Consider the following 56,927-nt stretch of genomic DNA (forward strand, 5'->3'; position numbering starts at 1 on the left):
ACGTTTCTTCATGTGTGCAGTCCTTGTGATCGCAGTAGCCCTGACCATTCCCGCCTTTGCCAAAACAGTGCTCAAGCTCGGCCATATCGCCGAAGTCAGCCATCCCTATGCCAAGGGCGCCGACCAATTCGCCAAGCTGGTCGCGGAAAAATCCGGCGGGGAAATGGAAGTCCAGGTCTTCCCGTCCTCCCAGCTGGGCAGCCAGAAGGACATGACCGAAGGCCTCATCTACGGCACCATCGACATGGTCCTGACCGGCACCGCGGACCTGGGGCAGTTCCAGCCCAAGATGTCCCTTTTCGACCTGCCCTTCCTGTTCAAGGACCGCACCCACGCCTACAAGGCCCTTGACACAGTGGGCATGGAACTGGGCAAGGAGCTTGAGCCCCGTGGCCTGAAGCTGCTGGGCTACATGGAGAACGGCATCCGCCACCTGACCAACAACGTCCGCCCCGTGGCCACTCCGGCCGACATGGACGGCCTCAAGATCCGCGTCATGTCCAACAAGATCTACATCGAGACCATCAAGTCCCTGGGCGGCTCCCCCACGCCCATGGCCTTTGGTGAACTCTACTCCGCCATGCAGCAGGGCACTGTCGACGGACAGGAAAACCCCAGCGCGCACATCTACACCAAGCGCTTCTTCGAAGTTCAGAAGTACGCATCCATGACCGCCCACGCCTATGCCCCGGAACCGGTGCTCATCTCCATGATCACCTGGAGCAAGCTCAGCGACGCCCAAAAGGCCATCATTCAGGAAGCCGCCACCGAGGCCGTCGCCTGGCAGCGTAAACTCTCCACCCAGCAGGACAACGAGTACTGGGACAAGATCAAGGGCACAGGCAAGATCGAGGTCATCGAAGTCGACCGCGCCCCGTTCATGGAAGCCACCCAGCCCGTGTGGAAGGAATTCGCCCCCACTGTCGGGCAGGACAACATCGACAAGGTACTGGCTCTGGGCAAATAGCTCATTCTCATGAACCCGCCCGCATAGCCGGGCGGGTTTTTTATCTTCACATTTCCAGGAGGATTCCATGGACAAGCTCCTCAAGGGCGTGCGCTCGGTACTGTACGGGTTTTCCGTCGTCGCCATGTCGATCATGCTCCTGATCATCTTTGCCCAGGTCGTGACCCGCTACATGTTCGGATACACCCCTGAATGGTCCGAGGAGCTGGCACGTTTCCTCTTCGTCTGGGTCGTTTTCCTGGGCTCGGCGCTGATCATGGGAGAAACCGGACATCTGGCCGTGCAGTTTCTGCCCGACAAGTTCAAGGGCACCCGCTTCGGCACCATTCTGGACATCATCATCAACGCCTGCGGATATGTGTTCATCATCCTGCTCCTGACCCAGGGCTGGAAAATGACCTCCATCATGACCTTCCAGCGCGCCCCGGGCCTCGATATTCCCATGAGCTGGGTCTATGTCATCATCCCTGTCAGCTGCGTGCTCATGCTCCTGTACCTCTTCAAGGAGACCTTGCGCATCATCAGGGACATTTCCAAATCTCGCGCCAGGCAGGAGGGATAGCCATGGAATACGTACTTCTCTTCGTCTTTCTGGGCCTGACCGCCCTTGGCGTGCCCGTGGCCTTTGCCCTGTGTCTGGCCGCAGCCACCGTCCTGCACTTTTTCATGAACATGCCCCTCGTCATGGTTTCCCAGATGATGTACTCGGGCATCGACTCGTTTTCCTTCATGGCCGTACCCTTCTTCATGCTCGCCGGATCGTTCATGTCCGCAGGCGGCGTGACCGGCAGGCTGGTCAACTTCTCCCAGGCTCTGGTCGGCTCCTTCACCGGCGGACTGGCCCAGGCCGTGGCCGTTTCGGGCATGTTCTTCGCCGCCATCTCCGGGTCCTCAGCCGCCACCACCGCCGCGCTGGGTTCGACCATGGTCAACGAGATGGAAAAGAAAGGCTACACGCGCGAGTGGGCCACCGGCATCGTCGCCGCCGGCGGCACCGTGGGCATCGTCATTCCGCCGTCCATCACCCTGGTCGTGTATGGCGTCATCGCCGACACCTCCATCGGCGATCTGTTCGTGGGCGGATTCCTGCCCGGCCTGCTCATGGGCCTGTCCATGATGCTGGTCAGCTGGTATCTGGCCAAAAAACGCGGCCTCAAACCCGAGGGCACGTTCTCCAGCTCGGCGCTGTGGACATCCTTCAAGGATTCCTTTTTCGCCCTCATGACCCCGGTCATCATCATCGGCGGCATCTACGGAGGCATCTTCACCCCGACAGAAGCTGCGGCCGTGGCCGCCGTGTACGGCATTCTGGTCGGCCTGTTCATCTACAAGGAACTCAAATTCAAGGATTTCCCCAAGATCATCTTCCAGGCCGTCATCGGCACGACCATCATCATGTTTCTGGTCGGCGCGGCCAACGTCTTCGGATGGCTTCTGACCAACCTGCAGATTCCCCACCATGTGGGCGCCTTCGTGGCCAGCCTGACCTCATCCCCGGTTCTTTTCCTGCTGGCCATGAACGTGCTGCTGCTGTTCATCGGGACCATGGTCAACGCCTCGGCCGCCGTGGTCATCCTGACTCCCATCTTCCTCCCGGTGGCCAAGAGCCTCGGCATCGACCCGCTCTTCTTCGGCGTGCTCATGGTCTGCAACCTGGCCATCGGCTGCATCACCCCGCCGGTGGGTCTCGACCTCTTCGTGGCCAGCGCCATCACCAAGGTGCCGCTTGAAAAGGTCATGAAGGCCGCCGTGCCCTACCTGCTCGCGCTGCTGGCCACCCTGCTGATTCTGACCCTCTTCCCGATCATCACCACCATCCTGCCCAGCCTGCTGCGCTAGAAAAGATACGACGCACAAAAAAACAAGGGGCGATCCTTACCGGACCGCCCCTTGTTTTTTTTAACGTTCAGCGCAGAATCACTGCATCACTACAGCCTTTTCGATGATGACAGGCTCGACCGGGACATCCCCGTGCATGCCCTTGGAGCCCGTGTTCACGGCGTCGATGAGGTCCACCACACGTTTGCCCGCAACAACCCGGCCAAACACGGCGTATCCAAAATCACGGGCGCCGTGGTTCAAAAAAGTGTTGTCGGCCGTATTGATGAAAAACTGGGACGTAGCGGAATCAACCTCGCCCGTACGAGCCATGGCGACCGTGTACTTGTCGTTTTTGAGACCATTGTCGGCCTCGTTCTTGATGGGTTCATGGCCGCGCTTCTGGTGCATGGCCGTATCCATGCCGCCGCCCTGGATCATGAAACCCTTGATGACGCGGTGAAATACCGTGCCATCGTAGAAGCCCTCGCTGACATAGGTCAGAAAATTCCTGGCCGAGATCGGGGCCTTGGCTTCGTCGAGTTCGATGACGATGATGCCCTTGTTCGTGGTCAGGGAAACCTTGGGGCCGTCCGCGAGAACGGTGGACGAAAACAGGCAAATCAGAATCAAGGCAAAAACAAAAATACGCATTGAGCACCTTCCTTTAAAAAATGACGGCTTCAAACCACCAGATCTCCGTCTTGGGTTTGCGCCAGGTTCCCTTGGGCAGACCGGCCTTGACGCAGGTCTGATCCAGAAATGTTTCGCGGTCCCAGCCCCACTCCGTGGCCACCTGCGGCAACAGCAGGCCGGAATGCACGGATTTGCGGATATAGAGCCCGTGCCGTCCGACTTCGATCAGTTCCGGGTCGGGACACGGCGAAAGCGGCCCCATGACCGAGACTTCGATATCCAGATCATCGAGCTCCCCTGCCGTCAGCGGAGAAAAGCGCGGGTCCTCAAAGGCCGCCGCGCCCGCCATGCGCTCGACGGTAGCGGCCAGCGGGCCCTTGCCCACGATGTTGCCGATGCATCCGCGCAGTCGGCCCTCACGCTTCAAGGTCACAAAAGCGCCCAGCTCCTCGCTCAGGGTCCTGGACTCAAGAGCGGGCTTCGGCCCGGAAGCCAGGCCGAGATGATCCCGGATGACCCAGACCACGAGGTCCTTGCAGAATTGCTTCTCCTCATCGGTCAAAATCAGTTCGAATGTGTTCATGCTTTCCTCCCTCAAGAATCAAAAGGCGGTTCCAAAGGCGGATTGGCCCACAGCGCGCCCATGGTCCTGGATGCGTCCCGGACCACGACCTGCCGCCCCTCGACCCGCACTCGCCCCTGGGCGATCCAGTGCAGGGCCTGGGGATAGATGCGATGCTCCATCTCCAATATGCGCACGCCGAGCGTGGCCTCGTCGTCGTCCGGATAGGCGGGCACGGCGGCCTGGATGATGATCGGGCCGTGGTCCATCTGCTCGTCCACGAAATGCACGGTGCATCCCGCCAGCCGCACACCGTGGTCGGCCTGCTGTCCCTGGGCGCGCAGCCCGGGACAGGCCGGAAGCAGGGCGGGATGGATGTTGACCACGCGACCGGCAAAGGGCGTCAAAAACGCCGGGGTAAGGATACGCATGAACCCGGCCAGGGCCACGAGCTCGACACCGGCCTCCCGCAGCAGCCGGACCAGCTCGCCGTCGAAGGCCGCACGCTCGGGAAACTCGTCGTGGCGCACGCAGGCAGTGGCGATACCCGCCTTCCGCGCGCGCTCAAGACCTTGCGCGTCAGGCTTGTTGGCGATGACGATGCGTATGTCGGCGTCGAGGCCGCCGTCGGCCACCCTGTCGAGTATGGCCTGCAGGTTGGACCCGGATCCGGAAACAAGGACGCCCAGCGCGATGGTCATTGAATCAGCCCTTCACCAGTGCTTCGACCAGGGCCGGAATGGTGTAGTCCTCGGGCATGATGTCGGGAGTGAACCCGTAATCCTTCAGGGTACCTGCCGTCACGGGGCCGATGCAGCAAATCTTCAGCCCCTGGCCGACATAGGGGCGCAGGGTGTCGGCCGGAACCAGGGCGAAGAAGTTCTCCACCGTGGATGAGCTGGAAAAGGTCAGGTAATGGAGCCTGCCCTTTTCGAGAAGCTCGATGATCTCGACGCCGTCCTCCTGGGTCAGCTGCGTCTCGTAGACCGGAAGCACGTCCACCTGGGCCGCGACCTTGGCCAGCTCCTCGGGCAGCACTTCACGGGCGACCTTGGCGCGGGGAATGAGTACGCGCTTGCCTGCGATGCCGCGCTCAAGCAGTCCCTCGACCACGGACTCGGCCACGTACTTGGGCGGAATGAAGTCGGGACGGATGCCGCGCTCAAGGAGCGCCTCGGCCGTGGCTGGTCCGATGGCCGCGATCTGCATGCCGCCGAAAGCCCGGGCATCCTTGCCCACGAGTTCGAGCTGGTTCCAGAAATGACGCACGCCGTTGACGGAGGTGAAAATGGCCCAGTCGTAATCCTGCAGGCGGTCTATGGCCTCGCGGACCGGAGCGTAGTCTTCCAGGGGCACGATGGTGATGGTCGGAAACTCGTAGCAGGCCGCGCCCAGGCCTTCCAGCGTGTCCTTCAGACCGCTGGCCTGCTCCCGGGCCCTGGTCACGACCACGCCCTTGCCGTGCAGAGGCAACTTTTCGAACCAGTTCAGGGTGTCGTGCAGCTGCACCACCTCGCCCACGACCAGCATGGACGGAGCCTTCACTCCTTCACGCTCGGCCATGGCCGGGATCTCGCCGATGGTCGAGACCCAGGACTGATGCTCGCTTGTCGTACCCCAACGCACCAGGGCGGCGGGCATGTCGGGACGCATCCCGTTCTCGATCAGCTTGGCCGAGATGTACGGCAGATTCTTCACGCCCATGTAGAAGCACAGCGTGCTGGCTGCCGTGGCCAGGGCAGGCCAGTTATGTGCGGAATCAGGCTTGGTCGGATCCTCGTGGCCGGTGATGAGCGACACGGAGGAAGCGTACTTGCGATGCGTGAGCGGAATGCCCGCATAGGCCGCGCCAGCCACGGCCGAGGTCACGCCGGGGACGACCTCGAAATCGAGCCCGGCTTCGAGCAGCTCTTCGGCCTCTTCGGCTCCGCGCCCGAAAATGTAGGGATCACCGCCCTTGAGGCGGGCCACGTTCTTGCCTTCCTTGACCTTGGCCACGATCAGGTCGTTGATCTGGTCCTGGGGCAGGGTATGGTCACCGCCCTTCTTGCCGACATAGATGATCTCGGCGTCGGGACGGCACAGGGCCAGAAAGGTCTTGCTGGCAAGGTAATCGTAAATGACGACCTCGCATTCCTGCATGAGACGCTGCCCCTTGACCGTGATGAGACCCGGGTCGCCGGGACCCGCGCCGATGAGATATGCTTTGGCCATGATTGTTCCTTTCCTGAGCGTTTCCGCTGTTATTTTTTCGATCCGTGAACTTCCCGCCCAAGCTGTCGAAGGTGGGAATCCCGAAGTTGCGGGGACTTCTCCGGGCAGACGCGTCACCATGACGTCATCCCCGTGAAAACGGGGCTCCATCCCCTGGTACAGCAAAAGGCATGGATTCCCGCCTTCGCGGGAATGACCCGGCAACAACGCGGCACGCCTTCCCATGAAAAACGGGGTGACGTCTGGCCCGGAAATGCTAGGGCCTCACCCCACAAACTCCTGCATCCTGGCCCGCAGCTGCTCCAGGGTGGCCTTCTTCTCGGCGAATCCCTCCGCCTTGGCCTTTTCCTTGGCCACCACATCCTCGGGAGCCTTGCTGACAAAACTCTCGTTGCCAAGCTTCTTTGTCACAAAATCAAGCTCTTTACTGATCTTGCCCAACTCCTTGTCCAGACGGGCCAGCTCAGCCACGAAATCGACCACGCCCTCAAGAGGCACGAAGAGTTCGCACCCGCGCACCACGGCCGAGGCGCAGCCCCGGGGCGGCTCGATGTCCGCGCCCACGGTCAGAGTCCCGACCCGGGCCAGGGCCGCGATCTCCGTTTCGTGAGCCGTAAGGAAACGCTGATCTTCCCCGCCCGCACGAACCATGACCGTCAGGGCAACGCCAGGCGCAACGCCCAGCTCGGAGCGAATGTTGCGCACGGCCACGATGACACCCTGCAAAAACTCCATGTCGCGCACGGACGCCTCGTCCTCGCACTCGGGGCGGGCCTTGGGGTAGGGCCGCACGGCCAGACTCTCGGCATCCAGCGAGGGGATGGAGGACCAGATCTCCTGGGTCACGAAGGGGATGACCGGATGGGCGATGACCATGATCTCCGAGAGCACGTGCTTGAGGCACGAACGCGCCGCCGCCTTGGCTGCCGGATCATCGCCGTAGAGTTCGGGCTTGATCAGCTCCAGGTACCAGTCGCAGAACTCGCGCCAGACGAATCCGTAGAGGCCCTGGGCCGCCTCGTTGAAACGATAGCCTTCGATCTGGGCGGCGTGTTCGTTCTTGAGCATCTCCAGGCGATGTAGAATCCACTTGTGGTGCAGGGCCGTCATGACTTTGGGATCAAACTCGGGCTCGTTTCCATCGACATGCATGAGGGCGAACCGGGCCGCATTCCAGATCTTGTTGATGAAGTGACGATACCCCTCGATGCGCGCCTCGGAGAGCTTGATGTCCCGGCCCATGGCCGCGAACGAGGTCAGGGTGAAGCGCAGCGAGTCGCAGCCGTACTTGTCGATCATCTCCAGGGGATCGATGACGTTGCCCGTGGACTTGGACATCTTCTTGCCGTGCTCGTCGCGGACCAGAGCGTGGATGTAGACGTCCTTGAAGGGTACGTTATCCATGAACTGCAGGCCCATCATCATCATGCGGGCCACCCAGAAGAAGAGGATGTCAAAACCCGTGACCAGGAGCGAGGTCGGATAGAAGGCCTTGAGCTCGTTGGTTTGCTCCGGCCAGCCCATGGTCGAAAACGGCCACAAGGCGGAGGAAAACCAGGTGTCGAGGACGTCCTCGTCCTGAGAAAGGGCTGTGCTTCCGCATTTGCAGGAGGTCGGGTCCTCGCGGGCGACAATGATTTCGCCGCAATCCCGACAGGTCCAGACCGGGATGCGATGCCCCCACCACAGCTGACGGGAGATGCACCAGTCGCGGATGTTGTCGAGCCAGTTGAAATAGGTCTTGTTCCACTGCGCGGGCCAGATGGTCGTACGTCCGTCCTCCACGGCAAGGCGGGCCTTTTCGGCCAGGGGCTTGACGGAAACGAACCACTGCTCGGACACGAAAGGCTCGATGGTGGTCTTGCAGCGATAGCACTGGTTGACCTTGTTCTCGTAGGGTTCCTCAGCCGTGAGAGCCCCGCAGGCACGCAGATCCTGGGCGATGAGCGTGCGGCAGTCGGCGGCGCTCATACCCCGATACGCCTCGGGCGCGTTGTCGTTCATGCACCCCTTGTCGTCGATGACGCCAATCGCCTCCAGATTGTATTTGCGGCCCAGTTCCCAGTCGTTCATGTCATGTGCCGGAGTGATCTTGAGGCAACCGGTTCCAAATTCGCGGTCCACATAGGCGTCGGCGATGATCGGGATGCGCCGCCCCACCAGCGGCAGAATGACATGCTTGCCGATCATGGACTGATAGCGTTCGTCCTCGGGGTGCACGGCCACGGCGGTGTCGCCGAGCATGGTCTCGGGGCGCACCGTGGCCACGGTCACGGAACCCGAGCCGTCTTCCAGGGGATAACGCAGATGATAGAGGGTCGACTTGGCCGGGGCGTATTCGACCTCGTCATCGGCCAGGGCGGTGTGACAGCGGGTGCACCAGTTGATGATGTACTTGCCACGATAGACAAGCCCCTGTTCGTAGAGAGAAACGAAAACCTCGCGCACGGCCTTGGTCAGTCCCTCGTCCATGGTGAAGCGTTCCCGGCTCCAGTCCACGCTGGCGCCCATGCGCCGGATCTGGTTCAAAATGCGTCCGCCGTAGTCTTCCTTCCATTCCCAGACGCGGTTTATGAATTCCTCGCGGCCCAGGTCTTCACGCTTCTTGCCCTCGGCCAGGAGTTTGCGTTCGACCACGTTCTGGGTGGCGATGCCCGCGTGGTCCGTGCCCGGCACCCAGAGCACGGTCTTGCCGCGCTGACGCATGTAGCGGCACATGATGTCCTGCAGGGTGAGATTGAGGGCATGACCCATGTGCAGGGCCCCCGTGACGTTGGGCGGCGGGATGACGATGGAATAATTGTCTTTGACGTGGGTCGCGGCCTTGGCCGCGTCGGGGGTGAAACTCTGGTGCGTCTTCCAGTACTCAAGCCACCGCTCTTCCACGTCGGCTGGTTCGTATCCCTTGGAAAGCGTCTCGTTGGCCATATGATGAACTCCGGATAATGAGCTGTTTGCGGCAAAAAAGCGCCGGAATGCCCGGCGCCACGGAAACAAAAATGAGTACTGGGGCGCACCCCAAAAATCAAGCCCGACTTGCCCGCCATCGTGCTTCCTGCTAGGCCCTCGGACATGCACCGACATCTCCCGCCCCTGGTCCTGCTATGGGACGAATCGCATCTGTGGGTCCTGCTTCTCCACCGTGCCCTCAAAGCCCTGCACGCCCCCGTGACCCTGCTCAAGGCCGAGCAGGTCCGCGCCGGAGCATTGCGTGGTCATGAGGGCTCCACGCTGCTCGTTCCGGGGGGCTGGGCCAAGCTCAAATCGCTGGCCCTGGGCGAGGACGGCCGCAGGGAAATCCGCGAGCACATACGCGGCGGCGGCAAGTATCTGGGTTTCTGCGGAGGCGCAGGTCTGGCGCTCGGTTCGGAGCGCGGCGCCCCCTTTCTGGATCTGTGCCCCTGGTCGCGCAAGGCGGCCAGTCAGCGACTGCCCAATTTCAGCGGACATCTAAACTGCATCGTCACCGAGAACGGTGAAGAGTACGAGGCCGCCCTGCCGGTCTGGTGGCCCTCGCAATTTCTGCCCAGGGATACTGAACTCGAAGTGCTGGCGCGCTACGAAGGACCTGGCCCCGATTTCTGGTCCGCCGATCTGGACTGGTCCGGCATCGCGGCTTCGGAGGTTGGGCAGTGGGAAGAATTGTACGGCATAAACCTGAATCCGGAGCGGCTGCGCCGGGAACCCTGCATCGTCCGGGGGGCCTACGGTCAGGGCTCCTTCGTGCTCAGCTACGCGCATCTTGAGACGCCGACCTCGCCCCAGGCCAACGCCCTGCTCTGCCGCCTGCTCGGGCTCGACCCGGCCTCCGGTGTACCTGCCTGGGACCTGAGCCGGGAAGAGGCGCTGTGGGACGACGAAGCGCTGCGAAGTGTGCATGCCGACCTGGCCGATCTTGTGACATTCGGCCAGAGTCACTTTCTGCTCTTCTGGCGCTCCCCCTGGCTGCTGGGCTGGCGGCGCGGAGTGCCCGGTTCGCCCATCAACTTCCTGCTGGCCATGGCCTGGCAGGCCAGACACAACGAGGCGACCGCGCCGGCCAAGGAATACTGGGCCGAACACGGAGGCAAATGCAGCCAACTGTGCCGGGATTTTTGCGCGCAGACCCGCGACTACCTGTTGCAGGAACGCCGCATCCTGGCCACGTCTCCATCCTCGCCGGAAGCCAGCGCCTCGCCTGGCCTGCAACGCCGCAAACAAGAGCTTTTCGGCAAGTTTCCCGGATACGGAGGGCTGTACGGAGAGATCCTGCGCACCCTTGACGAATTGCTATGGTTGCAGTTCAGCGCTCAAGATGACCGGCAAGGCAGCTCTTGAGTCCCGAGAAGCGCTCGGTTTTCGGGAGCAGGTCGAAGAGGCTGTCCAGGTAGCCGCGCCCGGAGAAAATGCGTCGGCTTGCGCCATGGACAAGTTTTGGGCCCCATGAGGCAAGCAGCAGCTTGAAATCGTTTATGTAGCGAAGCTCCCCGTAAGCAGGGCTTTCGCCATCGGCCACGGCTTCGGCGACAAGCTCGGTCCAGGCCTCCGGTTCGTCCATGAGCCCAAGGGTGACCACGGGATCCTGCGGGGCGGGCGCACTGAGCTTGGCCAAAACCACGGGCACGATATCGAGCTTGTCCGCATCCCGGACGACGTTGCACAGCGCCCTGCTCAGCGGATCCATGTCCAGGGGAACTTCGCGCTTGTTGTGCAGCCGCACCGCCAAGATGATGCAATCCCGGACCTGCGGCTCGAAAGCCGACAGAAAATCCCCCTCGCGCAGAAAATCGGCCCCCTCCTCGCCATGGTCCACGGACTGGTCGTCGCGGTAGGTGCCAAACCTCTCGAACTGCGAAAACCTGCCAATATCATGCACAAGCGCCGCAGCCAGATAGGGCGCGGGCGGGGCGATGCTCTCCCTGGCCACGATCTTCGCGGCCAGGGCATGCACGCGCAGGGAATGGTCGCGCTTCAGGATGATGTGCTCGCGCCGCTCGCCCAGGCGCTCGGCGTATTCGCCGGCCATCCTGACAAAACGGGCGCGCATCTCTCGCAACACGACCGGATCCATCAAAGTCCCTGATAAAACTTGTACAGATCCTCGTCGACAAGCAGTCTGAAGCCCTTGTCGGTCTCCTCGAAACGGATCACCGCAGCCGGGTCCAGGGCCACATCCAGAGCGTATTCCGCCAGACGGTTCGCTTCTTTCTGTGCAACATCATCAAGCTCGGCAAACTTTCCCATCTCTATCCATTCGGTCATGATTTTCTCCCAGGACTGTCTATTTTCGCCAGAATTCAGGCATAAACAACACCAATACCGTATAAATCTCAAGGCGCCCAAGCAGCATGCAAAAACTCAACACCCATTTGCCCAGGGTCGGGATCGCCGCGTAGTTATCCACCGGACCGACTTCGCCAAGCCCCGGACCGATATTGCCGATGCACGCCACAACCGCCGCGAAAGAGGTCAGCACGTCCACTCCCATGGCGGCCAGGGCCAGCGCCGAGAGGACGAAAAGAACGATGAAAAGAACGAAAAATCCCCAGATGCTCGTCAGCACCTCTTCCTTGACCAGCTTGGGGCCAAACTTCAGGGGAAGCACGGCCCGGGGATGCACGAGGCGGAACAACTCGCGATAGGAGTGCTTGAACAGCAACATGACCCGCATGCACTTGATTCCGCCCGCCGTGGACCCGGCGCAGCCGCCGATGAACATGCACAGCAGCAATACCCCCTGCGGCAGGGGTAGCCAGAGTTCGTAGTCCGCAGTGGCATAGCCGGTGGTGGTCAGGATGGAGGCCACCTGAAACGATCCGAAGCGCAGGGCTTCGGGCCAGGACGAATAGCTTGAACTCTGAATGGAAAAGGTCACCACAGCGGTCAGGACCAAGACAAGAATCGCAAAAAAACGAAATTCCGGATCTCGCCAAACGGTCAGGGGCCTGCCGCGAAAGAGCTGGAAATGAAGTGCGAAATTGACTCCGGCCACAAGCATGAAAAACGTGATCACGCCATCGATATAGGCGGAATCGTATGCCGCGATGGAAGTGTTGCGCGTCGAAAAGCCGCCCGTGGCCATAGTGCCAAAGGCGTGGCAGATGCTCTCGAAGAGGTTCATGCCGCCAAACATCAAAAGCACAACCTGGGCCACGGTGAAGAATACGTAAACCTTCCACAGGCTCATGGCCGTATCCTTGATCCGGGGCTGGAGCTTGTCGGCCACGGGGCCCGGCACCTCGGCCTTGTAGAGCTGCATGCCGCCCACGCCCAGAAAGGGCAGAATGGCGATGGTCAAAACGATGATGCCCATGCCGCCCAGCCAATGCGTCAGACTGCGCCAGAAAAGGAGTCCCTTGGGCAGGGCCTCGATGTTGGTCAGGATGGACGCGCCCGTGGTGGTGAAGCCTGAGACGGATTCGAAAAAGGCGTCCGTGAAGGAGGGGAATCCGCCCAGGACAAAGGGCAGGGCCCCGAAAAAGGCACACGCGGCCCAACCCAGGGAGACAATGACCATTCCCTCGCGATGGTTGATGACCAACGGTTTGGGGCGCTTAAAGGAAAACATGAGAAAGGCGCCGGCCAGCACCGTCACGCACAGGGACAGAAAAAGAGGCGCCACGGAGTTGTCGTCATAGTACCAGCCGCAGGCCAGGGGCAGGAACATGCACAGGCCCACGCACAGCAGAATGAGCCCGGTGACGTGCAGGGCGATGGTCCAGCGCATCAGCCCTGCTCCTGTCCCCGGGACAGCATCCGCTCGACTCCGGGAATGGACTCGGTCAGGCTCAGGATGAAGAGTCGGTCGCCACGCTGTATCACGTCGAAGCCGGACGGAATGAGCACCGTGTCGGCGCGCATGATGCAAAGGACGAGCACGCCCTTGGGAAAAGCGAGGTCCTTGAGCGCCCGGCCCACGAGATCGGATTCAGGCCCGACCAGGGCCTCAAGGGCTTCCGCGCCGTCCTTGATGGCCACGGCCGAGAGCACCCCGCCTTTTCGCACATGCTTGAATATGCTGTTCACCGCCGAAAGCCGCGGGCTTACGATATGTTCAAGGCCGATGGCCCGCACCAGCGGCATGTACTCGATCTTGTTCAGGCGGGTGATGGCCATGGGCGTGCCCAGCTTCTTGGCCAGAAGCGAGGCGAGGATGTTGCTCTCCTCGTTGCCGGTCATGGTCACGGCCACATCCATGGCGCCGATGTTTTCTTCGAGAAGCGCCTCCTGATCCGTGCCGTCTCCGACCAGAACCACGGTCCGGTCCAGTTCTCCGGCCAGCACAGCACAACGCTCGGGGTCCTTGTCCATCAGCTTTACATGAACGGGCTTTTTTTCCAGGGCGCGGGCCAGACGCAGGCCGATGTTCCCGCCGCCGATGATCAGCACGCTGCTCTTCTTGCCGGAGCGGTTACCCAGAAAGGAAAATACTGACTGTAACTGGCTGTCCTCGCAGACAAAATAGACCAGATCCCCGTCAAGAATTTCATCGGAGCCCGTGGGCACGATGACCTTGTCGTCACGCACGATGGCCGCGACGATGAGCTGCATGTCACCGGCCTTACGGCGCAAGTCCACAAGGCTGGTCCCGGCCATCGGGTTGCCCGAGGTGATCCAGGTTCCGACGATCTTGATCCGCCCGTCTGCAAGATCGCAGATGTCAACGGCTCCGGGGGCGCGCAGCATGTGCTCGATGGTCCGCACCACCTCGACCTCCGGATTGATGATGATCCCGATGCCGATGCCCTTGGCCAGCTGCTGCCCGTACGCCGTGTACTCGTCGTTGCGGATCCGGGCCAGCTTGGTCAGCCCCGGGGCAAGCATGTTGGCGAAGGTGCAGGCCATGAGATTGATCTCGTCGCTGTCGGTCACGGCCAGCAGCATGTCGGCCTTGGTGATGCCGGCCTCGCCCAGCACAAGCGGGCTGCAGCCGGAGCCTTCAAGCACCTGCACGTCCATGTGTTCGAGAATGCGCTGCAGCACGGCAGGGTTGCGGTCGATGACCACCACATCCTTGTTTTCGGAGGCCAGTCGTTTGGCAATGTGAAATCCGACTTCTCCAGCTCCGACAATAATGGCTTTCAAGCAAATAGCTCCGGTTTTGGTAGACTAGCGGCCCGTTTGCACGGGCCAGGGAGAGCACTCCCGCGCCGGTGCATAACCGGCCGCGAAGGCATCCCGCAAGGAGGAAAAATATACCCGGTTGGAGGCACCGACCTTGCGTCCCTGCCTGCAGGACAATGTATGAAAACGCTTGCTGCTCTTCGTGCCGACATAGCCGACCTTGGCGGCGGGGCCACTGAGAATCGCGGGCCAAAAACCCTTGCCCTGCTCCATGGCCGTTTTCTGGGCGGCAAGCAGGCGGCCGGCCAGCGCCCTGTCCTTGTCCGACGCGTGAGGATAGACGAAAGCCGCGCCTTCTTCAATCATGATCAGGTTGACCATCCGTCCGTCCGCAAGCCGCGCGATTCCGACCAATCGTCCATGACGATCCGTGCCGAGCTCCTTTTCTTCCAAATCGAGGAACTGGCCGGAAACCAGGGAAAAAAGCATCTCCCGGGACTGCCTGCCGTATTGCTGCCCGGACTTGCCCCCACGTGAAATCTCCGGCGCGTCGATGCCGCGCAGCCGCAGGCGCTCCCCTCCGTCCAGAATCACGGTGTCCCCGTCCAGAACCGCCTGAACCCCGACCCGCCACGTCTGGGCCGAAACGCCCTGCGCCGTAAACACCAGCGCCAGGGCGACGGCCAACACCTGAAACAGCGGCCCAAAAAAGAAGGCAACCCAGGAGGTTGCCTTGCGATTTGCGGTCACGTTCAGGCTAGGACTCATAGTATGAGCGCAGCTGCTGACTGCGCACGGGGTGGCGCAGCTTGCGCAGGGCCTTGGCCTCGATCTGGCGGATGCGTTCACGGGTGACGTTGAAGAGCTTGCCGACCTCTTCCAAGGTATGGTCGCTCTTCTCGCCGATGCCGAAACGCTTGCGCAGGACCTGCTCCTCGCGCGGGGTCAGGTCGGACAGCACCTGGGCGATCTGCTCGGCCAGCTTGGTGTTGACCACCTCGTCGGCCGGGGCCACGGCCTTCTTGTCCTCGATGAAATCGCCCAGGCTCGAATCTTCTTCGTCACCGATGGGCGTCTCCAGGGAAATGGGCTCCTTGGCGATCTTGAGCACCTTCTTGACCTTCTCCAGCGGGTAGTCCATGCGCTCGGCGATCTCCTCCGGGGAGGGGTCGCGGCCCAGCTCCTGGACCAGGTAGCGCGAGGTGCGCACCAGCTTGTTGATGGTCTCGATCATGTGCACCGGGATGCGGATGGTGCGGGCCTGGTCCGCGATGGCGCGGGTGATGGCCTGACGGATCCACCACGTGGCGTAGGTCGAGAACTTGTAACCTCGCTGGTACTCGAACTTGTCCACGGCTTTCATGAGGCCGATGTTGCCTTCCTGGATGAGGTCCAGGAACTGCAGGCCGCGGTTGGTGTACTTCTTGGCGATGGACACGACCAGTCGCAGATTGGCGCGGATGAGCTCCTGCTTGGCGTCCAGGGCGTCGGTGTTGCCCTTACGGATGCGCCACAGGATCTCTTCCAGCTGCTCCACGTCGTGCATGGCGTTTTCCTGCAGCTTGCCCAGGATCTCGATCTTGCCGTTGACCATTTCCTTGAAGGAGAAGAGCTCCTCCATGGTCATGCCGAGCTGGTCGGCGGCGGCCACGGGATTGATCGTGCGGGCGTCGAGCTGCTTGAAGATGCCGAAAATCTCGTCCTGGGATTTGCCCAGCGACAGGATGTAGGCCGAAAGATCGCGACGACAGTTGTGCATCTGGCGCACGTAATCGCCCACGGTCTCGATGATGCGGTCGATGAGCGTCTTCTCAAGTTTGATGTCGCGCAGGCACTGCACAACGCCTTCCTTGTAGTCCATGATCTTCTTCTGGACGCCGAAAACGCGCTTGTCGAGGGTCGCGCACTCGTCGAGACGGGTGTAGAGGGGCTTCTTTTTGCGGTAGATGTTCTTCACATCCTCCAGAAGCTTGATAACGCGCTCGCGCTGGTTCATCTCCTCTTCGGAGGGGTCGTCTTCCTCGATGGTCTTGACCACGTCTTTGAGCTTCATGCGGCCTTTTTTCAGGTCCTCGCCCACGCGCACCAGCTCTTCCACGGCCACGGGCACCTCGACCAGGGCGTACATGACTTCAAGCTCGCCGGCCTCGATCTTCTTGGCGATGTAGACCTCGCCGTCACGGTCCAGAAGGCCCACGGCACCCATCTCGCGCAGATACATGCGCACGGGGTCGTTGCTGCGGGAGGAATAGTCAGCGCCGTCCTCGTCTTCGGCCAGCTCCAGCTTTTCCTCTTCCTTGGGCTCCTCGCCGTCATCCTCGGCGATCTCGATCCCGCGACTAAGCTTCTCATCGACGATATCAATGTCCAGCTGATCAAAAATGACAATGATTTCTTCTATCTGTTCCGGAGTGTTTACTTCGGAAGGCAAGGCCTTGTTGAGTTCATCGAAGGTCAGAAATCCCTTTTTCTTTCCCTCGGCAATAAGCGCCTGAATTTGCTGAACATCCTTGATATTGCTCATCCGTTCCCCCCAAAGTTGATAAAAACTTTTCGTCCGCCGACGTGAAAATCCTTTCTCAGCACTGTGTCTTGGCCTGAATCAAGGCCAAGAGACGAAGCTCTTCCTGAAAATCACCGCTCTGACGGGCTTTGCGCAACCCAAAGTTGAGACTCTCCAACTCTCGGCGCTGGCCCGTCTGACGCAAAAAATTCTGAACCTCGTCCCATTCGCTCCGGCCGTCATCAACCGTGACGTCGGTTCGCATCTGGCACTGAACATAAAACTGCTTCTCGCCCTGATCCATGCGGCTCAGGACTTCATGCGGGCTGACCCCGAAAATCTTGCTCCAGAAAATTTTGCCCCGCTCCGTGGCCAGAGCCTCGCCAAGCCCGAGCTCGTGCAGCTGTCCGTGATATTCGGGAAAACGCACGGCAAAGGCCAACAGATTCCTGTCCAGCTGGGAAGGCTTGCACTGCTCCAGACCTGCAGGGGCCGACGCGGCAACGCCCGTGCCTTTTTCATCCAGCGTGCGACGCAATTCGGTTTCCGAAAGTCCGAGTCCCGCTGCCAATTTGGGAAGGTAAAAGGACTTCCAGTCCAGCTTTCCAAGCCGCGACATGAAGCCAATGGCCCAGTTCAGCACTTCCTTGGGCGACTGGTTGGCGGACAGCTGTCGCAGACAGTAATCAAGACCGTCCGCCGCCTGGGCGGAAAGCTCCAGCAGGCTCTCCCGGCCGTTCTTCTGCAGCACGGAGTCCACGTCCTCGCCGTCCGGCAGGCACAGCACCCTGCATTTGAGGCCCTGCGAAAGGATCATCTCCGCGCTGCGCAAGGCTGCCTTGCGGCCCGCGTTGTCTCCGTCAAAAACAAGATCGACCTGACCGACCAAACCGGAAAGACGATGCACCTGCTCGGGAGTGAGTGCCGTGCCCAGCACCCCGCAGCTGTTTTCGAACCCGAACTGATGCAGACTGAGCACATCCACATACCCCTCGGTCAGCAGCACGCTCTTGGAGTGAGACATGGCGCGCCTGGCCTGATACAGGCCGTAGAGATGCTCACCCTTGGTGTAGATGGGCGTCTCGCTCGAATTAAGGTATTTCGGGCCGTCTCCGTCCACCAGGCTGCGGCCGCCAAAGGCCACGGTCTGGGCCGACAGGTTCATGATCGGAAAAATAAGCCTCTCGCGGAACCGGTCGTAATAGGAGCCCTTGGCTGACTTGCTGACCAGCCCCGCCTTTTCGGCGAGGACCTCGGAAAAACCGCGCCCGCGCAAATGGTCGCGTAGCTCGTTCCATGCGGCCGGAGCCCAGCCAAGGCTGAATCGGTCCACGATTTCCGGGGCCAGTCCGCGCCCGCCGATATAGTCGCGCGCGGTTTTTCCCGGTCCGCGACCCAGCATCTCTTTGTAGAAGACCGCCGCAAGGGCATGCATATCCAAGCATTCGGAGCGGGAAATTTCTCCCGGCGCCCTGTATTCGGGACGCTTCCGAACTTCCAGACCCGCCTCTCGCGCCAGCGCCTCGACGGCTTCGCCGAATTCCAGGCCATTTATGGCCCTGTAGAATTCAATGATATCGCCGGAAGCCTGGCATCCGAAACAATAATAAAAGCCCCCTTCCGGATTGACCGAAAAGGACGGCTTGGTTTCCTGATGGAACGGACATGGAGCGACCAGTCTGGTGCCGGAGGGCCTGAGCTCAACGTGTCTTCCGATCACGTCCTCGATGCGCAGGCGGGCCTTGATCTGGGCGATCAGTCCTTGGTCGAACGTGCTCATCCGGCTCCGATGAAAAAAATTAATCCGCCAAGGCCACCTTGGTCACGCCGTCACCACCCTCATCCGCATTGCCCAGACGAAAATCGCCAACGGCCCGGGATCGTTTCAGGTGCTCATGCACCACCCGACGCATGGCGCCCGTGCCCATCCCGTGTATGATCTCGACTTCGGTCCGTCCGGCGAGCAGGGCCTTGTCCAGAAAACGGGACAGCTCCGATTCGGCCTCGTCGGCTCTCATTCCCCGCAGGTCGAGGCGCAGGGGAGTCACCGGGGCGGGCGCGCTTCTGAGCACGACCTTTCCGCCATCGGATTTGTCCTTGGCCGAAATCCGCACATCAGACAGCCCTACCCAGAGCGAAACACCGCCAACATCAAGGCGCACACGCTCTTTCTTGCCGTCGATTTCCCGCACCAGACCCGTTTTGTTCCAGGGCAGATAAAGCAGGACCTGCCCTTGGGCAATGGCCTGGATGGAAAGTTTCTCGACAGTCTCGTCAGTTTGTGGCGTTTGAGCCACGCTGTCGCGCAGCCGGGCGACCTCTTTCATGGCTTCCTTGCGGCCGAGACGGCCTTCACGCCACTGGCGCATGATCTCCTGGGAAGCCTCGCGCAATTCCTTTTGCATGCGGCCTCTTTCCTGATCGAGTTTCTCCAGCTTGCGGGCAAACTTGAGTTCAAGCTCCCGGGTACGGACCCGGGCCTTGTCAAGTTCCTCTTCCTTGTCCGCCGCCAAACGATTGAGACGTTCGAAAATCTCTTCGGCGTCGCCCGCATCCAGGTACAAATAATCCTGGGCCCGCGCCAAAATGGACTCGGGCAGTCCCTGCTCCCGGGCCACATCGAGGGCACGGCTGGCGCCAACCTGATCGTAGCCGAGCTTGAAGAGCGGCTTTCTGGTGTCCGGAGAAAAAATGACCGAAGCGGCGCGGACCCCGTCCTTGGAAAGTCCGTAGGCCTTCAGCGCAGGAAAATGCGTAGCCGCCCCGACCCAGGCTCCGCGCTCAAGCAGTCCGTCAACCACGGCCTGAGCCAGGGCCGCGCCCTGACTGGGATCGGTGCCGACACCGAATTCATCCAGAATGACCAGGGTGCGCTCGTCGATCCTCGGCCAGACCTCGCTGAAATGACGGATCTGAGCCGTGAACGTGGACAGGCTCTGCTCGATGGACTGCTCATCGCCCATGGACACGACAAAATTGTTCCACAGCGGCAGCGTGCTGCCCTCGGCCGCGGTGACGGGCAGCCCGGCATGGGCCATGAGACCAAGCAACCCGAGGGTTTTGAGGCACACCGTCTTGCCGCCGGCGTTGCCGCCGGTGATGATGAGCACGCGCTGCCCCTCGTGCAACTCAAGATCCACGGGCACGACATTGTCCTGTCCGAAGACCAGGAGCGGGTGCCGTGCCTGGGCCAGAGCCAGCGGCGCGTCGGGCGCGATATCGACGACATGGCCATCGGTGTGGCGGGCAAAATGACAAATGGCCAGCAGCTGGTCAAAGCGTATCAGCTCGTCGAAGGTGCGCTCGATGGCAACCTGTTCCATACGGACAAGCTCACTTAAAAACCGCAGGACCTTCTGCTCTTCGGCGCGCTCCTCCTGCTTGTATTCCTGCAGGTCGTTGTTGAGTTCGACCAAAAAAAGCGGCTCGAAATAACAGGTCTCCCCTGTCTGGGAATAGTCATGCACGATGCCCTTCAGCCGGCCCTTGAAATTGTTCTTGAGAGCCAGGACATAACGATCAGAGGAGATGGTCAGAAATTCATCCTGCAGAATGAACTGCAGGTCCTTGTTCTGAAAGAAATCCTGCACCTTGCGGGTGCACATCTGGTGCACGCGGCGGATTTCCTGGCGCACGGAATAGAGCTCGGGCGAAGCTTCGTCCCGAATCGTTCCGTCAGGGGAGAGGCAGCGTGACAGGCCGGACCAGGTCTTTGGAGGCAAAGTCAGCCCAGCGGCCAGGGCGGCCAGGCCGGGATAGCGATCCGCATTGGCGGCGCCGAGACGCTCCACAAGGGACGCGGCCACTTTAAGCATCTCCCAAAGTCCGATCAATCCGTCCACGTCGAGAAAGGCCAAGGGGTTCTTCAGATACGTGAAGACACCGGCCACGTCGGGAAAAGCCGCCAGACGCACATCCTTGGAGGCGCAGAAATGGATGGCCTCCCGCACCAGGGCCGAACGTTCGGCGATGCGCAAGGGATCGGTTTCGGGCAAAAGCGAAAGGCAGGCATCCCTGCCCGCCTCACTGACCGCGAAGTGCGAAAGATGCTGCAGGACCTTTGGGTATTCCAGCAGCTGCAATGTTCTTGAATCCATAGGATTACGACGAAAGCTTGGCGCGCACCAGCGCGCTGAGTTCCTTTCCGTCGACACGGCCGGCATGTTCGCCCATGATGGCGTTCATGACCTTGCCCATGTCTTTCATACCGGAAGCACCGAGGGTTTGGATGGTCATGGCCACAGCTTCTTCCAACTCTTGGGAAGAAAGGGCCGTGGGGAGGTAGGCGCGCAGTATGAGGTGCTCGCGCTCCTCGATTTCAGCAAGATCGATCCGGCCCGCAGCCCGGAACTGGTCAATGGATTCCTGGCGCTGCTTGACCTGCTTGGCCACGACATCCAGGATCTCGCTATCGGTCAATTCACGACGGAGATCGACCTGCTTGTTTTTGACGGCTGCCTTGAGCATTCTCAAGACAGCCACCTCGTCAGTCTTTTTGGCCTTGAAAGCGGTCAAATAGTCCTTTTCAAGGCGTTCAGAAAGACTCATTACATCACCTGCATTTTACGGATCTTCTTCAGCAGTCTTTTCTTGGCCGCAGCTTCCTTCTTCTTCTTCTGGATGCTGGGTTTTTCGAAATGCTGACGCTTTTTCAACTCGGAAAGGATACCGGCCTTCTCTACCTGCTTCTTGAACTTACGCAGGGAGTAGTCAAAAGTATCGCTGTCACCCATGTATACACCTGGCAAACGGATCACCTCCCGTTCTCGATCTGGTCCTGCCACCTGTCGGCGATCAGGAAACTTCGTCTTTTATGCAAACCTTCAAGGCATGGCAAGAAAAAAAGGGACAAAAAAAAGGGGCGCTCATGCAACCCCTTTTCAAAGCATCATGAAAATCAGGCTAGGAAATCTTTTCCTTAACGGTCTCGGCCAGAGACTTCAGGATAACCACGCCGACTCCGCTGCCTATGATGAAAAGCACAGCGTAGAGCACTCCGAAAAAAATGGCATGATCAGGCTGCCACCAGGGCAAATCCTGAGGCAGTGGGCTTTGAACAGTTTCCCCATGCAGCATAGGTCCCCCTCGCGGTAATTACTTGATTGCGTCTTTGAGTTCCTTGCCGGGCCGGAACTTGACAACCTTGCAAGCAGGAATCTTCAGTTCTTCGCCAGTGCGGGGGTTACGTCCGGTGCGAGCCTGACGCTCTTCAACCACGAACGTTCCAAAGCCGGTGAGGGTCATCTTCTTTTCGGTCACCAAGGTTTCCTGGACGGCCTTCAGAAATTCGGTCAGCGCGCGCTCGGCATTCGCCTTGGTCAATCCAGCCTTTTCCGCCATCTTTGCAACCAATTCAGCTTTCGTCATCAGTCTTCCTCCTTTGCAGTAAATTACCAACGGGTGCGTGAAACTCTCCAGAAGTCTCATGGGCTCACAACCGTCAACACTTGGCACATTCAGCCTGATCTTGAAATTTTCCGGACACGGCTGCGACACTTCCTACTGGAAGGAAAGAAACATGTCCATAGGGCTTCAGCACTTAGCCCACCGCCCTTTCCGGCGCAAACGCTCAGTCGGCAGGCAAACAGAATTTCACTTGCAAAGTCAAGCTTATTTTCAAAAAACTCCGGCAAACCCTGCCCTGACGGGCGTTTTCGGCATCTAGCCCACCCTATTTTGAGGGGACAAGAACCCTGGCCAGGGAGCGCAGTGCATCCGGGCTCAATTCCTCGGGTCGAATTCGTCTGTCAACGCCCAGATCCGCGCACCACGCCTCGACCGCCCCGGACCAGTGGGCCTTGAGAATGGTGCCCAACTGCTTGCGACGCTGCTGAAACAGGATCTTCACCGTCCAGGACAGTGCAGCGGCGTCATCCCAGGCCGGATCGGGCCGTGGCAAAAAGCGCACAATGGCCGAATCGACCTTGGGCTGCGGACGGAAAACATGGGGCGGGACCGTGAACACATATTCGCCACGCACGAAATTTCCGACCCATGCCGAGAGCGCCCCGTAGGTCCGGCTCCCTTCACTGGCCGTAAGCCGCAGGGCCACCTCCTTTTGAACCATGAAGAGCATGCTTCTAAAGGATCGGCACCGGCTGACCATTTCCCAGATCATGGGCGAGGCCACGTTGTAGGGCAGGTTGCCGATCAGGGAGAGGCCGGGCAGACGCCGCGTTCCTTCCCAGCAGAAATCCAGCCCGTCGGCATGCACCACGCCCACGCTGGGGAATTCCGATTTGATCCAGCTCACCAGTTCCGAGTCCTTTTCAAGAGCCATGACCGGGCCGTCATGCCCGGCCAGGATGCGGGTCAAGGCGCCTCTGCCCGGGCCGATCTCGAGCACCGGGTCTCCGGGCGCAAGCTCAAGGCTGGCGACAATGCGCCTGCAGATGTTGGGATCGGACAGAAAATTCTGCCCAAGGGAACGCTTGGGGGCGAAAAAGGACGATCTATCCACGGCGAGGCATCCGGCGCTGCCGTTCGAGCCGGCGTTTGGCACGGCGGTCATGATAGATGAGCACGGCGCGAAGCGTGATGAAGTACGTGACAACGGCCAGCGGAATGCCGGCGATGAATCCGCCGAGGGTGGTGATGAGCAGCCACTTCCAGCTGCGCTGCAAAAGATCCAGGAGCGGGAGGTTCAGGAATTCGTGGATGCTCAGATGCGCAACTTCCACAGGAACGAAAACCTTGCCCAGCATGTACAGCAGGGGAAAAATCAGGGCCCAGTTGAAGGGATTGCTCCACCAGGTGCCAAGAGCCGCGGCGATTACATTGCCGCGCAGGACAAAGGCCAGGGCCACGGCTATGGCCATCTGCAGGGACAAGAACGGCAACGCGCCGGCGAACACGCCCAATGCCAGCCCCAGCGCGATGGACTCGGCAGGGGCCTTGATGCGCACGACGCGCAGGTAAGTGTAGCGGCTCAGGCGAGCGATCTTGACCCAGATTTTTTCCATGAATCCACATAAAAAAAGGCAGTTGGAACATCCAACCTGCCTTGGTTTTCGGCGTATGCAAATATCCTTCGTCGCCGATGTATTGCCCTGCCGTGCGGATTGTCAATTCATTTCAATCCGCACCGCGCCAGACTCCGGCGAGTCTGCAAAAGAAGAGGGGCAGGACGAACCGCCTGCCCCGAACATCAAGCCACCGGAGGAGTGAACACTCGCGTGGCCATATCCCTGTCCATCATGAACAGCCCACCGCCGTCGGTTCCGAGAAGGCGCAGCTTCTGCACGACCTCGTTCACGCTGTCCTCTTCCTCGACCTGCTCTTCCACGAACCAGCCCAGAAAATTGGCCGTGGCGTGGTCCTTTTCCTCGATGGCCAGGTTCATCAGGTCGTTGATGCGGCTCGTGATGTAGGCCTCGTGGTGGCGTGCGGCTTCCATGGCCGCCAGGGGGCTCTCCCACTCGAACTGGGGCTTCTCGATGGCTTCCAGGGTGACCCGGCCGCCACGTTCGCTCAGATAGTTGAAGAACTTCATGGCGTGGAAGGTCTCCTCCTGATTCTGAACTGTCATCCAATTGGCGAAGCCATTCAGATTCCTGTCCTTGAAATAGGCCACCATGGCCAGGTAGAGATAGGCGGAAAACATTTCCGCGTTGATCTGATCATTGATCGCTTTTTCCATATTGGCACTGATCATCGGGAACTCTCCTTGAAAACAGTTTGAAATTAGATCAGCTTCTTGACCGCTTCAAGCACCGCCGCATAGTCCGGCTCGGAGGTCAGCTCAGGCACTACCTGCACGTAGGCCACCTTGCCGTTCGCATCGACCACGAAGATTGCCCGGGCCAAAAGACGCAAGCCGTCGATGAGCACGCCGTACGCCTGGCCAAAGGACGCGGTCTGATAGTCGGAAACAGTCTGCACGTTCGTAACGCCCGCGCTACCGCACCAGCGTTTCTGGGCAAAGGGCAGGTCCATGCTCACGGTCAGGATCTTGACCTTGTCACCCAGGTTTTGGGCTTCCTGATTGAAACGACGCGTCTCCATGTCGCAGACCGGAGTGTCCAGCGAGGGCACTGCGGAAATCACCACTACCTTGCCCTTGAAATCGGCAAGGGACACCGGACCAAGATCATTGTCGACCACGGTGAAATCGGGAGCGTCCATGCCGGGAGTGATCTCCGGGCCGAGCAGGGTCAGGGGATTCGTCTTCATTGTCACTACGTTATCTCTTTTCATCGTGAACTCCATTGTTTGAGGCCTCGGTACCGCAGCACGCCACGGCAAAACCGATCCGGCCGGTTTATCTGTAGCAGTTTGCAATCTAATGTTTGCATCCATTCGCGCAAGGGGGAAGAGTGCATTTTCGATCCGGAAGATGTCTTTTTGCCTTAAACCGCTCGGCCCCGTCCTCTGGCCAACCGACCCGGCCCCTGCTACACCGCCTCCCATGCACGCACCCCTACTGGTTTTCCTCGGCCTGGACGGCCTGCCCTGGTCCCTGGCCCAAAATCTCTGCGCCCAGGGTCTGCTTCCCAACCTCGCCGCCGTCGCGGGCTCTCCCGGGTGCCGGGCCATTCGGGCCGAGCTGCCCGAGCTCTCGCCAGTGAACTGGACCAGCCTCTTCACCGCCTCAAGCCCCGGCGAGCACGGGGTTTTCGGGTTCACGCGCCTGGACCCTCAAAGCTACGAGCTTCAGTTCACGGACTTCACCCATGTCCACGGAGCCACGATCTTCGAGCGATTGGCGGACAAAGGTCTCTTCGCCAAGGCCCTGAACATGCCCAATCTGGCTCCCGTTCGCCCCATGCGGGCCATGCTCGTGGCCGGATTCCCCGCCCAGGACCTGCGCACGTCCGTGCATCCTCCGGCGCTGGCGGGCATCCTGACCGACCACGAATACACCATCGAGGCCGACACCGTGCGCGGCGCCACGGACCCGGGCTTTCTGCTCGAAGACCTGCACCGCAGCCTGGCCTGCCGGGAACGCGCCCTGGACCTGCTGTGGCCGGATATGGCCTGGGATGCCTTCTTCTTCGTGCTGACGGAGACCGATCGACTCGGTCATTTTCTCTTTCCCGCGCTGGTCGAGCCCTACCATCCGTGGCGCTCCGAAGCCTTGCGCTTCATGGCCGCCTGGGACCGCCTCATCGGAAAATTCTTCGAACGCTATCATGACCTGCCCGGCCCCAAGCGCCTGCTGATCATGGCCGATCACGGCTTTACGACCCTCACGCAAGAGGTGGACCTCAATGCGTGGTTGCGCGACCAAGGGCTTTTGCACCTCTCCCGCCAGCCAACCAGCGAGTGGGACACGCAGGCCATGGCCCCATCCACGCGGGCCTTTGCCCTTGACCCGGGACGCATCTACCTGCACACAAAGGGGCGTTTTGCACACGGCGGCCTCTCCGCCGCCGAGGCGGACCAGCTCGGCCAGAATCTGGTCCGCGCCCTGTCCGGCCTGACCCACAATGGCCGCAAGATCATTCGCCACGCACACCTGGGCCGGGAAATATATCATGGTTCACAGGCCCATCTCGCCCCGGATCTGGTGCTGGTCCCAGAGCCCGGGTTCGACCTGAAGGGCAAATTCGGCCGTACCGGAATGTTCGGTCATTTCGGCCGCCAGGGCATGCACACGGCCGACGACGTGTTTTTTTACGATTCCATGGGCTCCTCCGCCCGCACACCGACAGAGGTCGGCCAGACAATTCTGGACCACTTCGACATTCCCGCCACCACTTTTGGGGCCTGAAAACATCATGCACATCGACTATCAAAACGACCTGAATCCCGCCCAGCACGAGGCCGCGACCACCCTTGACGGACCGATCCTAGTCATCGCCGGCGCCGGCTCGGGCAAGACCCGCACCATTGTCTACCGCCTGGCCCGGCTGGTCGAGTCCGGCGTGTCCCCGGCCGAAATCCTGCTCCTGACCTTCACCCGCAAGGCCTCCTCGGAGATGCTGCACCGCGCGGAAGGGCTCCTTGGCCACCAGGGGCTCGGAAACGTGCGCGGCGGCACCTTTCACGGTTTCGCCTACTCATTGCTCAAACAGCACGCCGGGCTGCTCGGCTTCGAGCGCGGGGCCACGGTCATGGACCGCTCCGACGGAGAGGAGATACTGAGCCAGGCCAAGGATCGCCTGAAAATCGGCAAGGGCGACCGCAAATTTCCCAAGCGGGCCACCGTGCTCGGACTGTACAGCAAGAGCCGCAACAAGGAACTAACCCTTGAACAGGTGCTGCGCCAGGAGGCCTACCATCTCGGCGCCTACGAGGACGACCTCACCCGCCTCCTCGAAGAGTACGAGCGCATCAAACGCGAATGCGGCCTGCTGGACTACGACGACCTGCTCTTTCTGCTGGAGCGTCTGCTGACCGAGCACCCGCACGTCCGCGAAGCGGTGACCTCGTCCATCTCCCACATCATGGTCGACGAATATCAGGACACCAACCTCGTGCAGGCGCGACTGGTACGTCTTCTGACCAAGCCCGGCGACACCAGCCCCAACGTCATGGCCGTGGGCGACGACGCGCAGTCCATCTATGCCTTTCGTGGCGCCAACGTGCGCAACATCCTGGATTTTCCCAAGATATTCCAGGGCACCCGCGTCATCAAGCTGGAGCAGAACTACCGTTCCACCCAGCCTATCCTGGAACTGACCAACGCCATCCTGGACGGCTTTCGCGACAAGTTCGCCAAGCGTCTCTTCTCCGAGCGCACCGACTCCCGCCTGCCGGAACACGTGCTGCCGTTCTCGGACCGCAGCCAGGCCCGTCTGGTCACGGCCAAGGTGACGGAACTCGCGCGCACCTATCCCCTGGACCAGATCGCCGTTCTCTTTCGGGCGGGGTATCAATCGTATCATGTGGAAGTGGAGCTGAACAAGATCGGGCTCGGGTTTCGCAAATACGGGGGGATAAAATTCTCCGATGCCGCGCACATCAAGGATGTCCTGGCCTGTCTGCGGCTCGGCCAGAACACCTCGGACCTGCCTGCCTGGCAGCGCATCCTCGGCAATGTACCCGGCATCGGCCCCAAAAGCGCGCAAAAAATCCACCACGCGGCCATGATCAACGATCAGGCCTTCATCAAGGCCCAGCGCGCCAAGCGTCCGGCCCTCGACGAGTTGCTGCGCGTGCTCGACACCCTGCGCACCCAGGTCATGCGACCGTCCACGGCCATCACCTTCGTACTCGAATACTATCAACCGGTCCTGCGCGAGAAATTTCCCGACGACTACCCACGCCGCGAAGCGGGACTCGAGGAACTAACCCAGATCTCCCTGAGTTATGACGACATCCCCGCCTTTTTGGGCGATCTCAGCCTTGACAGCCCCGACGCCGAGGAGGACCGGGGCCAGGCCGTGACCCTGTCCACTGTCCATTCGGCCAAGGGTCTGGAGTGGGACGCGGTGCTGGTCATTGATCTGGTCGAGGACCGCTTCCCCTCGCGCCACGCCATGAACGACAACGACGACTTCGAGGAGGAGCGCCGCCTTCTGTACGTGGCCTGCACCCGCGCCCGCGACAGCCTGACCCTCTTTTCCCCCGAAACCCTCTACAGCCGGGAACTTTCGGCCACCACTCCGGCCCGGGTCAGCCCCTTTCTGCAGGATATCCCCTCTCACCTCATGTCCCGGTACCGCGAACAGTTCACGGGCGGCGTGGGCCTGCAGACCCTGCCCACGCCACGCCGCGCACCGGAAGGTACGTCTCCCCAGGGCTCCCGCCCCGGTCCGGGCGAAGATTTCGCGGCCTCGGCGCCACGGACCTCATCCAGCACCCAGACCCCGGTGCAAGGCACCTACTGCCGGCACAAGATCTTCGGCCGCGGCAAGGTGGTCCAGCGCGTGGAGCCGAACAAATACAAGATCAACTTCCCCGGATTCGGACTCAAGCTCATCATCGAGGATTTCGTGGAACTGGAATAAAAAACGGGGCGCATCCGGGGCGCGTTTGCCGGACACGCCCCGCTTTCATGCCGTGGCAGGATTTTTTGAAGGCCCCTCAGCAGACCATGACCTTGACGTGGGCGAAAAGCGCATCGTCCTCCACTTCCTGACCCAGCCGGGCAAAGATGGCCTTGAGAGCCTGACATTCCGTGGCAAAGATGTTTTCGTCCCCAATGCGCTCATAAAGGCCGGTGGCCCGCATCACGTCGAGAACCTGCTTCTTGAGCCCCGAAAAGACGATCTGCACTCCTGTCTCGCGCAGCTGCCCCACCAGATTCTGCAGCATCTCCTCGCCCGATGAATCCATGGAATTGATGGCGTCCCCGACGACGAGCAGAAATTTCGCATCCTTGTGTTCGGCCACGGCCCCCAGCACCATGTCCTCGAAATAGGTCACGTTGGCGAAATACAACGAGCCGTCGAAGCGCATGACCGTGACCAGGGTCGAGGTGGCCAGGGCCTTGTGCACGCTCACGTCCCGCAGGGTTCCGTCGGCATAGCGTCCGAGCACCGCCACGCGCGGGGCCATGGTGCGAAAGAGGTAGAGGCCGATGGACAGGGCCGCCCCTGTCATGATGCCCTTGTCCAGATGCGGCGCGGCGAGCAGCGTCACGGCAAATGTCACCAGGGCGACGACACCGTCTCCCCGGTTGGCCTTCCAAGTGTGCATGAAGGCATGGGGCGTGACCAGGCTGGTGACCGCCATGACGATGATCACGGCCAGCACGGCCTTGGGCAGATGGTGGAGCAGAGGCGTGAAGAACAGCAGGGTCACGGCCACGAAGACACCGTTGAAGACCATGGCCAGCCCCGTCTTTGCCCCGGCCTGCATGTTGATGGCCGAGCCGGTGAAGGAACCGCAGGCCGGATAGGCCTGAAAGAAAGACCCTCCGATGTTGGCCAGGCCCTGGCCGATGAGTTCCTGATTGGGATCGACATGCTGCCGCGCCTTGCTGGCCATGGCCTTGGCCATGGAGATGGACTCCATGAAGGCGACCAGGGCGATGATCAGGGCCGAAGGCAGCAATTGCATCACGGCATCGAGGCTGAGCGTCGGGATGGTCAGGGCCGGGAGCCCCGCCGGGACCGGTCCGACAACATCTCCGCCCCCGACCAGCTTCATGACGCCATGATCGACGCTCTTGATGTGCCAGGCACGGTCATCGGTCTGCATGCCCTCCGGGGAGTCGCCAAGCAGATAGAGACGCCCGTTCTCCTCGCCCTCGGGGCGCACGAAGCGCAGTTGCCGCACACCGCGTAGAAGCTCGTTGTGCCGTCTCTCCATGGAGCGCATGTCCAGCCGCGCGAGCTCGGTCTGGTGCCTCAGCCCAGCGGCCATCCACACGGAGCCGTCCTTTTCCGCCTGCCGCTGGCGGGCGGAAAGCTCGGCCACCTCGCTGCCCAGATGTTCCATCCGCCGCAGATTCTCTTCATATTGGGCTACCAGTTCCCTGGCCTGAGGGGTTGCCAGATCATCCAGCACGGCGGTCCCGCGCTGGTCGTAGCCGATGGCGGCGCTGACCACGATGGTGATGACCACCGCGACAAGAACGCTGGCCTTGGACAGGGCCGGAATCCTCTTGATGACGAGAATGAGGGCCAGCCCGAAGAAGGTCATGCCCAGAGTCGGCAAATGGGTTTGCGGGAGCAGCTGGAGCATTTCCCAGACATCTCCCAGAAAAAAGTCACTGCGGCCCTTGGGGATGCCCAGCAGCAGATCCAGCTGGGAAAGACCGATGATGATGGCGGCCGCGTTCATGAATCCCAGGATGACCGGGTGGGACACGAAATTGACGATGGTTCCGAGTTTGACCACGCCCAAGAGAAGCTGCACGAGACCCACCAGAAGGGTCAAAAGCAGCGCGAAACCGATGTATTCTGGCGTGTTCGAGACCGCAAGCGGAGCCACGGCAGCGGCGGTCATGAGCGAAACAATGGCCACCGGCCCCGTGGCCAGCTGTCTGGACGATCCCCACATGGCCCCGATGATGGCCGGCACAAAGGCCGTGTACAGGCCAAAGTACAGCGGCAGACCCGAAAGCTGGGCATAGGCCATGGCCTTGGGGACAAGCACCAGCGCGCCGGTGATCCCGGCCATCAGATCGGCCCGCACGACCAGCGCGCTGAGCGGAAACCAAGCGAGAAAGGGAAAGAATCGCAAAAGCCTGACCGACATGAGACCGTTCCTTGTCAGATGATTCGAAGAAGAAGCCAAAACCCACAGCACGCACCCGGCGACTGTTGAATTCCGCGGAAGCCTTTCAAAAAGCGTTCTGGCAAGGCGCGAGCCGATTCCGGAGGGTGAAGTGTAGCTTACCTACATGAGCCCTCCGGAATCGGGGAGCAACGCAGTCCAGAACGTTTTTTGAAAGGCTTCCTAGGCGGTGACCACCAGCACCGCGCAGTGCGCCCACCCGCAGACCTCCTTGGTCACCCGGCCGCCGAACATTTTGGGTAGCGGCCCCGAAGCCATGCCGCCGATCATGATCATGTCCACTTTGCGTTCCTCTGCGGCGCGCACGATGATGTTCGATGCATGCCCGACCCCGGCCACGGCCTCGAAATGAATCCGCGGCCACTTTTCCCGGCCTCGGGCACAGATGTCCTCGACCATTTTTTCGGCCTCGGGCAGACCGCTCTCCCGCCGCGCAACCGCCACGAAGGTCAGCCTCTCCAGGGTCACGCAGCAGATTCCCAGACTCAGGGCTTCCTCGACAGCCAGGCGGCTGTTGGGCGAATCGTCCACGGCCACCAGCACATGGGACCCGGTCATCGTGAAATCCTTGGGGAGCATGAGCACCATGGGGAAACCGAGCCCGATGACCTTCGAAGTCATGCTGCCCACCATCAGGTACAGCCGTCCGGCCCGGCCGTGGCGGCCCATGATGATGACATCGGCCTCGCGCATCATGGCCTGCTCGACGATGGCGTGCTCAGGCACCGAGGAACCGACCACCACGGTCTCGCACTCCACCCCGCTGTCCCTGGCCATCTTGCGGATGTCTTCCATGTACGGCCCGATCTCCTGCTGAGCGCGGGTGACCTTGGCATTGGCGGATTTGAGGGATTCGACATCGATTTTGACCACATACAAAGCAATCAGCCGGGCACCGCAGGCCTGCCCGAAAAAAATGGCCTCCTGCAGCGCTCCATCACTGAAAATGGAGCCGTCCGTGGCCAGAAGCAGGGTCTTGGCTTCACCCAGAAGGCTGGTGGAGAAGCGGTTCATGCGCGCTCCGAGGTTGTGGTTGAAAACGTATCAAATGAATCAAACGCTACCCTTTTCGCAATTTCAATACAAGCATCGCCCCAAATTTCACTAGGAAACCGTCTTGTGGTGAGCACCGAAAAACCACGAAGGATGAGCGAGGGCGATTCGAAGGCGCCTTGCATTTGACGGGCAAAATGGCGGGCGGTAAGCATGATTTTCGAGGCCCCAAAACCGCAGCAAGGATATTTTTCATGAACCCTCGCGTCATCGGCACCGTCCGCTCCCATCTTGTCAGCCGCGACCAGTGCCCGAAATACGGCGATACCTCCATGCCCCCGGTCTGGATCGAACTGGCCCCGGATTTCGAGCCTGCAGCCACAGACCTGCAGGTCGGAGACGCCATCCTGGTCCTGACCTGGATGCACAAGGGCGATCAGGGCGTGCTGCGCTGCCACCCGCAGGGAAACCGCGAACTGCCCATGCGCGGCATCTTCTCGACCCGTTCCCCCGACCGGCCCACGCCCATCGGCCTGCATGCGGTGCGCATCCTCGGCCGCGAGGGTCTGCGCTTGAAGGTGCACCCCCTTGAGGTCATCGACGGAACACCCGTCATCGACATAAAGCCCGACAACGCCCCGCCCCAAGGCGGGGCCGAATTCTCGTCCCTGGTCAATCCCGAAACGGGTCAGGCCATTCTCTCGGCCGCCCGCGACGGCTGGCTGCGTGGACTCTTCGCCGGATTCAACGGCAACGTGAGCATGCGCCAGGGGGAACGCGTTGTGATCACGGCAACGGGCAGCGCCAAGGGACACCTTGGGCCCCGGGATCTGGCCGTGGTCGACCTGGCCACGGGAACGCCCCTGACATCGGTGCGGGCCTCCTCGGAGCTTGCCGTGCACCTTGAAGTGTACCGCAACCAGCCCCTGGCCCAGGCCATCGTGCACACCCATCCGCCGAAACTTCTGGCCCTGTCCCTGCGCGCGGAAGGCCCCCTTCTTGACCTGCCCCTCTTTGAAGGCCGGGTCTTCGCCGACAAGCTGACCCGCGTGCCCGCCCACCGGCCCGGCACGCCGGAGCTTGGGCAGGCAGTGGGACTGGCCAGCAGGGATTTCGAGGCCGTATTCATGGACAACCACGGACTTGTCTGTCGCGGGGAAACCATGACCCAGGCCCTGGGACTCTCCGAAGAATTGGAAAGTCTGGCCGGGATCGCCATGCAGCGCTGAGCCCGAAGCCCGAGGGAGCGAGCCTGAGCTCGCCCCCTTTTATTTCTTCTCGATTTTAAAAATTATCTCTTGCCAAGTCCAAAAGTAAAATATATATACCCCGAGCATTTCTTGAGGGGATTCCTCCTTTTCCGCACGACCTTTCTTGAGCTTGTTCGCTCTTCGATCCGGTTCCACACGTTTTCGAAATGCTTGTTTCCCGCCTTGGACAGTCGGCCTCACGGTAAGGGCCCGGTTCCAGAGCCGGGTATTCTTTTGACCGCGAGGCCCATGCCCGCAAGGTATTAATATGACTACATTTTCCGATTTAGGCCTATCCGAACTGACCATCCAGGCTCTGTCCCGCAAGGGTTTCGAAGAGCCAACCCCCATCCAGATCAAGACCATCCCGGCCGTATTGACCGGGGAGAACGACATCGTCGCCCAGGCCCAGACCGGCACCGGCAAGACCGCAGCCTTTGGCTTGCCGCTGCTCGAAATGCTCGACCCTGAGATCCGCACGGTACAGGCTCTCGTCCTTGCCCCGACCCGCGAACTGGCCATCCAGGTTGCCGAGGAGATCAACTCCCTGCGCGGCGGCCGGACCATCAACGTCGCCCCCATCTATGGCGGCCAGTCCATGGATATCCAGCTCAGGAGCCTCAAGAAGGGCGTATCCGTGGTTGTCGGGACACCGGGCCGCGTGCTCGACCACCTGCGCCGGGGCAGCCTCAATCTCTCGGGCATCCGTTTTCTGATCCTCGACGAGGCCGACGAGATGCTGAACATGGGCTTTCTGGACGACGTGCTGGAGATCATGGAACAGACGGGCTCCGAAAAACGCACCATGCTCTTCTCCGCGACCATGCCGCCTGAAATCCTGCGCATCGCCAAGAAGTACATGGGCGATTATCAGGTCCTCCGGGCCGAATCCAACCAGCTGACCGCCCCCCAGACCGACCAGATCTACTTCGAAGTCGCCATGAGCGACAAATTTGAAGCTCTGTGCCGGATCATCGACATGGAGTCCGAATTCTACGGACTTGTCTTCACCCGCACCAAGGTCGACGCCGACGCCGTGTCCCAGCGTCTCATGGAGCGCGGTTACGACGCCGACACCCTGCACGGTGACATGTCCCAGAGCCTGCGCGAGAAGATCCTGATCAAATTCAAGAAGAAGCTGGTCACGATCCTGGTCGCCACCGACGTGGCCGCGCGCGGCATCGACGTGCATGACCTGACCCATGTCATCAATTTCGATCTGCCCCACGACCCGGAAGCCTACGTGCACCGCGTCGGCCGCACCGGCCGGGCCGGCAAGCAGGGCATCGCCATCACCTTCATCACGCCGTCCGAGTACCGCCGCCTGCAATTCATCAGCAAGCACGCCCGCACGGACATCCGCAAGGCCAGGCTGCCCAAGGTCTCCGATGTCATCGACATGAAGAAGGGCCGCATCCGGGCGGAACTGCAGGAGATCATGACCACGGAACCGGAGCTTGAGTTCATGGGCATGGCCCAGGAGCTCCTCGATCAGAGCAAGCCCCGCGAAACCCTGGCCGCCCTTTTGCAGTACATGTTCCAGGAGGAACTTGACGCCTCCAACTACAAGGAAATCGGAGACGCCTTCGTGGTGGACAAGACGGGCAAGTCCCGCCTCTTCGTGACCCAGGGCCGCAAGGATGGCCTGACGCCCAAGCGCCTGCTGACCTTCCTTGGCGACAAGTGCAACATCCCGCCCAAGAAAATCTGGGACATACAGATCATGGAAACCTTCGCCTTTGTTTCCTTGCCCTTCCATGATGCCGAAAGGGTGCTGGCCATGTTCAACAAGGGCAAGGGCACGGAACTGGCATTCACCAAGGCCAAGGCCCGTCCGAGCGCACCGGCCCCCAGAAGATAACACCCGAAATAATCGACAAAAAAAAGGCCGTGCAGTGATGCATGGCCTTTTTCATTTGAAAAGCCGCGCTCCCGAAAGGGGAACGCGGCTTTTTTTGCAATCCGGAAGGCAGGACTCAAGACCCCTAGGCCACGACGCCGTATGCCTTGGTCGGGGCGCCGCAGATCGGACACTTTTCGGTGGGCTCACCTTCGTGGATGTGACCGCAAATGCTGCAGACATAGTAATCCACAGCCGCCAGCTCACCCATCTGATCCGCCGCCTTGGAGTAGAGGTTTGCGTGGCATTCCTCTGCCTGGTTGGCGAAAACGAAATATTTCTCGGCCGCCTTTTCACCTTCGGCCTGGGCATCGGCGATCATGGCCGGGTACATGGACTTGAATTCATGGGTTTCACCTGCCACGGCTTCCTTGAGATTTTCGGCCGTGGACCCGATGCCCTTCATGAGGCGCAGGTGCGCATGGGCGTGAATGGTCTCAGCGTGAGCCGCAGCCCGAAACAATTTGGCGACCTGAGGCAGCCCCTCTTCCTCGGCCTTCTTGGCGAAAGCCAGATACTTGCGGTTGGCCTGGGATTCTCCGGCAAAAGCCTCTTTCAAATTCTCGGTGGTCTTGCTCATTGGTATTCTCCTTTGATGTTTTTATTATCAGGAATCATTCTCATCTTGCTAACGAATGCCCGTGCAAAGTGCAAGTACATTTTTTTGCAACACAAGGCCATGGCGGCAACGGGCCGCTTGGCGCACAATACCCCTAATCCCCTCAACCTTCTCCAAACATTCCGACTCCACCCCCCCCACAATCACGGCTAACACCCACCAGCACCTTAAGGTCCGTTGCCGGCATGGTCTTGAGGCGCGTCGGCTGTCTGACTGAGCCTTGCATCGTTTGTTGAATCGTTGCCGGGCGAACTGCCCAGAAATTTCCGCCCTGCACGCAACGGTTCAACTCTACGAGGCCCGCGAAGGAGTTCCGGCGGGCCTCAAGGCCATGGCGGCAACGGGCCGCCGATCGCGCAACACCCCTACCATAATCTTCTCCAAACAATGACTCTAGCCTCCGCACATTCACACCAAAATTTCTTCCTTCCACCTCTCAATTTGCGCTTGACGACAAAGTGAACGATCGTTAACTAGCCCCTCCATGGCAAAGAGACTCACCACCATAATCCGTCGCGAACAGATCGCCGAAGCGGCCCTCACACTGGTTGCCGACCAGGGTGTCGGGGCCCTCACTGCGCGCAACGTGGCCCGCGCCGTGGGCGTGACCGCGCCGGCCCTGTACAGGCATTTTCCCGGCGGCAAGGCCGATATCCTGGCCAGCGTCCTGGACCTGCTCGACGACGTCAAGGCCGAAGGAATCCGTCAGGCCTTCAAGGAACCTAGCCCCGCACTGACCAAGCTGCGTCGCTGCTACGACCTGCACATCAGCGTGGTCGAGCGCTACCGGGCGCTACCGAACCTCGTACTCTCGGACGCGCTGTGGAGTGACGAGACCCATCTGCGGGAACGCCTGCTGAAGAACCATCAGCGGCACCAGTCCGAGGTGGCCGGGATCATCCGCCAAGGCCAGACCGACGGGGAGATACGCGACGATATCGATGCCGACGAGATCTTCGTACAGTTTCTGGGTCAGTTCCTGACCATCGCCATCCTGTACAGCAGGCGCGGCGACATGATCGATCCCAAGACCCAGGCCGAGGCCAACTGGAAAATGTTTGTCCGAGGCGTATCCCCCTAATTTTTTTGCCCTCAATGTGAACAACCGTTCACATAATATTTTCAAAACAAGAAATCCTGGAAGGACCAAATGAAGAAAATACTTATTCCCGTTGTCGTCGTGGTCGCCGTCTGCCTTGGCTATCTCGCCTGGAACAAGCCGTCGCAGGCCAACCAGCCAGCCCCAGCCCAGGTCGCGCCCGCTCCGGAAGTGGCCGTGGTCACCATGCAGGAAACAGATGTCCGCCTGACCACTGAATTGCCGGGACGCACCGCCGTGTACCAGATGGCCGAGATCCGGCCGCAGGTGGGCGGCATCATCCTGAAGCGTGCCTTCACGGAAGGAACCGAGGTCAAATCCGGCGATCTGCTCTACCAGATCGACCCATCGACCTATGAAGTGGCCGTGGCCCGCGCCAAGGCCGCCGTGGCCAAGGCCAAGGCCGAACTGGAACCCGCCCGGCTGAAAGCGGTCCGCTACCGCGACCTGATCCGCACCAAGGCCGTCAGCCAGCAGGACCACGACGAGGTCCAGGCCGCCCTGGCCCTGGCCGAAGCCAATGTGGCCGCAGCTCAGGCCGAGCTTGGCGCCGCGCACATCGATCTTGAGCGGACCAGGGTCCTCTCGCCCATAAGCGGCCGCATCGGCCGGTCCACCATCACCCCAGGCGCCCTGGTCACGGCCAATCAGGCTCAGGCCATGGCCACGGTGCAGCAACTCGATCCCATCTATGTGGATCTCACCCAGTCCAACGTGGAACTTTTGCGCATGAAGCACGCCCTCAAGAGCGGAGCCGTCCAATCCGCCGGCGCGGCCGCGACAAAAGTCCGCCTGATCCTTGAAGACGGCGCAACCTATGCCCATGAAGGCATCCTCCAGCTGGCCGAGGCCAGCGTGGATCAGGACACCGGTTCCGTCACCCTGCGCGCCGTATTCCCGAATCCCGAACGCGACCTTTTGCCGGGCATGTACGTCCGCGCCGTCGTCGAGGAGGGGGTGCTGGCCAATGCGCTGCTCATTCCACAGCAAGCCGTGGTCCGCGACGCGCATGGCAAGCCCATGGCCATGATCGTGGACGGCGAGGAGAAGGTGGCTGTCCGCCCCCTGGAACTGGACCGGGCGGTCGAGGGTGACTGGGTTGTGCGCCAGGGACTGGCCGCCGGAGACCGAGTGGTCGTCGAAGGTTTGCAGAAGGCGCGCCCCGGCGTGCAGGTCCGTGTCGCCCAAGACACAATGTAAGGAGCTCTCATGGCACATTTTTTCATAAATCGTCCGGTATTCGCCTGGGTTCTGGCCATCGCCGCCATGCTTGGCGGCGTGCTGGCCATAACAGGCCTGCCCATATCCCAATATCCGCCCATCGCTCCGCCTTCCGTGGCCATCAGCGCGACCTATCCCGGCGCCTCCGCCAAGACGCTTGAAGACGCGGTCACGCAGGTCATCGAACAGAAGATGAAGGGCATCGACAATCTGGACTACATGTCCTCGACCAGCCAGTCCTCGGGTCAGGCCGAAATCACCCTGACCTTCAAGGCCGGGACCAACCCGGACATTGCCCAGGTGCAGGTCCAGAACAAGTTGCAGCTGGCCATGTCGCTGCTGCCGCAGGAAGTGCAGGCCCAGGGCGTGCAGGTCACCAAGGCGGTCAGGAACTTCGTGCAGGTGCTCGGCTTCGTGTCCGAGGACGGGTCCATGACCAGGGCCGAACTGGCCGACTATGTAGCCGCCAATGTTCTCGATGGCATGAGCCGCGTGGAAGGCGTCGGCGAGGTCACCCTGTTCGGTTCGCAGCACGCCATGCGCATCTGGCTCAACCCTGACAAACTGCACACCTACAGCCTCACGCCCGCTGACGTTGCCGCAGCCATCAAGGCCCAAAATGCCCAGATATCGGCCGGACAGCTGGGCGGACTGCCCTCGGTGGAGGAGCAGCGCATCAACTTCACGGTCAGCGTTCAGGACCGTCTGCAAACACCCGAACAGTTCCGCGACATCCTCCTGAAGGTGAACACCGACGGCTCCACGGTGCGTCTGGGCGACGTGGCCAAGGTGGAGCTGGGCGCGGAAAATTCGCAGATCGTCTCCCGCTTCAACGGTCAGGCCGCAGCGGCCCTGGCCATCAAACTGGCCACCGGCGCCAACGCACTGAAGACTGTCGAGGCCATCGCCGAATACACGGACAGCATCAGTTCGACCTTTCCGGCCGGAATGAAGGTCGTGGAAGCCTTCGACACCACGCCCTTCGTGCGCATCTCCATCGAGGAGGTGATCCGCACCCTGCTTGAAGCCGTCGCTCTGGTCTTTCTGGTCATGTACCTCTTTCTGCAGAACTTCCGGGCCACGCTCATCCCGACCATCGCCGTGCCTGTAGTTCTGCTCGGCACCTTCGGAGTACTGGCGGCCTTCGGCTACTCCATCAACACCCTGACCATGTTCGCCATGGTCCTGGCCATCGGCCTGCTGGTCGACGACGCCATCGTCGTGGTCGAAAACGTCGAACGCATCATGCACGAAGACGGCCTGTCGGCCAGGGACGCGACCCATCTGTCCATGACCCAGATCTCCGGGGCCCTGGTCGGCATCGCCTTGGTGCTGTCCGCCGTGTTCGTGCCCATGGCCTTCTTCGGCGGGTCCACGGGCGTCATCTACCGCCAGTTCTCCATCACCGTGGTCTCGGCCATGGTCCTCTCCGTCCTGGTGGCCCTGATCCTGACCCCCGCGCTGTGCGCCACCATGCTTAAGCCCGCCAAGCCCGGACAGGGCAAGCGCGGATTCTTCGGCCTGTTCAACCGCGGCTTCGACCGCACGGCCAATGGGTATCAGAAGCTGGTCGGGTCCATGACCAGGCGCTGGGGCCGGTCGCTGGTCCTCTACGCCCTCATCCTGGGCGCCATGATGTTCCTGTTTCAGCGTCTGCCCACGGGCTTTCTCCCCGATGAAGACCAGGGCATCCTCTTCGTGCAGGTCCAGTTGCCCATCGGCGCGACCCAGGACCGCGCTCTTGATGTGCTGGAGCGCATCGAGAATCACTTCCTGGTAGCCGAGAAGGAGTCCGTGCAATCGCTCATGGCCGTGGCGGGCTTCAGTTTTGCCGGAAGCGGTCAGAACACGGCCATGTGCTTCGTGCGCCTCAAGGACTGGAGCGTGCGCAAGACCCCGGACATGCACGTCAAGGCCATCGCCGGACGGGCCATGGCCGCATTCTCGCAATACCGCGACGCGCAGGTCTTTGCCTTTTCCCCGCCTGCGGTAATGGAGCTTGGCAATGCAGCCGGCTTCGACTTCGAGCTGCAGGACATGGCGGGCCTCGGCCATGAAAAGCTCACGGCCGCCCGCAACCAGCTCCTCGGCATGGCCAGGCAGCATCCCGACCTGGCCATGGTCCGCCCCAACGGTCTGGACGACACGCCGCAGTACCGCATCGACATCGACTGGGACAAGGCAGGCGCCCTGGGCCTTGCCGTGTCCGATGTGACCGGCGTCATCGCCACGGCCTGGGGCAGCTCCTACGTCAACGACTTCCTGGACAAGGGCCGCGTCAAGAAGGTCATCATGCAGGGCGAGGCGCCCTACCGCATGATGCCCGAGGATCTTGCCCGCTGGCATGTACGCGGCAAATCAGGCCAGATGGTGCCCATGTCGAGCTTCGCCACGGCGCACTGGACCTCGGGCTCGCCGCGCCTGGAGCGCTACAACGGCGTCCCGGCCATGCAGATTCTCGGCGCGCCCGCTCCGGGCAAGAGCTCCGGACAGGCCATGGCGACCATGGAGAACCTGGCCAGCCAGTTGCCCGAAGGCATAGGCTTTTCCTGGACCGGCCTGTCCTTCCAGGAACGTCAGGCCGGTTCGCAGACCATCATGCTCTACGGCCTCTCCATCATCGTCGTCTTCCTGTGCCTGGCGGCACTGTATGAGAGCTGGAGCCTGCCTGCATCGGTCATCCTGGTCGTGCCCATCGGCGTCGTCGGAGCCCTGGCCGCAGTCAGCCTGCGCGGCTTGACCAATGACGTCTACTTCCAGGTCGGCCTGCTCACGACCATGGGGCTGGCGGCCAAAAACGCCATCCTCATCGTCGAGTTCGCCAAGAGCCTGGCCGAGTCAGGCATGGATCTCATGACCGCGGTGGTCGAGGCGGCCCGGCAACGTCTGCGGCCCATCCTCATGACCTCCCTGGCCTTCGGCCTTGGCGTCCTGCCGCTGGCCCTGAACTCCGGCGCGGGTTCGGGCGGACAGAACTCCATCGGCACGGGCGTCATCGGCGGCACCATCGCCTCGACCGTCATCGGCTCCCTGCTCATCCCGGTCTTCTTCGTCATCGTGGCCAAGCTGGGACTTTCCCGCAAGGAACCCAAAAAATCGACCACTCGCGCCATCATTCCCGGAGGCCACCCATGCGAAGATTGATACTCGTGATCGCGCTCGTCGCCTTGAGCGGCTGCGCCACCCTCGCCCCTGAACGGGAGCGCCCGGACATGCCCGTGCCCGAGGCCTGGAACGCACCGGCCCAGACCGACCCCCTGGCCGGAGTGGACGAGCTTGGCTGGCGGGACGTGTTCCCCGACCCGGCCCTGCAGAAGCTCATATCCACGGCCCTGCAACAGAACCGAAGCCTGCGTCAGGCCGTGCTGGCCATGGACAAGGCCCGCGCCCAGTTCGGCATCGCCCGCGCCGACCGTATCCCGAATATTGACGCCTCGGGCCAGAACTCGAACCAGCGTCTGCCTGCGGATCTGCGCGGCGGGATCGAGGGCATTGACCGGCAGTGGAACGTGGGCCTCGGCATCTCTTCCTTCGAGCTTGATTTCTTCGGCCGGGTGAAGAGCCTTGAGGACTCGGCCCTGGAGAGCTACCTGGCCACGGAAGAGGCCCGCCGTGCCGCGCACATCAGCCTCGTGTCACAGGTCGCAAGGGGCTACCTGACCCTGGCCGGAGACCGCGAGCATCTGTCCCTGGCCCGGGAAACCCTTGAAAGCCGCCAGGCAACCCTTGATCTGACCATGGCCCAGCTGGCCCACGGAATGAGCACCGAACTTGCCCGCCATCAGGCCGAGGAAGTCGTGGCCGTTGCCCAGGCCGAAGTCGCCCGTCTCACGGCCCAGGTGGCCATGGACGAAAACGCCCTGGCCGTGCTGGTCGGCGTACCCGGCCCGGAACTCGGACTCCCGGCCCAGGCCATTGACGATGTAAAATTACGTACGTCGGTGAAGCCGGGCCTTCCGTCGGAGCTGTTGACCAGGCGCCCTGACATCCTTGAAGCCGAACACCGGCTGTGGGCTGCGGGCGCGGAAATTGGAGCCGCGCGGGCGGCGTTTTTTCCACGTATCGGCCTGACCACCACGGCGGGTCTGGCCAGCCTGGAACTGACCGACCTGTTCGATTCGGCCCAGCGGGTCTGGACCTTCGTGCCCAGCATCACCCTGCCCATCTTTGACGCTGGCCGGAACAAGTCCAGGCTTGAAGCGGCCAAGGCGGAGCAGCAGATCAAGATCGCGCAATACGAGGAGACCATCCAGAACGCCTTTCGCGAAGTCTCCGACGCCCTGGCCAAAAACCAGGGCTACGAAGGCCAGGTCAGAGCCCAGGCCAGGCGCTCGGCAAGCGCGGAGAAGAGCCGCCTGCTGGTCGACCAGCGTTTTTCGGCGGGCCTTGAGAGCGCCTTTGCCGTGCACGACGCGGAGCGCACTCTCTTCACGGCCAGACAAAACCTGCTCGACGCCCGCCTGGCCCAAAAACTGGCCATGGTCGAGCTTTTCACAGCGCTTGGCGGTGGCTGGCAGGAAAATGGACTGCAGGCCTCGATACAATAGCAATTACCTGAATTCAAAACGAAAAAGGCGGCCAATGGCCGCCTTTTTCGTTTGATTGAAATCGGTACGTGTTCACTCTTGGCGAAGAAACCCAAGGTGCTCCTCGGCCAGGGTCAACACGCGCCTACGGCTGGCCGGAGAGCAGTCATTATTGGACAGATGAACAGCGGCGTACCCGCTCAAGGGGCGCAGAGCCAAAGCTGCGTGATCCCACTCGCGCACAAGCCGCCGAGGATCAGGGGTACTGCTCACGGTGCGAAAAAATCGCAGCGCGCCGACTGCCATGACCCGCGTCAGGGCTTCGTGGGCTTCACGCAGATTTGCGGCTGCAGTCAGACATCCGTCCCGGGAGCCAAGGCCGAAGGCGTGCAGCCAGAAAGCCTGCCAGTATGCGGCCAGTTTCTGACCAGCCTTGGGACGGACTGAAAGCGGGATCAGATCGTAAAGCCCATCCCTGCGCCCGCTGGCCAGAATCTCAAGTCCAGGAAGCCGCAGGCCTGTCAGCTTGCCCTTGCGCCCGAGCATGGCCTCAAGGACGCGCACCACCCGCACGGGCTTGAAATGCCGGTGGCAACGCGGAAGTTCAAAGCGGCAGCGCCAGCAGCCCACGCAATCCCCTGAGCTACGCAGCACCACGTGCCCCGGCTGGTAAGGTCCGGTCTCGAAGGCGTGCACCGGGCCCATGGACAGATTGAGCACCTTGAGCCCCGACCAGGCCGCCAGATGCATGGGGCCCGTGTCGGGGGTTATCATGGCGGCCAGATTCTGCCCATACATGGCAAACGTATCCAGCCCCATGCTACCGCAGGCGCTGGCCACCGGACGCGCGGCGAGACGAAGCACCTCTCGGCACAACTCACGCTCTCCGGGTCCGCCAAGCAAGACGGGTACGAACCCTCGCCGCTCGAGTTCTTCGATAAGCTCGACCCAAAACGCGGCACTGGGCCGTTTGTCCGGTTCGCTCGCACCCAGAAAAAGACCAATGTGACGGTTGTCGTGCGGCATGTTGCGCGGCCCGGGCCAACGGGTTTGTTCCATGATTTTGCGCGGGATCACGCCTAGGGCGTTCAGATCGGCCCAATGAAAGTGATTGTGCCGGTTGTTGTGCGTCAGCGACGCCCGGTATTCCTGCCAGTCACCCTCGATGCGAGTCACGCCATCCCGGATGTATCCACCCACCAGCGCGTCGCAGTGCAGGCTCCCGGCCAGCTCCATGCTTTGGGCGCGATGACTCAGATTTATGACCAGATGAAATGCCTGCCGCCGCAAATCCCCTTCCTGACCATGACTGAAGTAGCACACCTGTGGACTCAGGCGCGCCAGCGGCCCGGCGAAACTCGGCTCGGCCATGACCCAGACCGGATGGCCGGGAAATGCCCGCTCCAGCCACAAAAAAAGCGGAAAGGACAGGATCAGGTCCCCCATGCGCTGCATCTGGATGACCAGGATAGGCTTCTTCACAGGCTAACCGTAGATGGAGCGCATGGTCCGGACCAGGGACTTTAAGCGCAGGTCGTAGGTGTGTTCGGCCAGAATGCGTGAACGCGCGGCCTGGACAATCCTTGCGCGCTCGCCGTCATGACTCAGGTAATGGCGCACGAGCCCGGAAATCTCACCCGGCTCCTGATAACAGACGATCTCCCGGCCAGGCTCGAAAAGCGCCTCCATCTGGCGCCGGTGGTCGGTGAGCAAGAATCCGCCGCATACCGGCACGTCGAAGACACGCTGATTGACCGCGCCCTTCATCTGCTGGCTGGTGCAGTTGAAGTTGATGCGCGTAGCAGGATAAAATTTGGGCAGATCGGCGTAGTAGTTGAGTTCGCGGTGGTAGGTCCAGCCGCCTGGCGGCAGAATCTCGTGCCACCCCGGGTCTCCGACCAGAAGCGGTTTGAAGGGCAACAGCTCCCGCACGCGCTCCAGGCGGTACAGAAGGGTCGCCTGCCAGGTGATCAGGGTCTCGAAGGCAAGCCGCGCATCCACGTCCGGCAGAGCCCTGAAAGCCTCCACGTACATGGGCCGCTCCTCTTCCAGAAACCGGGCCACGGACAGAGCTCCGCTGAGCATGAAGGCGCGCCCGAGTTCCTTCAGATCGGCCAGAAGAACGGGCGGAAAATCGTAATGGCGCAGCTTTGCGCGCACCTTGTAAAGCATCGAGTTGCCGACAAAGGAGACATCGCGCGCCGGGGCCGTGTTCGGGGCGTGGGCAAAACGGTGCGGATCAGTGGCCAAGGGCAGGTAGTGAACGCGCGAGAACCCTTGCGCTTTCAGGGATTCGATATTGTCCACGTCCCAGGTGAAGAGCGTGACCCAATCCGAGGCCAGATTTTCGTAGACGTAGAGGATGAGGTGCGGGTTGTCGACGAACCAGGACGCCAGGGGAAGCTCCATGCGCGCCAGAAGCGCCGTCAGAATGCCCTCCTTGTCCACGCCCAGATGATTGATAGTCAGCACGAAATCCGGACGAAAGGACAAAATTTCCGCGAGGATGGATTCGACGAATTCCTGGCTGCCCACCTCCTGGCTCGGCAGCTGCACCAGCGAGGTCGCGTAGCCGAGGCGGGTGCAGGCGGCCTCAAGCTCGCCCATCAGAAAATAGGAGCTGGTCAAGAGCATCACGCGCGGGACCTTGGAGCGAAACTTGGGGTAGCGCGCCCGGTTCCAGAAATCGAACTTGAGGCTCATCTCCAGACGGTCGGCAAGCTCGCGGTACAGGCCAGGCCTCAGGCGAGCGTAGAAAGGGTCGCGGATCGGCGCAAACGGCAGGCCGCCGTGCCGAAGCTGCCAGCGGGTCAAGCGGCTCAGAGCCACGCCCGGGTCGTCCTCGGCAATCCAGAATATGCGGGGGTCGTCACGCCATTTGCCAGGAACGCCGGTCAAGGCGCCGATGGGCTCTTCGGCATCGATCACGGCCACCGGCCCGGAAGTCCGATCGAGCAAATCGGCCAGTCCGGCTCCGAGCCCAGCTCCCAAAAAGACCGGCAGGGCCCCTTCGACCGGAATTTCCACCACGCGACGCAACTCGTTCTCACGGCCTCGCCTGCCGCCCATATGCTGGGCGCGGCCGTCCCGCAGGATGCGCACATCCGTGGAACCGTCGGTTCCCTGCACAAGTTCGGCGGTGTAATCCATTTCGGCGGCCATGGCCTCAGGCCCTGCCGTCGGCGTGGGATGGAAAAAAAAAGGTCGTGATGACGGGGTGCATGCTGTTTCCTGTCAAAAAATGAACGCTTCGGAACATCCTAGCAACATGCCTGCCAAGAATGGCTACAAATCGTCGCTGTCGAGCCAGATCGTGACCGGGCCCCAGTTGATCAGGGACACGTCCATGTCCGCGCCGAATTCGCCTTCGGCCACCTGCGGCCACTGCCGACGCAAATCGGCCACGAAGGACCGGTACAGGGTCAGGGCGGCTTCTGGTTGGGCGGCCTTTGAAAATGAGGGGCGGCGGCCCTTTTTGACGTCGGCATAGAGGGTGAACTGCGAAACCACCAGGATGCCGCCGCCGTGATCGGCCAGGCTCGCGTTGATGGGACCGCCCGCATCGGGGAAAAGCCGCAGGCCGAGGAGCTTCTGCATGAATTTGTTCCAGACGGGTCCGCCGGCCATGTCCGGATCGTCGTTGCCGCCGAAGCCGAGCAGCACGACGATGCCCGGTCCGATCTCGCCCAAGGTGCGGCCCTGGACACGGACGCAAGCCGAGCGCACCCGCTGCAGAACCGCCCGCATCAGACCGATCCTTCGGAGTAATAGGCCCTTGAACTCGCTTTTTCCGAGACCATGACCTCGGCCAGACGGACCGGATACGGGGCCAGCAGATCCTTCATGCGCCGGAACACGAAGCGGGCCAGCAGCTCGGAAGATGGGTTCTGCTCGGCAAAATCCGGCAGGTCGTTCAGATGCCTGTGGTCGAGCTCGTCGGTGACCTCCTTCAGTAAACGCTTGAGCGCCTTGAAATCCATGAGGATGCCGAGCCTTTGGTCGAGGCTCTCTCCGACCACATCGACCTCCACCGTGAAATTGTGGCCGTGCATGTTCTCGCACTTGCCCTCGTAATGCCGCAGCTGATGCGATGAGCTGAAATCCGAGCTCACCCGAAGCCGCCATTGTCCTTGTGTCATGCACTCTCCCTTTAGGTTCGGATCAATCGCCACTGTTCGAATTCCCGCCAAAATTCCGGACACGGCGCCACCATGAAATCCGGCCCGAACTGCAGGCGGCACACGTATTCCCCGCGACCAAGATCGACCTGCACCGGGGCCTGCCCCGGGTAACGCGTGACGATCTCGCCCAGCCCGGCCCAGTCGGGGTCCTGTCCATCGGCGCGCACGAAAAGGACCACCGGCTCCGTGCCCGACCCGACCACCTCCGAAAGGAGCTTGAAGGATTCGGCCAGGATCTTGGCTTTCTTGGGCCCGTCCTCGCTCTCCTCGTTCATGGAGTCGCGCTTGGCCACCACGCCGGTCATGAGCAGGGGCTCTTCGCAGGCCAACAGCTCGCGGTAGGTCACGTACGGCTCCGAAAAGACGATGGCCTCGCCCGAGCCGCTGAGATCCTCAATGCCGCAAAAGGCCATGCGGTCGCCCTTCTTGGTGTTGATGGTCTTCATCGAGGTGACCAGAACCGGCACCTGCACGGGCGATTTTTCGGTGAGGTCCGCGCACTGGGCCAGGGTCGGGTAGCCCAGCCGCCTGATCTCCTGGCGGAAGGGTTGCAACGGATGACCGATGAGGAAAAACCCGAAGGCCTCCTTTTCCATGCGGCATTTCTCGTCGTCCCCGAATTCCGGCAGGGCGGCCTCTTCATCCTCGATGCCGAGCCCCGTCAGATTGCAGGTGTTCTCCTCGACCATGCCCATGAACGAGAGCTGGCCGGAAGTTTTGCGCTTGGCCCGTTTCTGGGCCATGGCCTGGACCTTGTCCATTCCTTCCAGGAGCGCCCTGCGCGAGCACCCGAAGCTGTCCATGGCTCCCGACTTGACGAGAGAATCGAGCACCCGTTTGTTGACCTTGCGCAGGTTCACGCGCTGGCAGAAATCGAGCAGGCTGGTAAAATCCCCGCCCTTTTCCCGTTCCTCCACGATGGACTCGACTGCCCCCTCACCCACGCCCTTGATGCCGGAGAGGCCGTAGCGGATGGATTCGCCCTCGACGGTGAACTCGTTGTAGCTGCGGTTCACGTCCGGGGGCAGAACCTCGATATCCATGTCCCGGCAGGCGCTGACATGGGCCAGGATCTTGTCGGTGTTGGACACTTCCGAGGTGACGATGGCGGCCATGAACTCGGCCGGGTAATGGGCCTTCACGTAGGCCGTCTGGTAAGAGATGACGGCATAGGCGGCGCTGTGGGACTTGTTGAACCCGTAACCCGCGAACTTCTCCATGAGGTCGAAGATATACTCCGCCGCCTCCTGGGAAATGTTGTTCTCGCGCGCGCCGTCCAGAAAGCGCACCCGCTGCTTGGCCATCTCCGCCGGGTCCTTTTTACCCATGGCCCGGCGCAGGTTGTCGCCTTCGCCGAGAGAATACTTGGCCAGGTCCGAGGCGATCTTCATGACCTGTTCCTGGTAGAGAATGACGCCGTAGGTATCCTCCAGGATGGGGTGGACCACAGGGGCCAGCTCCTCGAATTCGTACTCGACCTTGCGCAGGCCGTGCTTGCGGCCGATGAAGTCGTCGACCATGCCCGACTCCAGGGGACCAGGCCGGTACAGGGCCAGAAGCGCGATGATGTCCTCGAAGCAGGAGGGCTTAAGCCCCCTGAGCACCCGACGCATGCCGTCGGATTCCAGCTGAAACACGCCGTCCGTCTCGCCCCGGCACAAAAGTTCGAAGGTCTGCGGGTCGTCGAGGGGCAGCTTCTCCAGGATCGGCACGGGCTTGTTGTTCTTGCGGATGAGCTTCAGGGCGTCATCGATGACGGTCAGGGTCTTGAGGCCCAGGAAGTCGAACTTGATGAGGCCGATGAGCTCGACCTTCTTCATATCGAGCTGGGTCACGACCTCGCCGTTCTTGCCCTTGTGCAGCGGCAGATACTCGACCATGGGCTTCTGGGAGATGACGATGCCGGCGGCGTGGATGGACGAGTGCCGGGCCAACCCCTCAAGACGGCGGGCCACGTCATAGAGCTTGCGGTACTGCGGATCGCTGTCGATGAGCTTGCGCAGCTCCGGCTCCTCGTCCAGAGCCTTGGTCAGAGTCATCTTCAGGTCGTCGGGGATGAGCTTGGCGATGCGGTCGGCGTCCTTGAGGCTGACATCAAGGGCCCTGGCCACGTCGCGGATGGCGCCCTTGGCCTTCATGGTCCCGAAGGCCACAATCTGGGCTACGTGATCGGCTCCGTACTTTTCCGAAACGTAGCGAATGACCTCGTCGCGCCGGTTGTAGCAGAAGTCCACGTCGATATCGGGCATGGACGCACGTTCCACATTCAAAAAACGCTCGAAGAAGAGCGCGTAGCGAATGGGGTCGAGATCCGTGATCCTGAGCGCATACGAGACCAGCGATCCGGCGGCCGAACCTCGACCGGGTCCGACGGGGATGTTCTTCGATTTCGCCCAGTTAATGAAGTCCTGTACGATCAGGAAGTAGGCCGGAAAACCCTTCTCGATGATGACGCTGAGTTCGAGCTCAAGGCGATCGCGATAAGCGGCCTCGTCCACCTCGTAGGGCAGGGCGGCGATGCGCTCCTTCAGCCCCTCCTCGGACAATCGGCGGAACTCGTCATCCAGGCTCGAACCTTCGGGAACGTCGTAGACCGGGAAGAAATGCTGCTTGAGCTTCAGCTCCACCTCGCACATGTCCGCGATGCGGCCCGCGTTTTCCACGGCCTCGGGACAATGGGCGAAAGCGGCCTCCATCTCTTCGGGGGCCTTGTAGTAAAATTCGTTGGTATCGAAGCGGAGCCGCTGCTTTTCCGAGGCGATCTTGCCCGTGCCCACGCACAGAAGGATGTCGTGGGCCTCGTAGTCATCCTTGTTCAGGTAGTGGCAGTCGTTGGTGGCGACCAGCGGCAGGCCGGTCTCTTTGGCCAGTTCCATGAGCCTGTCGTTGACGACCTCCTGCTCTTTCAAGCCATTGGACTGCAACTCCAGATAAAACCGATCCGGAAATATCTCCATGTATTCGCGCGCTTTCAGGATGGCGCTGTCGAAGGTCCCGTGGCGCAGGGCATAGGGAACTTCGCCCTGCAGGCAGGCGGACAGGCAGACGATGCCCTCGGAATGGGCGCGCAACAGCTTCTTGTCCACGCGCGGCTTGTAATAGAAGCCCTGCAGAAAACCGGCGGACACGATCTTGACCAGATTGTGGTAGCCGACCAGATTCTGGGCCAGAAGTACCAAGTGGAAGCGCTTCTTGTTCTCCCGCTCGAACATGTCGTCGGCGACATAGACTTCGCTGCCGATGATGGGCTTTATGCCGTGCTTCTTGGCTTCGAGATAAAAGGGCACGGAACCGAAGAGATTGCCGTGATCGGTGATGGCGGCCGAAGAAAAGCCGAAATCAACGGCCCGGGCGCACAGGTCCCGTAGGCGAATGGCGCCGTCCAGGAGGCTGTACTCGGAATGGCAATGCAGATGGGTGAAACCGCTCATGATGCTCTCGGGAAAAAGGGAATTCCAAAAATCGGGGAAATGGAGACTAGAAAAGGCGCGGCTGAATTGCAAGCCGCGCTTCAAAGCAGAACGCCCGGACAGGCCGGGCGTTCTGGAATTACGTCGGAATCAGAGAATCACAGCTTGCCACCGACCAGCTTGATCAGACGCAGCAACTGGTTGGTGAAACCGGCCTCGTTGTCGTACCAGACGATGATCTTGACCATGGTTCCGTTCATGACCGAGGTGCACAGGCCATCAACCACGCCGCCGTAGATGCTGCCGACGTAGTCCATGGAAACGAGCGGCACCTCCGTGTAGCCCATGGCTCCGCCCTCGGGACCGCTGGCCGCAGCCTTCAGGACCGCGTTGACCTCGGCCGCCGTGGTCGGCTTCTCCACTTCCACGACCAGGTCCACCAAGGACACGTTGGGCGTGGGCACGCGCACGGCCATGCCGTCGAGCTTGCCCGCCAGAGCCGGGATGACCATGCTCACGGCCTTGGCCGCGCCCGTGGTCGTGGGCAGCATGTTCATGGCACCGGCGCGGCCGCGGCGAATGTCCTTGTGCGTGCCGTCGAGCATGCGCTGGCTCATGGTGTAGGAATGGATGGTGGTCATGAGCCCGTGCCGGATGCCGAAATTGTCGTCCAGCGCCTTGGCTGCCGGAGCCAGACAGTTGGTGGTGCAGGAGGCGTTGGAAATGATCCTGTGTTCGGCCGGATTGTAGAGGCCGTCGTTGACGCCCATGACCACGGTCAGGTCGGTGTTCTTGCCGGGGGCGGAGATGAGCACCTTTTTGGCGCCCGCAGCCAGATGCTTCTCGCAGCTTTCACGATCCGTGAACTTGCCCGTGGACTCGACGACGATGTCAATGCCCTTCCAGTCCCAGGCGTCCGGGGCATTGCGGGTGACCAGTACCTGCTTGCCATTCAGCAGAAAACCCTGCTCGTTGGGCTCGACATCACCGGCAAAGGTTCCGTGAACCGAGTCGTATTTGAGCAGATACGCAAGGGACGCATTGTCGCCACGGGCGTTGACGCAGACCAGTTGAACATCCTGGTTCCCGGCCATGATGCGGGCAAGGTAGCGTCCGATGCGACCAAAACCATTGAGTGCAATTTTGACAGCCATGTTCTTTTCCTCTTCCACTTAAATTTTATTTGATGAACCCAGAACGTTCCTGATCTTGTGCGCAACCATATCCCGCACCGCATCCCTGGCCACCAGCAGATACTGACGCGGATCGAAATGGGACGGATTTTCGGCCAGGTACTTGCGGATGGTGGCAGTCATAGCCAGACGGATATCCGTGTCGATGTTGATCTTGCACACGGCCGAGGCGGCCGCCTTGCGCAGCAGATCTTCGGGCACGCCCTTGGCACCGGCAATCTTGGCGCCGTACTGGTTGGCCATGTCCACAAATTCCTGGGGCACGGAAGACGCACCGTGCAGCACGATGGGGTAGCCGGGCAGGAGGGCCTTTATCTTCTCCAGGCGGTCAAAGTCGAGCTTGGCCTCGCCCGCGAACTTGTAGGCTCCGTGACTGGTGCCGATGGCGATGGCCAGGGAGTCGCAACCCGTGCGACCGACAAACTCGGCGGCCTGGTCAGGGTTGGTGTACACGCTGTGCTCCACGTCCACGTCGTCCTCGACGCCAGCCAACTGTCCAAGCTCCGCCTCGACCCACACGCCGCGATCATGGGCGTAGGCCACGACCTGTTTGGTCAGGGCAATATTTTCCTCGAAGGACAGATGCGAACCGTCGATCATGACGGAGGTGAAACCGCCGTCGATGACTTCCTTGCAGATCTCGAAATTCTGACCATGGTCGAGGTGCAGACAGACCGGCAAATCATTCTCGGCCAGGGCGGCTTCCATGAGCTTGATGATGTACCCCTGCCCGGCATAGCGGCGGGCGCCGGCGGAAACCTGCAGGATAAGGGGGGATTTTTCGAGGTTTCCGGCCTCCATGATGCCCTGGATGATTTCCATGTTGTTCACGTTGAAACCACCGATGGCGAAACCTTCGGCGTAACCTCGGGCAAACATTTCCTTGGGTGTGGTCAGGGGCATGATCGTCTCCTTGAAAGGCGGTTATTCGTTCTTGGCCAGATGCCGGGTCAACGTATCCAGATATCCGGCATGAGTCAGATCAAAAGTCAACGGGGTCGCGGTTATGTAACCTCGGCTCAGATATCCCCGATCCGATTCGGGTTCCACATTTTCCGGCGGGATGACCCCGCACAGCCAGTAATAGGGATTCCCCCGGGGGTCGTTTCGCTCGTCGTACCAGTCCCGGTAGGTGGACGAAGTCTGGCTGCAGACCTTGAGCCCCTTGGCGTTTTCAAACGGTCCGGCGGGAAAATTGAGATTCAGCACGCAGTGCCGGGGGAAGGTGGACCAGAACTCCCCGTCGAGCATCCGTACCGCGTATTCGGCCTGGGCGGACAGCTCTTCGGGATGAAAATCGTCCACGGACACGGCCATGGCCGGAATACCCGCCAGGGCCCCTTCGGTGGCCGCGGACACCGTGCCCGAATAGAGCACATCCACGCCCACGTTGGCGCCCGAGTTGATGCCCGACACGATCATGTCCGGTCGTTTAGGCAAAAGGTGGCTGAGAGCCAGCTTGACGCAATCCGCCGGTGTGCCGGAAATGCCAAGGCCGGAAAACCCTGTTTCCTCCACCTGCTTGACCCTCAGTGGAGAAAACAGGGTCACCGAATGCCCCACCGCGCTCTGCTCAGTCATGGGTGCAGCCACGTGCACCCTGTGTCCGGCTTTGATCAAGGCGCCGTAAAGGGCGCGCAGTCCTACTGCTCTGATTCCATCGTCATTGGTGAGAAGAATGTCCATTTTTCGGGTGCGTCCGGATAAAGTTTCTTGGCCTGACTGTGCCCTAGGGTCAGAGCCTTGACGTTCACGTCCAGGATCTTGGCCGGCAGGACCGATGCCAGGGCCTTTTTCACATTGGCGAAATTCATGAACGGCAGAAAATGACTCAGCGCCCCAAGGCAGATTATGTTGGTGGTCTGAGGCATGCCGATCCTGTCCCGGGCCATGTTCGTGAACGGCAGCCCCCAGTATATGTTGGAAGGAGTCTGCGTCACGAGCGATGTATCGACCAACAGGAAGCCGGTTGGCTTCAGGTTGCGAAAATACAGGTTGCAGGCCTCCTGACTGAGAGCCACGAGCATGTCAAGATTCACGGGCTTTGGATAGCTGATTCTGTGTGAACTTATGACCAGATCGGCCCGGCTCGCTCCGCCCCGGGCCTCGGGGCCGTAACTTTGGGTCTGCGTGACGTAAAAGCCGTGGTCGATGGCCAGCACCTGGCCCATGATCTTGCCCAGGGTCAGGATGCCCTGGCCGCCCGTGCCGGAAAGCCGTATCTCAAATCGATTCAGTTCGTGCTGCTTAGGCATTTCGCTGCTCCTGAAGCTTGTTGCGCAGTTCCTCATAACGCACTTCCAGACCCTGCCGCATCTCGTCCCTGAACACGCCGATGGGCGTGAATTTTGGCTTCTCTTCCGGGGCGAGCTGAGCATAGCGGTCAAGCTTGACCGTGTTTTTCTTGTACCACTGGTACATGTCCACCACGGTCTTGAACTTGTTTTTGCGGCCATACTGGGTATGGCAGGGCGTCAGGATTTCAACCAGATTGAAGCCCGGTTTCTCCAGGGCGTCCGAGATGAGGCCGTCGAGCATGTTGGCGTGCAGGACCGTGCCGCGGGCCACGTAACTGGCGCCGCTGGCCATGGCCATGTCCACGATGTCGAAACTGCGTTCCAGCTGGCCGAAAGGAGACGTCGCGGAGACGGTCCCCTCGGGGCTGGTCGGCGAGGCCTGGCCGCCGGTCATGCCGTAGATGTTGTTGTTGAGCACCAGCGCCGTCAGCCCGATGTTGCGCCTGGCGGCGTGGATGAGATGGTTGCCGCCGATGGACATGGCGTCGCCGTCGCCCATGACCACGATGACCTTGAGCGCCGGGTTGGCCATCTTGATGCCCGTGGCGAAGGTCAGGGCCCGGCCGTGAGTGGTGTGCACGGTGTTGAAGTCCACGTACACGGCCATGCGCCCGGAGCAGCCGATGCCGGCCACGAGCACGACATCGTCCTTGGCGTAGCCCAGGCGATGCACGCTGCGGATGAGGGAGCCGAGCACGATGCCGTGGCCGCAGCCCGCGCAGTAGACATGGGGGAACTTCTTGTTATGCCTGAGATAGTCGTGAATGAGTTGTGTTACCTGTGCCATGGTCACGCCTGCATGATATTTTTGAAGATTTCCGAGGGAGTGATGATCTGGCCGTCAACGCGGTTGTTGGTAATGACGTGGGTCAGGCCGTTGTTGACCCGCTTCACCTCGCGCGAGATCTGCCCCATGTTCATCTCGGGCACGATGAGCGCCTTGCATTGCCGCGCCAGGGCCTGCACCGCAGTCTTGGGGAAGGGGAAGAGGGTCTTGAGCTTCAGGAGCCCGGCCTTGACCCCGCGTTCGCGGGCCATGTGCACGGCAAGTTCCGCCGATCGGGCCACGCAACCGTACGCCAGAACGACCACTTCCGCATCCTCGCAGTTGACCTCGTCGAAAAGCTGGATGTCGTAGAAGAACTGGTCGATCTTGCGGAACTGCCGGTGCATCAGCGCCTTGACCTCGTCGGGCTTCGAGGTCGGGAATCCGTTCTGGTCATGGGTCAGTCCCGTGACATGGAAGCGGTACCCGGAGCCAAGGGGTGGCAGGGCCGGAACCCCGCGCATGGTCTCTTCGTAGGACACATACCACTCTGGCGGCATGGCCGGGGTCACGCGGGCCAGGATCTCAAAATCCTCGGGGCCGGGAATGGAGATCTTTTCCCGGGTGTGGGCCGTGATCTCGTCGAGAAGCAGGATGACGGGCGTGCGGTATTTTTCGGCGAAATTGAAGGCCACGACGGTCATTTCCAGACATTCCTGCACGTCGCTGGCCGAAAGGACGATGATGGGATGATCCCCGTGACAGCCCCAGCGGGCCTGCTGCACATCGCCCTGGGCCGGGCTGGTCGGCAGGCCGGTACTGGGCCCCCCGCGCATGACGTTGACCACGACCAGGGGCACCTCGGTCATGCACGCATAGCCAAGGTTCTCCTGCATGAGAGAAAAACCCGGGCCGGAAGTGGCGGTCATGGACTTGCGACCGGCCAGGGACGCGCCGATGATGGCGCCCATGCTGGCGATCTCGTCCTCCATCTGGATGAACACCCCGTCCTTGACCAGAGGCAGCCGCGCGGACATGACCTCGGCGATTTCCGTGGACGGGGTTATGGGGTAACCCGCATAGAAGTTGCAACCGGCCAGGAGCGCACCCTCGACCACCGCTTCATTGCCGAGTGCGAATATTTCCGTTTTCTTACGCTTTTTTGTCGCCATGTTCGTCTTCCCGGTTAGGTGTTCCAACATTTTCCTCCGGACCCGGGTCGGTGCCTGCGGACGGGTCCAAAGGCCCGCCCTTGGAGGCATCAAACGCGTCGGTCTTCCTGCGGCTGATCTCCCTGGGGGTAACGGAGATCGCGAAATCCGGGCAATGCAGCTCACAGAATCCGCAATTCACGCAGTCTTCCTCACGCACCACATGTGCCTTGCCGTCCGGCCAGAGTTCGAGCACCTTGGACGGGCAAAAAGCCGCGCATATCCCGCAGCCCTTACACCAATCCGGATAAATCGTCACCTTTGCTTGACCTTTCTTTTTGGACATAACCGCTCGATAAAGTGTTGGGGTTTCTTTCGTGGGTATGAAAAAAGGACACGCCCCGCCAATTCTGGTCGTCAATCCGGCCGGATACGTCCGGCCTCTTGCCAAAGCTGAAAACTTGCCTGTAGACGAAGTGGGAAACGAACACGCGAAAGTCATTTGAATATTGTGCAACTGCCCAATTATCTTAGAAAATATCGACCTCGCCCTCGTTTGCGCCATTACCTCATGCATGCAGGAATAGCAACTTAATGAAGCACAAAAAAACATACGTACGCGATTTGGCTGAAGGAAATTCGATTTCCGAGGTCTTTGCCCTGTCCAAGGCCCAGCGCAAGGAAGCCAAGAACGGTCCCTACTGGCAACTGACCCTGACCGATCGCACCGGCAACATCGAGGCCAGGATCTGGTATCCCCAGAGCCAGCAATTCGAAGCCCTGCAGGCAGAGCAATTCGTGGCCGTGAACGGTCAGGTGGCTTCCTTCAAGGACCAGCTGCAGATGAACATAAGCGACATGGCCGTCATCGATCCGCGTGAAGCGGGCCTGGACCTGACCGACTTTCTGCCGTCCTCCGCCATTCCTCCCGAGGACCTTCTTCGTGAAATGGAAGAATTCCTCGGCACCGAACTGACCTTCAAACCATGGAAGGCCCTGTGCAAGAGCGTGCTGCACGACGACCGCATCCGCGCGTCCCTCTTGAGCGCGCCCGGAGCCAAGTCCATCCATCACGCCTATGCCGGAGGGCTCCTTGAGCACACCCTGGCCATCATGCGCATCTGCAGCGCCCTGTCCAGGCTCTATCCGGGAATCGACAGGGAAATTCTGCTCGTGGCCGCCCTTTTCCACGATCTGGGCAAGGCCTTCGAGCTCTCGCACGGCATAAGCCGCGAATACACCGATGCCGGCCGTCTGCTGGGACACATCCAGATCGGCCTTGAGGTCCTGGAGCCTTTCCTGCGCAAGACCAGGGATCTGCCCGAAGAACTGGCCATGCACCTCAAGCACCTCATCGTCGCCCATCATGGCGAGCTGGCCTTCGGGTCACCCTGCCTGCCCCAGACCGTGGAGGCTTTTGTGCTGCACTACGCGGACAATCTGGACGC

Annotated in this window: 50 protein-coding genes (2 of these 50 cut by a window edge); 14 read left to right on the plus strand and 36 right to left on the minus strand. The window is 61.1% G+C overall.

Translation table 11 applies throughout. From position 1 onward, the window contains the following. The 3 genes from BMZ40_RS08800 to BMZ40_RS08810 all read left to right on the plus strand — a co-directional run. Positions 1 to 967 carry the 3' portion of a TRAP transporter substrate-binding protein gene (locus BMZ40_RS08800; RefSeq protein WP_092374239.1) on the plus strand. 5 nt of this gene lie to the left of the window's left edge, so 967 of the gene's 972 nt are visible here — the last part of the coding sequence; its start codon lies off the left edge, out of view; its stop codon occupies positions 965 to 967. A gap of 67 nt (positions 968 to 1,034) precedes the next feature. Continuing rightward, positions 1,035 to 1,529, plus strand: a complete 495-nt coding sequence (locus BMZ40_RS08805) for a TRAP transporter small permease (protein ID WP_092374242.1) — start codon at positions 1,035 to 1,037, stop codon at positions 1,527 to 1,529. 2 nt (positions 1,530 to 1,531) lie between these two features. Beyond that, entirely contained in the window at positions 1,532 to 2,806 is a 1,275-nt protein-coding gene (locus BMZ40_RS08810) for a TRAP transporter large permease (RefSeq protein WP_092374245.1), read from the plus strand. 78 nt (positions 2,807 to 2,884) lie between these two features. Here the strand turns inward: BMZ40_RS08810 and BMZ40_RS08815 are convergent, their stop codons facing one another. From BMZ40_RS08815 to BMZ40_RS08835, 5 genes are all read right to left on the minus strand, one after another. After that, positions 2,885 to 3,439, minus strand: coding sequence for a peptidylprolyl isomerase (locus BMZ40_RS08815; protein ID WP_092374248.1), 555 nt, complete (start codon positions 3,437 to 3,439; stop codon positions 2,885 to 2,887). Positions 3,440 to 3,452: 13 nt separating this feature from the next. Beyond that, on the minus strand, positions 3,453 to 4,004 hold the full coding sequence (amrA, locus tag BMZ40_RS08820; RefSeq protein WP_092374251.1) for an AmmeMemoRadiSam system protein A: 552 nt from the start codon (positions 4,002 to 4,004) through the stop codon (positions 3,453 to 3,455). An 11-nt stretch (positions 4,005 to 4,015) separates the two neighbouring features. Continuing rightward, the gene (gene purN, locus BMZ40_RS08825; protein ID WP_092374254.1) at positions 4,016 to 4,684 is read right to left on the minus strand and encodes a phosphoribosylglycinamide formyltransferase; all 669 of its coding nucleotides are present in this window, start codon (positions 4,682 to 4,684) and stop codon (positions 4,016 to 4,018) included. A 4-nt stretch (positions 4,685 to 4,688) separates the two neighbouring features. After that, positions 4,689 to 6,197 (minus strand): uroporphyrinogen-III C-methyltransferase, encoded by a 1,509-nt coding sequence (cobA, locus tag BMZ40_RS08830; protein WP_092374257.1) that lies wholly within the window; start codon positions 6,195 to 6,197, stop codon positions 4,689 to 4,691. A 264-nt stretch (positions 6,198 to 6,461) separates the two neighbouring features. Continuing rightward, entirely contained in the window at positions 6,462 to 9,125 is a 2,664-nt protein-coding gene (locus BMZ40_RS08835) for a valine--tRNA ligase (protein WP_092374260.1), read from the minus strand. Between the two features lie 144 nt (positions 9,126 to 9,269). On the opposite strand from BMZ40_RS08835, the gene BMZ40_RS08840 reads away from it, so the two are divergent. Then, positions 9,270 to 10,514: a BPL-N domain-containing protein gene (locus BMZ40_RS08840; protein ID WP_092374263.1), complete on the plus strand. Its 1,245-nt coding sequence runs from the start codon at positions 9,270 to 9,272 to the stop codon at positions 10,512 to 10,514. Here BMZ40_RS08840 and BMZ40_RS08845 read toward each other — a convergent pair. From BMZ40_RS08845 to BMZ40_RS08910, 14 genes are all read right to left on the minus strand, one after another. After that, complete coding sequence (locus BMZ40_RS08845) at positions 10,480 to 11,247, minus strand: HD domain-containing protein (RefSeq protein WP_092374266.1); 768 nt, start codon at positions 11,245 to 11,247, stop codon at positions 10,480 to 10,482. The genes BMZ40_RS08840 and BMZ40_RS08845 overlap by 35 nt on opposite strands. Further along, positions 11,247 to 11,438: a hypothetical protein gene (locus tag BMZ40_RS08850; protein WP_092374269.1), complete on the minus strand. Its 192-nt coding sequence runs from the start codon at positions 11,436 to 11,438 to the stop codon at positions 11,247 to 11,249. Before BMZ40_RS08850 ends, BMZ40_RS08845 begins: the two co-directional genes overlap by 1 nt. A 19-nt stretch (positions 11,439 to 11,457) precedes the next feature. After that, positions 11,458 to 12,903, minus strand: a complete 1,446-nt coding sequence (locus tag BMZ40_RS08855) for a TrkH family potassium uptake protein (protein WP_092374272.1) — start codon at positions 12,901 to 12,903, stop codon at positions 11,458 to 11,460. After that, a complete protein-coding gene (gene trkA / locus BMZ40_RS08860) occupies positions 12,903 to 14,261 on the minus strand; it encodes a Trk system potassium transporter TrkA (RefSeq protein WP_092374275.1) in 1,359 nt (452 codons plus the stop codon). Before trkA ends, BMZ40_RS08855 begins: the two co-directional genes overlap by 1 nt. A 24-nt stretch (positions 14,262 to 14,285) precedes the next feature. Continuing rightward, positions 14,286 to 15,008 carry a thermonuclease family protein gene (locus tag BMZ40_RS08865; RefSeq protein ID WP_092374278.1) on the minus strand — a complete coding sequence of 241 codons (723 nt, stop codon included), beginning with the start codon at positions 15,006 to 15,008 and terminating at the stop codon, positions 14,286 to 14,288. Continuing rightward, positions 14,998 to 16,764, minus strand: a complete 1,767-nt coding sequence (gene rpoD, locus BMZ40_RS08870) for an RNA polymerase sigma factor RpoD (protein ID WP_092374281.1) — start codon at positions 16,762 to 16,764, stop codon at positions 14,998 to 15,000. The genes BMZ40_RS08865 and rpoD overlap by 11 nt, the downstream gene beginning before the upstream one ends. A 55-nt stretch (positions 16,765 to 16,819) precedes the next feature. After that, positions 16,820 to 18,523 carry a DNA primase gene (dnaG, locus tag BMZ40_RS08875; protein WP_092374284.1) on the minus strand — a complete coding sequence of 568 codons (1,704 nt, stop codon included), beginning with the start codon at positions 18,521 to 18,523 and terminating at the stop codon, positions 16,820 to 16,822. A gap of 19 nt (positions 18,524 to 18,542) precedes the next feature. Beyond that, positions 18,543 to 20,840, minus strand: coding sequence for an endonuclease MutS2 (locus tag BMZ40_RS08880; protein ID WP_092374287.1), 2,298 nt, complete (start codon positions 20,838 to 20,840; stop codon positions 18,543 to 18,545). Positions 20,841 to 20,844: 4 nt separating this feature from the next. Further along, positions 20,845 to 21,291, minus strand: a complete 447-nt coding sequence (locus BMZ40_RS08885; RefSeq protein WP_092374290.1) for a GatB/YqeY domain-containing protein — start codon at positions 21,289 to 21,291, stop codon at positions 20,845 to 20,847. After that, positions 21,291 to 21,491: a 30S ribosomal protein S21 gene (rpsU, locus tag BMZ40_RS08890; protein WP_092189550.1), complete on the minus strand. Its 201-nt coding sequence runs from the start codon at positions 21,489 to 21,491 to the stop codon at positions 21,291 to 21,293. The genes BMZ40_RS08885 and rpsU overlap by 1 nt, the downstream gene beginning before the upstream one ends. Positions 21,492 to 21,645: 154 nt before the next feature. Next, positions 21,646 to 21,819: a hypothetical protein gene (locus tag BMZ40_RS19570; protein ID WP_015774630.1), complete on the minus strand. Its 174-nt coding sequence runs from the start codon at positions 21,817 to 21,819 to the stop codon at positions 21,646 to 21,648. An 18-nt stretch (positions 21,820 to 21,837) separates the two neighbouring features. Beyond that, positions 21,838 to 22,110 carry an HU family DNA-binding protein gene (locus BMZ40_RS08900; protein WP_015774631.1) on the minus strand — a complete coding sequence of 91 codons (273 nt, stop codon included), beginning with the start codon at positions 22,108 to 22,110 and terminating at the stop codon, positions 21,838 to 21,840. Between the two features lie 304 nt (positions 22,111 to 22,414). Further along, positions 22,415 to 23,203 (minus strand): 16S rRNA (adenine(1518)-N(6)/adenine(1519)-N(6))-dimethyltransferase RsmA, encoded by a 789-nt coding sequence (rsmA, locus tag BMZ40_RS08905; protein WP_245751068.1) that lies wholly within the window; start codon positions 23,201 to 23,203, stop codon positions 22,415 to 22,417. Beyond that, complete coding sequence (locus BMZ40_RS08910; protein ID WP_092374296.1) at positions 23,196 to 23,705, minus strand: DUF2062 domain-containing protein; 510 nt, start codon at positions 23,703 to 23,705, stop codon at positions 23,196 to 23,198. The genes rsmA and BMZ40_RS08910 overlap by 8 nt, the downstream gene beginning before the upstream one ends. Here BMZ40_RS08910 and BMZ40_RS19175 point away from each other — a divergent pair. Continuing rightward, positions 23,686 to 23,910, plus strand: a complete 225-nt coding sequence (locus BMZ40_RS19175) for a hypothetical protein (protein WP_177193086.1) — start codon at positions 23,686 to 23,688, stop codon at positions 23,908 to 23,910. The genes BMZ40_RS08910 and BMZ40_RS19175 overlap by 20 nt on opposite strands. On the opposite strand, the gene BMZ40_RS08915 is transcribed toward BMZ40_RS19175, so the two are convergent. After that, positions 23,891 to 24,397: a ferritin gene (locus BMZ40_RS08915; protein WP_092374299.1), complete on the minus strand. Its 507-nt coding sequence runs from the start codon at positions 24,395 to 24,397 to the stop codon at positions 23,891 to 23,893. The genes BMZ40_RS19175 and BMZ40_RS08915 overlap by 20 nt on opposite strands. 29 nt (positions 24,398 to 24,426) lie before the next feature. Further along, positions 24,427 to 24,939 (minus strand): thiol peroxidase, encoded by a 513-nt coding sequence (tpx, locus tag BMZ40_RS08920; RefSeq protein ID WP_092374302.1) that lies wholly within the window; start codon positions 24,937 to 24,939, stop codon positions 24,427 to 24,429. Positions 24,940 to 25,150: 211 nt separating this feature from the next. Between tpx and BMZ40_RS08925 the strand changes: the two genes are divergently transcribed. After that, positions 25,151 to 26,455, plus strand: coding sequence for an alkaline phosphatase family protein (locus tag BMZ40_RS08925; protein ID WP_092374305.1), 1,305 nt, complete (start codon positions 25,151 to 25,153; stop codon positions 26,453 to 26,455). A gap of 7 nt (positions 26,456 to 26,462) precedes the next feature. Further along, a complete protein-coding gene (locus BMZ40_RS08930; RefSeq protein ID WP_092374308.1) occupies positions 26,463 to 28,637 on the plus strand; it encodes an ATP-dependent helicase in 2,175 nt (724 codons plus the stop codon). A 76-nt stretch (positions 28,638 to 28,713) separates the two neighbouring features. Here the strand turns inward: BMZ40_RS08930 and BMZ40_RS08935 are convergent, their stop codons facing one another. Both BMZ40_RS08935 and BMZ40_RS08940 read right to left on the minus strand, forming a co-directional pair. Next, complete coding sequence (locus BMZ40_RS08935) at positions 28,714 to 30,834, minus strand: SulP family inorganic anion transporter (RefSeq protein WP_092374311.1); 2,121 nt, start codon at positions 30,832 to 30,834, stop codon at positions 28,714 to 28,716. 201 nt (positions 30,835 to 31,035) lie between these two features. Then, on the minus strand, positions 31,036 to 31,887 hold the full coding sequence (locus tag BMZ40_RS08940) for a universal stress protein (protein WP_092374314.1): 852 nt from the start codon (positions 31,885 to 31,887) through the stop codon (positions 31,036 to 31,038). A 233-nt stretch (positions 31,888 to 32,120) separates the two neighbouring features. Between BMZ40_RS08940 and BMZ40_RS08945 the strand changes: the two genes are divergently transcribed. Together BMZ40_RS08945 and BMZ40_RS08950 are read left to right on the plus strand one after the other, a co-directional pair. Next, complete coding sequence (locus BMZ40_RS08945; RefSeq protein ID WP_092374317.1) at positions 32,121 to 33,095, plus strand: TrmO family methyltransferase domain-containing protein; 975 nt, start codon at positions 32,121 to 32,123, stop codon at positions 33,093 to 33,095. Positions 33,096 to 33,384: 289 nt separating this feature from the next. Continuing rightward, positions 33,385 to 34,977: a DEAD/DEAH box helicase gene (locus BMZ40_RS08950; RefSeq protein ID WP_092374320.1), complete on the plus strand. Its 1,593-nt coding sequence runs from the start codon at positions 33,385 to 33,387 to the stop codon at positions 34,975 to 34,977. A gap of 124 nt (positions 34,978 to 35,101) precedes the next feature. Here BMZ40_RS08950 and BMZ40_RS08955 read toward each other — a convergent pair whose 3' ends face one another. Further along, positions 35,102 to 35,596, minus strand: coding sequence for a rubrerythrin family protein (locus BMZ40_RS08955; protein ID WP_092374323.1), 495 nt, complete (start codon positions 35,594 to 35,596; stop codon positions 35,102 to 35,104). A 523-nt stretch (positions 35,597 to 36,119) separates the two neighbouring features. On the opposite strand from BMZ40_RS08955, the gene BMZ40_RS08960 reads away from it, so the two are divergent. The 4 genes from BMZ40_RS08960 (at position 36,120) to BMZ40_RS08975 (ending at position 42,502) form a co-directional block, all read left to right on the plus strand. Then, positions 36,120 to 36,716, plus strand: a complete 597-nt coding sequence (locus BMZ40_RS08960) for a TetR/AcrR family transcriptional regulator (RefSeq protein ID WP_092374326.1) — start codon at positions 36,120 to 36,122, stop codon at positions 36,714 to 36,716. Between the two features lie 69 nt (positions 36,717 to 36,785). Beyond that, complete coding sequence (locus BMZ40_RS08965; protein ID WP_092374329.1) at positions 36,786 to 37,934, plus strand: efflux RND transporter periplasmic adaptor subunit; 1,149 nt, start codon at positions 36,786 to 36,788, stop codon at positions 37,932 to 37,934. Positions 37,935 to 37,943: 9 nt separating this feature from the next. Then, the gene (locus tag BMZ40_RS08970) at positions 37,944 to 41,099 is read left to right on the plus strand and encodes an efflux RND transporter permease subunit (RefSeq protein WP_092374331.1); all 3,156 of its coding nucleotides are present in this window, start codon (positions 37,944 to 37,946) and stop codon (positions 41,097 to 41,099) included. Next, a complete protein-coding gene (locus tag BMZ40_RS08975; RefSeq protein WP_092374334.1) occupies positions 41,087 to 42,502 on the plus strand; it encodes an efflux transporter outer membrane subunit in 1,416 nt (471 codons plus the stop codon). Before BMZ40_RS08970 ends, BMZ40_RS08975 begins: the two co-directional genes overlap by 13 nt. A 72-nt stretch (positions 42,503 to 42,574) precedes the next feature. Here the strand turns inward: BMZ40_RS08975 and BMZ40_RS08980 are convergent, their stop codons facing one another. The 12 genes from BMZ40_RS08980 to BMZ40_RS09035 all read right to left on the minus strand — a co-directional run bounded on the left by BMZ40_RS08980 (position 42,575) and on the right by BMZ40_RS09035 (position 55,825). Then, complete coding sequence (locus BMZ40_RS08980) at positions 42,575 to 43,963, minus strand: glycosyltransferase family 9 protein (RefSeq protein ID WP_092374337.1); 1,389 nt, start codon at positions 43,961 to 43,963, stop codon at positions 42,575 to 42,577. 3 nt (positions 43,964 to 43,966) lie between these two features. Beyond that, a complete protein-coding gene (locus tag BMZ40_RS08985; protein ID WP_092374340.1) occupies positions 43,967 to 45,643 on the minus strand; it encodes a CgeB family protein in 1,677 nt (558 codons plus the stop codon). 123 nt (positions 45,644 to 45,766) lie between these two features. Then, positions 45,767 to 46,228 (minus strand): D-aminoacyl-tRNA deacylase, encoded by a 462-nt coding sequence (gene dtd, locus BMZ40_RS08990; RefSeq protein ID WP_092374343.1) that lies wholly within the window; start codon positions 46,226 to 46,228, stop codon positions 45,767 to 45,769. Beyond that, the gene (queD, locus tag BMZ40_RS08995; RefSeq protein WP_092374346.1) at positions 46,228 to 46,620 is read right to left on the minus strand and encodes a 6-carboxytetrahydropterin synthase QueD; all 393 of its coding nucleotides are present in this window, start codon (positions 46,618 to 46,620) and stop codon (positions 46,228 to 46,230) included. The genes dtd and queD overlap by 1 nt, the downstream gene beginning before the upstream one ends. An 11-nt stretch (positions 46,621 to 46,631) precedes the next feature. Next, a complete protein-coding gene (gene dnaE / locus BMZ40_RS09000; protein WP_092374460.1) occupies positions 46,632 to 50,093 on the minus strand; it encodes a DNA polymerase III subunit alpha in 3,462 nt (1,153 codons plus the stop codon). 137 nt (positions 50,094 to 50,230) lie between these two features. After that, on the minus strand, positions 50,231 to 51,226 hold the full coding sequence (gene gap, locus BMZ40_RS09005; protein WP_092374462.1) for a type I glyceraldehyde-3-phosphate dehydrogenase: 996 nt from the start codon (positions 51,224 to 51,226) through the stop codon (positions 50,231 to 50,233). 18 nt (positions 51,227 to 51,244) lie between these two features. Further along, positions 51,245 to 52,168, minus strand: a complete 924-nt coding sequence (fba, locus tag BMZ40_RS09010; RefSeq protein ID WP_092189244.1) for a class II fructose-1,6-bisphosphate aldolase — start codon at positions 52,166 to 52,168, stop codon at positions 51,245 to 51,247. Between the two features lie 21 nt (positions 52,169 to 52,189). Further along, positions 52,190 to 52,951, minus strand: coding sequence for a 5'/3'-nucleotidase SurE (gene surE / locus BMZ40_RS09015; protein ID WP_092374349.1), 762 nt, complete (start codon positions 52,949 to 52,951; stop codon positions 52,190 to 52,192). After that, positions 52,909 to 53,520: a 2-oxoacid:acceptor oxidoreductase family protein gene (locus BMZ40_RS09020; RefSeq protein WP_092189248.1), complete on the minus strand. Its 612-nt coding sequence runs from the start codon at positions 53,518 to 53,520 to the stop codon at positions 52,909 to 52,911. The genes surE and BMZ40_RS09020 overlap by 43 nt, the downstream gene beginning before the upstream one ends. Then, complete coding sequence (locus tag BMZ40_RS09025) at positions 53,513 to 54,349, minus strand: 2-oxoacid:ferredoxin oxidoreductase subunit beta (RefSeq protein ID WP_092189250.1); 837 nt, start codon at positions 54,347 to 54,349, stop codon at positions 53,513 to 53,515. The genes BMZ40_RS09020 and BMZ40_RS09025 overlap by 8 nt, the downstream gene beginning before the upstream one ends. A 2-nt stretch (positions 54,350 to 54,351) precedes the next feature. After that, on the minus strand, positions 54,352 to 55,500 hold the full coding sequence (locus BMZ40_RS09030) for a 2-oxoacid:acceptor oxidoreductase subunit alpha (protein ID WP_092374352.1): 1,149 nt from the start codon (positions 55,498 to 55,500) through the stop codon (positions 54,352 to 54,354). Continuing rightward, positions 55,481 to 55,825, minus strand: coding sequence for a 4Fe-4S dicluster domain-containing protein (locus BMZ40_RS09035; RefSeq protein ID WP_092189254.1), 345 nt, complete (start codon positions 55,823 to 55,825; stop codon positions 55,481 to 55,483). The genes BMZ40_RS09030 and BMZ40_RS09035 overlap by 20 nt, the downstream gene beginning before the upstream one ends. Positions 55,826 to 56,073: 248 nt before the next feature. Between BMZ40_RS09035 and BMZ40_RS09040 the strand changes: the two genes are divergently transcribed. Further along, a protein-coding gene (locus BMZ40_RS09040) for a 3'-5' exoribonuclease YhaM family protein (RefSeq protein WP_092374355.1) crosses the window boundary here: on the plus strand, positions 56,074 to 56,927 show its 5' portion. The gene runs 232 nt beyond the window's last position; the window shows 854 of its 1,086 coding nt (coding positions 1-854); its start codon is at positions 56,074 to 56,076; its stop codon lies beyond the right edge, outside the window.

The sequence above is a fragment of the Desulfomicrobium apsheronum genome, assembly GCF_900114115.1.
Classification (GTDB): domain Bacteria; phylum Desulfobacterota; class Desulfovibrionia; order Desulfovibrionales; family Desulfomicrobiaceae; genus Desulfomicrobium; species Desulfomicrobium apsheronum.

What these genes read in the sequence shown, in the direction of transcription:
- BMZ40_RS08805 (WP_092374242.1), top strand. Translation starts at nt 1,035, where the DNA reads ATGGACAAGCTCCTCAAGGGCGTGCGCTCGGTACTGTACGGGTTTTCC.
- BMZ40_RS08810 (WP_092374245.1), top strand. Translation starts at nt 1,532, where the DNA reads ATGGAATACGTACTTCTCTTCGTCTTTCTGGGCCTGACCGCCCTTGGC.
- BMZ40_RS08815 (WP_092374248.1), bottom strand. Translation starts at nt 3,439, where the DNA reads ATGCGTATTTTTGTTTTTGCCTTGATTCTGATTTGCCTGTTTTCGTCC.
- amrA (WP_092374251.1), bottom strand. Translation starts at nt 4,004, where the DNA reads ATGAACACATTCGAACTGATTTTGACCGATGAGGAGAAGCAATTCTGC.
- purN (WP_092374254.1), bottom strand. Translation starts at nt 4,684, where the DNA reads ATGACCATCGCGCTGGGCGTCCTTGTTTCCGGATCCGGGTCCAACCTG.
- cobA (WP_092374257.1), bottom strand. Translation starts at nt 6,197, where the DNA reads ATGGCCAAAGCATATCTCATCGGCGCGGGTCCCGGCGACCCGGGTCTC.
- BMZ40_RS08835 (WP_092374260.1), bottom strand. Translation starts at nt 9,125, where the DNA reads ATGGCCAACGAGACGCTTTCCAAGGGATACGAACCAGCCGACGTGGAA.
- BMZ40_RS08840 (WP_092374263.1), top strand. Translation starts at nt 9,270, where the DNA reads ATGCACCGACATCTCCCGCCCCTGGTCCTGCTATGGGACGAATCGCAT.
- BMZ40_RS08845 (WP_092374266.1), bottom strand. Translation starts at nt 11,247, where the DNA reads ATGGATCCGGTCGTGTTGCGAGAGATGCGCGCCCGTTTTGTCAGGATG.
- BMZ40_RS08850 (WP_092374269.1), bottom strand. Translation starts at nt 11,438, where the DNA reads ATGACCGAATGGATAGAGATGGGAAAGTTTGCCGAGCTTGATGATGTT.
- BMZ40_RS08855 (WP_092374272.1), bottom strand. Translation starts at nt 12,903, where the DNA reads ATGCGCTGGACCATCGCCCTGCACGTCACCGGGCTCATTCTGCTGTGC.
- BMZ40_RS08865 (WP_092374278.1), bottom strand. Translation starts at nt 15,008, where the DNA reads ATGAGTCCTAGCCTGAACGTGACCGCAAATCGCAAGGCAACCTCCTGG.
- rpoD (WP_092374281.1), bottom strand. Translation starts at nt 16,764, where the DNA reads ATGAGCAATATCAAGGATGTTCAGCAAATTCAGGCGCTTATTGCCGAG.
- dnaG (WP_092374284.1), bottom strand. Translation starts at nt 18,523, where the DNA reads ATGAGCACGTTCGACCAAGGACTGATCGCCCAGATCAAGGCCCGCCTG.
- BMZ40_RS08880 (WP_092374287.1), bottom strand. Translation starts at nt 20,840, where the DNA reads ATGGATTCAAGAACATTGCAGCTGCTGGAATACCCAAAGGTCCTGCAG.
- BMZ40_RS08885 (WP_092374290.1), bottom strand. Translation starts at nt 21,291, where the DNA reads ATGAGTCTTTCTGAACGCCTTGAAAAGGACTATTTGACCGCTTTCAAG.
- BMZ40_RS19570 (WP_015774630.1), bottom strand. Translation starts at nt 21,819, where the DNA reads ATGCTGCATGGGGAAACTGTTCAAAGCCCACTGCCTCAGGATTTGCCC.
- BMZ40_RS08900 (WP_015774631.1), bottom strand. Translation starts at nt 22,110, where the DNA reads ATGACGAAAGCTGAATTGGTTGCAAAGATGGCGGAAAAGGCTGGATTG.
- BMZ40_RS08910 (WP_092374296.1), bottom strand. Translation starts at nt 23,705, where the DNA reads ATGGAAAAAATCTGGGTCAAGATCGCTCGCCTGAGCCGCTACACTTAC.
- BMZ40_RS08915 (WP_092374299.1), bottom strand. Translation starts at nt 24,397, where the DNA reads ATGATCAGTGCCAATATGGAAAAAGCGATCAATGATCAGATCAACGCG.
- tpx (WP_092374302.1), bottom strand. Translation starts at nt 24,939, where the DNA reads ATGAAAAGAGATAACGTAGTGACAATGAAGACGAATCCCCTGACCCTG.
- BMZ40_RS08925 (WP_092374305.1), top strand. Translation starts at nt 25,151, where the DNA reads ATGCACGCACCCCTACTGGTTTTCCTCGGCCTGGACGGCCTGCCCTGG.
- BMZ40_RS08930 (WP_092374308.1), top strand. Translation starts at nt 26,463, where the DNA reads ATGCACATCGACTATCAAAACGACCTGAATCCCGCCCAGCACGAGGCC.
- BMZ40_RS08935 (WP_092374311.1), bottom strand. Translation starts at nt 30,834, where the DNA reads ATGTCGGTCAGGCTTTTGCGATTCTTTCCCTTTCTCGCTTGGTTTCCG.
- BMZ40_RS08940 (WP_092374314.1), bottom strand. Translation starts at nt 31,887, where the DNA reads ATGAACCGCTTCTCCACCAGCCTTCTGGGTGAAGCCAAGACCCTGCTT.
- BMZ40_RS08945 (WP_092374317.1), top strand. Translation starts at nt 32,121, where the DNA reads ATGAACCCTCGCGTCATCGGCACCGTCCGCTCCCATCTTGTCAGCCGC.
- BMZ40_RS08950 (WP_092374320.1), top strand. Translation starts at nt 33,385, where the DNA reads ATGACTACATTTTCCGATTTAGGCCTATCCGAACTGACCATCCAGGCT.
- BMZ40_RS08955 (WP_092374323.1), bottom strand. Translation starts at nt 35,596, where the DNA reads ATGAGCAAGACCACCGAGAATTTGAAAGAGGCTTTTGCCGGAGAATCC.
- BMZ40_RS08960 (WP_092374326.1), top strand. Translation starts at nt 36,120, where the DNA reads ATGGCAAAGAGACTCACCACCATAATCCGTCGCGAACAGATCGCCGAA.
- BMZ40_RS08965 (WP_092374329.1), top strand. Translation starts at nt 36,786, where the DNA reads ATGAAGAAAATACTTATTCCCGTTGTCGTCGTGGTCGCCGTCTGCCTT.
- BMZ40_RS08970 (WP_092374331.1), top strand. Translation starts at nt 37,944, where the DNA reads ATGGCACATTTTTTCATAAATCGTCCGGTATTCGCCTGGGTTCTGGCC.
- BMZ40_RS08975 (WP_092374334.1), top strand. Translation starts at nt 41,087, where the DNA reads ATGCGAAGATTGATACTCGTGATCGCGCTCGTCGCCTTGAGCGGCTGC.
- BMZ40_RS08985 (WP_092374340.1), bottom strand. Translation starts at nt 45,643, where the DNA reads ATGGCCGCCGAAATGGATTACACCGCCGAACTTGTGCAGGGAACCGAC.
- dtd (WP_092374343.1), bottom strand. Translation starts at nt 46,228, where the DNA reads ATGCGGGCGGTTCTGCAGCGGGTGCGCTCGGCTTGCGTCCGTGTCCAG.
- queD (WP_092374346.1), bottom strand. Translation starts at nt 46,620, where the DNA reads ATGACACAAGGACAATGGCGGCTTCGGGTGAGCTCGGATTTCAGCTCA.
- dnaE (WP_092374460.1), bottom strand. Translation starts at nt 50,093, where the DNA reads ATGAGCGGTTTCACCCATCTGCATTGCCATTCCGAGTACAGCCTCCTG.
- gap (WP_092374462.1), bottom strand. Translation starts at nt 51,226, where the DNA reads ATGGCTGTCAAAATTGCACTCAATGGTTTTGGTCGCATCGGACGCTAC.
- fba (WP_092189244.1), bottom strand. Translation starts at nt 52,168, where the DNA reads ATGCCCCTGACCACACCCAAGGAAATGTTTGCCCGAGGTTACGCCGAA.
- surE (WP_092374349.1), bottom strand. Translation starts at nt 52,951, where the DNA reads ATGGACATTCTTCTCACCAATGACGATGGAATCAGAGCAGTAGGACTG.
- BMZ40_RS09020 (WP_092189248.1), bottom strand. Translation starts at nt 53,520, where the DNA reads ATGCCTAAGCAGCACGAACTGAATCGATTTGAGATACGGCTTTCCGGC.
- BMZ40_RS09025 (WP_092189250.1), bottom strand. Translation starts at nt 54,349, where the DNA reads ATGGCACAGGTAACACAACTCATTCACGACTATCTCAGGCATAACAAG.
- BMZ40_RS09030 (WP_092374352.1), bottom strand. Translation starts at nt 55,500, where the DNA reads ATGGCGACAAAAAAGCGTAAGAAAACGGAAATATTCGCACTCGGCAAT.
- BMZ40_RS09035 (WP_092189254.1), bottom strand. Translation starts at nt 55,825, where the DNA reads ATGTCCAAAAAGAAAGGTCAAGCAAAGGTGACGATTTATCCGGATTGG.